This window comes from Psychrobacter communis (assembly GCF_014836505.1).
Classification (GTDB): Bacteria; Pseudomonadota; Gammaproteobacteria; order Pseudomonadales; family Moraxellaceae; genus Psychrobacter; species Psychrobacter faecalis.
In genome coordinates this window covers 1-48,006 of record NZ_JACSQR010000022.1, presented here as the reverse complement: position 1 = coordinate 48,006, position 48,006 = coordinate 1, and the positions used below count along the sequence as shown (strand labels likewise).

Below are 48,006 nucleotides of genomic sequence, written 5' to 3'. Positions count from 1 at the left end.
TTGGTGCTAATTTGATATTCCTCGGCAAGTTGTCGAATGCTATAGCCTTCTGCAAGCTTATTGAGGATCAGTTGTCGATAGTCTTTTGAGTATGCCATATTATATACTGTAGCGGATTTTTGTTTCTTTTACTATAGCTCATTATTTGTTAGACGTTTTAAACTATCATCTTGCTTGCGCAGGCTCCACCACGATAACGCTATTGGCCATATCGTCTACTTCTGATTCTGAAAAAGGTCCCGGTGGTCGCGTTGATGCGGGACGGTCATTGCTTCTAGGTTCATTGCTTCTAGGTTCATTGTTTCTAGGCTCGTTAGCTCTAGGCGGATTATTAAAATTATTATTACGTGCCGGTGCAGGCGTCACGCTATCACCGGTGACGTCATCAGAAGCTTGATAGTCGTTATTGTTATTTGCATTACTGTTATTCATATTATTAGTGCCAACGTACTGGTCATTTAGGCCGCTACCATCTTGAGCAAACTGATTGCTTGCACCGTTCATCGCCATATTATCGGCGCCTATGCCGCTTTCTGCATTATTAGGCAATGGTAGCGGCACGGTACTATCTACCATTATTGCTGGTGCCAAAGTACGGATATCAGTGGTCAATCTTTGTAGCTGCATACCATCTGGCGCTTCTATCGTCATACGGTCATTTTGCAACTGCAGACGGGCAAACGGCGTCGCTCTTAATAATGTCAGGATATTGGGTAGCGCTTCGATAGGCATATTGGCAATATTGTTAGCCACGCCTTCTTGTACCGTAAACTGACACATCCCTGCCTGCTCGCCAAAACTGCTATTGAGCGCTTGTTGCAGCGTGCTTTGTAGTGCAGCGTCACCGACAGAGGCGCTACACGTGTATAAATTACCGTTATTATCCACGCCAACGATAAGCGTAGCGGGCGTCAACACCTGCGCGGGCTGCTCAGCGACAGGCGCTACCACAGCGGGTGCAGTCGTCACTGGCTCTACAGGCGGGACTTCATTAGGCTTAATTAAAAATGCCCATACCAATCCAATCGCTGCGATGGCGGCCAATAATAAAAACACCCGTATTAATAAGTCATTACGTTGGTTGCGGGTTCGTACTTTTTCGCGCTTTAAACTGCTGTTTTCTGCTAAGTGATGCTCAGCAGGATTGGCATGAATAGCGCTCGCAGTTAGGCTGTTATCGAAGCTTTCACTAGCAAGTTCTGTTGCCACGTTTGGTTGTTTTATCAAGTTCGCAGAAGGGCTTACCACGCTTGCTTCAGTAGCATTTTTATTTAATAAAACAGTTTCTGTCGCCGCATTGACTATGGCGTTTTGATAATCAAACAATTCATCAGGATTATCTTGTGTGACGGTAATGAGCGGTGCTGCCCATATTGGCAGGTAATGGCGCAGTGAAGGTTGCTCACTTTGTAGAAACGCCGGTAAAAACTGCCCGTTAGCCATGACTTTAAGCTCGCGGTAAGCCAGTGGCGCCGCATTCATAATGAGCTTTGTGGTAGTCAGCTTATCAATATGATGGGTCACTGCCAGCTCTTCGACAATGGTTTGGCGCGCGCTTGGGGCTTGCCATAATTGTTCAAATAATGGCGTCTCTACTATATTTTCATTAGCAATTGGCTCCTCATCACGCAATAACTGCGAGTAAATTTGCGGCAATGCCAAACGCGCCGCCAAAATGGCATAAAACTGCTCCAATAAGCTGACATAAGACACGCTGCCGTTATCAATACGATGCCCATCAATAACATGTTCATTATTAATCTGGCTACCTAAGACGGCTGGGGTTACTATCTGCTCTAATTGGTCGATGATATTCATAAGTTCCAGCCTTTATCGGCGTTGATTTAAGATATGCGACAGCGATTCTTTTTTTGACTTCAGTTTTATACGCTGTAGACTGTAGCACGCCCTTAAAAATGCGCGCTTAACAGGTTAGCACTTAGTCGGTACTGAGTTGATACTTAACAAGCTAATATTGGCATATAAATTGCCTATTATTTTTACCCCACTCTCAACTTATTTTTCTAAGGTATTGGTTTACTTAGTTTTTAAAATTTCAGTTAAAACAATTAGAATTTTAAATTCTATAAAAATCAAAAGCCTACGATAAGTTGAGATTGGCGTTATTATTTTTAGTCTTTTTTAAAATTTCAACAAGCGTAAAACTGGATAAATACCACCGATTAATGATTTATTTTTGGTAAATATTTATTCTGTCGTTAAACGTTACGGTCAGTATACGAAGCATTACTTAGTTGCCTGTTACGCTGTTATATTATTCAATATAAACGATTATTAAAGCATAATTTTGTCGTCTATTGGTTTTTTGCCTTAGCATCACTGTTATTACTGTTGGTGTAAGCTTTAGCTATTTTCAGCATCCATATTTAGTTATTTTTTATCCAACTTATTTGGTATTTAAGCACTACGCTCTATAACACTGCCCCCTATCAGGCTCGGCCTAAGGACTCTCCTTTGTTCAACCACACGACGCTTATTATCATTATTACGGTTATTGTCAGTTTATTGGCGTGGCAAAATAAAACCCTATTTAATCGGCTGATTTTTTATCCGCCAGCGGTGAATAACGGTCAATGGGATCGCTTTGTGACCCACGGCTTTATTCACGCCGATGCGATGCATTTGCTGTTTAATATGTTCACCCTGTACTTTTTTGGCCGGGCTATCGAAGGCTTGTATCAGTCATTTTTATTCGGTTATGGTTTTGTGGTTTTTTATGTGTTGGCTATCGTAATCGCCATGGTGCCAAGCTATCTTAAAAACAAAAAAAGCGCCAGCTATTTAAGCCTTGGTGCTTCAGGTGGGGTTTCAGCGGTGCTATTTGCATTTATTTTACTAACACCGTGGGAAAAAATTTATCTATTCGCCATTATTCCTATTCCAGCGATAGTGTTTGCCGTCGCTTACGTTGCTTATAGTATTTACGCCGATAAACGCGGTGGCTCCAATATCAATCATATGGCGCATATGTGGGGCGGCGCGTTTGGAGTGATTGCGACCATTATTTTAGAACCTCGCGTCTTGCCGCACTTTTTAAATGCGCTATTGTCTCCTGGGCTGTAGAACATTTAATAAAATCAAGTGGTGAAAGTCGAAGCTTGGTTTATAAATGAATTTTTAGTAGTTAAGCAGTTAGCGATGTTTTTTAGTAATTTTATTTTGAACAAAATATTTAAGAATTTAATAAATAATTATGATTATAGATATTATTGGTGATATTCACGGTTATGCAGACAAATTGATTGGGCTGCTAAAACAGTTGGGCTACGTGCATAATGGCAGTCACTTTGTACCGCCAGTAGGTCATCGGGCGCTCTTTATTGGTGATTTGATTGACCGTGGTTCGCAGCAGGTTGCCACTCTTGAAATTGTTTTTGCGATGCTAGATGCAGGCGTGGCCGATGCAGTGATGGGCAATCATGAATACAATGCTTTGGCTTTTGCGATGCTTGATCCAAAGCAGCCCGAGTACTATTTACGCTCGCATAGCGATGTACACGTACGCCAACATGAAGCGTTTTTAGCCGAAGTGCCCTTTGGCTCAGAAGCGCATCAATACTGGTTGCAGCGCTTTTATGAGATACCGCTTTGGCTTGAGACCGATTATGCCTGTTTTGTCCACGCTTGCTGGGATGTCGATAGCATGGCGGTATTAAAACCTTTGCTCACTGCTGGTAACTGCTTGACCCCTGAAGCGGTCATTGCCACCTCACAAAAACATAGCCCCGCCTACGACGCGCTTGAACGTGTGCTAAAAGGCGTGGAAACAGCGTTACCTAAGGGTTTGGTCATGGTCGATAAAGACGGTGCAGCGCGCTCACAAGTACGCGTGCGTTGGTGGCTTGATGAGCTAAATAAGCGGCCTATACATGAAATCGCCCGTGCGCCCAAATCGGGCTTGGCTCAGATTCCAAACGATGCCATGGCAGAGAACATTGAATTTGCCCTTAAAACACACAAACCCGTGTTTGTTGGGCATTATTGGCTTACTGGCAATCCTGAACCATTAAGTAATCAAGTGGTTTGCACCGATTATTCAGCAGCCATAGATAGCGGTTATATGACCTGTTATCAGCTTGATACTGAGCAGCCATTACCATTGAAAGCCAGTAACTTTGTGCAATATCGCCATGATGAAGGCCCATTATAAATCGATAAAACTGCGACATAAAAAACTGCTATTTGGTCAGCTTTGACATTAAACGGCAAACTTGGCTTTACGAAGGCAGCAAAACTTTTGTATGATGGTCTTTTTGAGGATATCAAAGCATGAGCACCACCTCCGCTACTGTGAACCCTACTACACAAAACGCTGCTATTGAGCAAAACGGTCCCATTACCTCCCCTGCTGGTCAACCAAAAGTTGGCATTATTATGGGCTCGCAGTCGGATTGGGCGACCATGAGTGCAGCGGCGCAGTTGCTTGCTGACTTTGATATTGCTTTTGAATGTGAAGTGGTGTCAGCCCATCGTACGCCAGATAGATTGTTCGATTATGCCAAAAGCGCTAAAGGTAATGGCTTACAGGTGATTATCGCTGGAGCGGGCGGGGCGGCACATCTGCCCGGTATGTGTGCCAGTCAAACGCCGCTGCCTGTGTTTGGTGTCCCTGTTAAATCATCTATGCTTAGCGGTTGGGACAGTCTGCTCTCTATCGTACAAATGCCAAAGGGCGTGGCTGTTGGCACCTTAGCCATTGGTACTGCTGGTGCCTATAACGCGGCCCTCCTTGCCATTCAAGTGCTGGCCTTGCATGATGAATCGCTTGCTACTAAGCTTGATAACATGCGTCAAGCGCAAACAGAGACCATTCTTGCAAGTCCAACGCCCGGTATTATTAATCAGTAAAGTAAGCAAGATGAGTTAACCTTTTAGCAAAAACTGCTGTTATCAATATTCTTGCTAGCAATATTTGATACTTACCATGCGCTAAACTTGATATTTATAGCCAAATGAGTTTTACTAAAGATAAGGTGCATACGGTGCACCTTTTCCTATTTCTAACCTTAACTTTTAGCCAATCATTTACTAAAAACCCTTATTCATTTTAAATGTAAAGAGCCTGCCATGACTACCGCCAATGCTTATCCTGTTACCCAAACCATCCGTACCATCGGTATTTTAGGCGGCGGTCAGCTTGGTATGATGCTCGCCCAAGCTGCCCTGCCGCTCGGTTATCAGTGCGTGTTTTTAGAAGATAATGCCAACTGCCCTGCCAGCCTATACGGCAAAGTTTTTTCTAGCGAGCAATTAGATGAATTTATTGCCGCAGCTGACGTCTTTACTTTAGAGTTTGAAAATACGCCAACGGCGACTGTCGAACAGTTGGCAAATCTATCAAAATCAGGCAGCAAACAAGGTATGTTCCCGCCACCGCTTGCCCTTGATATCGCTCAAGATCGCTTAAAAGAAAAAGGCATGTTTAATGAGCTTGATATCGCCACCGTGCCATTTATGGCGGTCAATTCTGAAGCCGAATTAAAGCAAGCTTGCGACGAGCTAGGATTGCCTATTGTGCTCAAGACCAGCCGCGGTGGTTATGATGGTAAAGGTCAATTCGTTATCAAAGAGGACAGCGATATTAAAACTGCTTGGCATGAGCTAAAAGACGCGGTTAGCGGTAAAGGTTCATTAACCCCAACGCCTGCGCCATTAATTGCAGAGGGCTTTATTAACTTTAGCCGTGAAGTATCTATCATTGCTGTACGCGCGCAAAATGGTCAGGTGCGCTGCTATGATTTGGTCGAAAACCATCATCATCATGGTATCTTAGCCAAAACCCGCGCCCCTGCCGTTGGTACCAGCCATTTATTTCAGCAAGCAACCGATGCCATTAGCACGGTGATGAATCACTTGGGTTATGTCGGTGTGATGGCGCTTGAGCTATTTGTGAGTAAAGATGCTCGCGGTAACGATTATCTGCTAGCCAACGAGATTGCTCCGCGCGTCCATAACTCTGGACACTGGAGTATCGAAGGCGCGATTACCAGTCAATTTGAAAACCATATCCGCGCGGTGGTCAATCTGCCCTTAGGCGATACCGACAACGTCCATCCAGCAATTATGCTCAACGTCTTAGGTCAATATCCTGATATCAGCGCGGTGCTCAATATCGATGGCGCTCATTATCATAGCTACCATAAGGCTGAGCGCGAAGACCGTAAAATTGCCCATATCACCTTGATGCCAAATGACGTGGCGGACTTAGAGCCCGCGCTAGCAAAACTGGTTGCGGTCTTGCCAAATAAAGTGGGGCTTGATAAAAAACTAGCCCCTACTATTACCGAGAAGCAAACAAGTACGCTAGAGGAAGCAAGCAATACGAAACCTAACAGTACTTCAGAAGATAATGAAAATGAAGTCAAAGGCAGCCAAACGGAGGTATTATTAAAGACCGATAAGGCTGAGAAATAATGCAGATTTGGGTAGATGCCGATTCGGTGCCATTGATTGCCAAAGACTTAATCATCAAAACGGCTGAACGTACCCAAACGATGGCGATATTTGTCGCCAATCAGCCGATTAAATTGCGCAAATCACCGCTGCTCGTCATGACCGTGGTGCCATCAGGGTTTGATAAAGCCGATGATTATATCGTTGAGCAAATCCAGCCGGGCGATTTGGCCATCACCAGCGACATTCCTTTGGCCAATGATATTTTAGATAAAGGCGGTATGGTTTTGACCACGCGCGGTGTGGTTTACGATAAAAACAACATCAAGCAGAAGCTTAATATGCGCGATTTTATGGATACCATGCGCGGCACTGGTGTGCTTGAGTTGCAAGAAATGAGCGGGCAGAAACCTTACGGCGACCGCGACAAAAAAGCCTTTGCCGATGGTCTTAATCGCTTGGTACGTTAATTGGTGCGGTCATTTCTTTTACTTATCAGCTTAAAAATTCTATTTTTTGAAACTTCTTGAAAATTTTTTATCTCTATAAATATCAACCTTCACAAAGTCCAGTCTTGCAAACCCTATACACTCCATAACCAAACACTATGCAATCAGCACGCTTCATAACGAAGTGTGCTCGTCATTATTGTTAGGCTATATGCAGCTTTTAAAACGAATTATTTTAAAAAAATATTTTTTGAATAAAGGGTTCTTGAATAACCAGTTTTAAATCATAAGTCTTTAAATAAATATAATGCATATAAAACTCATATAATAATAGGAATGATAATGAAAATATTAGTGATTGGGGCAAGTGGTCGAGTAGGTTCTGATTTGGTTAAGCAGTTATTAGCGGCTGACCATCAAGTGATTGGCACAACCCGTCAAGATGAAAAATTATTTAGCGATGACAATTATAGTCAGTTAGATTTAGATATTACTGCTGAGAAAGACGTGATTCAACAGCAGATTGAGCAAGATATCGATGCGGTTTATTTTGTTGCTGGTTCCGGTGGGAAAGATGTCTTAGAAGTCGATTTGCATGGTGCGGTCAAGACGATGCAAGCAGTTCAAGATAAAGGTATCAAACGTTATATCATACTAAGTACGGTATTTTCCTTAGATACCAACAAATGGGATCAGCCTGGTATTGCCGATTTAAAAGAATACTATATCTGTAAGCATTACGCCGATCAGTGGTTGGTTGAAAATAGCACGCTTGATTACACCATTGTACAAGCAGGTGCGCTAAAAGAGCGCGCTGGTACTGGTAAAATCATTGTTAACGATGATAATGCGGGCGAAAACGCTATTGAAGATGTGGCTACAACATTAGCAGCGGTACTTAATGCTGATAATACGATTAAAAAAGTCTTTAGTATGCATAATGGTGAGACCGCCATCGATGCAGCACTTGCTAAACTCTAATAAGTAAAAGCTATAACAAATAATGAGTAGTTTGTAGCGTAATAAAAAGTACAGACATAAAAAAGCGCGTAAGCCCTGGTTTACGCGCTTTTGTTATGGATTATTTAAAAATTAACGGTTACGTTAAATGATATTAAAGAACAACTAAGCTAGGCCACTTGGAAATGGAATGACGTCCTCTAAGCTGCTGGCACCTGTGATGACCATCAGCAACCTATCAATACCGACGGCGATACCGCTACAAGGTATCAAGTCATCAGATGCTGCTAATAAATGCTCATCGATTGGCATTTGTGGCAGATTATGCTGCTTGCGCAATTGATTATCACGCTCAAAGCGCGCTCTTAACGCCTGTCCGTCTGCCAGCTCATCATAAGCATTGGCAATTTCAATACCGTTAATATAAAGCTCAAAGCGCTTGGCGACTGTATTACCGTCTTTATCGATAGCCGTTTTCGCCAATGCTGCTGTCGCAGGCGGATATTCTATAATCAACGTCGGCAAATCGTGCCCCAAATTTGGCTCGACGGCATGACTAAACAATAAATCCAACCAACTTTGGCGAATATCTTCTTCACTATTGCTGGCACCATTTTCTGCACTATTAAAATCAAATCCTGTCAAACCTTTATCTTCTGCCACCGCTTGTAGCGCGGCAAGACTCGCCGTTAAGGGATGAATACCCACAAAATCCATAAAGGCATCGACGTAACGGTAATGACTCAGCACGATCGGATAACCGTAAAGCGCCTCCAATAGCTCGCCCAATTCAGTACCCATATCTTCTAGGCTATATTTCGGCTGATACCACTCGAGCATGGTAAATTCAATATTATGGCGCACGCCTATCTCATTATCACGAAATACTGGACAAATCTGGTAAATGGGCATCTGCCAGCTGGCAAGTAGGCGCTTCATCGCAAACTCAGGCGACGTATGCAGATAATAGGTACAAGGTTTGTCTTGATACGTGACCTGCGCGGCGACCGACTGCAAAAAGGTATCGGTATTACCTGCTTGTGAGAGCAACGGCGTCTGCACTTCAAGCACGTGACGACTGGCAAAAAACTGCCGAATAGCATTGATAAATTGCGCCCGCTTTTGTGCCATTGATAGCGTCATGGTTGGCGCATAACTGGGTTTAGAGGAAAGGTTATTTGCTTGGGTCATTACTCTCTACTGTAGTTTTCGAATAAAAAATCAAATAATTAAAATAGGCTTTGAAATGGAGTTTTAATCTTTAAAGCTGGTTGTCTTTTAAAACTGCCATTCGCGGCGTAAATGATAATCTCGGCGCAATTGATCAAAATCTGCACCATGTATTTGTCCATCTGTTAATTTATCTCGCAGTGCCGCATCATCTGCCATGATGTCATAAAACTTCACCAATCTATCTGGATGCTCCTTTAGCTCAGACCATAAAAACATATTGAGCGGCAGTAATCTATGCATGGTTTGCCCAGGAGCCACTGTTAATTTTTCACAAAGCGCATCATAAATCATTTGCGTACCGCGTAGCTTACCTTCTAACGTGTAGCCAGCAATATGAGGAGTGGCAATCGCAAGTTTAGATAATAAATTTGCTGCTATCTCAGGCTCATGCTCAAACACATCGAGTACCACTTGGCGTCCAGTACGGGCAATATCTGCCTGCAAATCATCGGCATTAATGACCGGCCCACGCGCGCTATTAATCAACAAAGTATCTGCTGGCATCGCAGCCAATGCTTCTTTATCAATTAAATGACGAGTTGGATAGTCGCTACCAGTAGGATTAGTGGCATGTTTTTTATCGGTCAACGGCACGTGCAAGCTAATCACATGACTTTGGCTCAATACTTGCTCAAAGCTGGCGTTATTAATGGTCGATGCAGGCAGTAGCGGATCGTAACCCAATACTTGCCAGCCTAAATCATGAGCGTACTCCACAAGAGTACTACCAATATTACCCAGTCCGATAATGCCCAAGGTCACGGACGGCGTCGATTTCTGCCAATATTGTGGACGTAAATTTAAGATAGCGGTCAATACGTACTGCGCAACCGAATGCTTACTGCAGCCTGCGGCATTGGCAAAGGTAATATTGCGCGCTGCCAAATAGGTTTGATCGACATGGTCAGTACCAATCGTCGCCGAACCAACAAATTGAACGGTATTATTGTTTGCCAATAGCGGCTCGCCAACTGGCGTAACCGAGCGTATCAACAGTACGTCAGGCTGATACTCTGCGAGCAACTGGGCATTGATAGCGCGCCCAGCAACGCTAATAATATTTACTGGTCGTTTATTATTTTGCCCAAGCGTCGACGCATTAAAAAACTCATCAAGGCTAGCGATATTGCTATCAGCAATGATAGTTAGAGGACGCATATGTTCATTATTTGCAGCGCTCGCATGTGGCATTTTTAATTATCCCTATCTCTAAAGGTTTATTATCAATGATTGCTGGATTAGCAAGGTGTATTTTTTATAGGTTGGTTTTAATAGTTTTTAAATTGCTGTTCAAATTAAGCACACGCCCTAATCCGTAGAAACGATATTTTCGTCTTTATTTTGTGCCGTAACTTTAGGGTGCATCTGGGCGTCAACAAGCATATCTTCGTGCTGCGCAAATAAATCATTCTTATGTTGCGATATCCACTCACGCCATACTGCAAGGCCAATTGCCAATACTACAGGACCGATAAACAAGCCGACAAAACCAAACGCCGTCAGACCACCCAACACCCCGATAAAAATAATAATAAAAGGAATTTTGGTCGCGCCACTGATCACAATAGGACGTATAAGATTATCAACCCAGCTGATAACCAATATGCCCCAAAGCGCCAAACCAATCCCTTCTACAGTATGACCTTGGCTTAATAACCAAATAGACACCCCGCCCCAAACAAATGGCGTACCAAAGGGGATTAAAGCGATAATAAAAGTAACAATGGTCAGTAGAATAGGACTTGGTGCACCAGCGAAATAATAACCAATACCAGCGAGCAAAGCCTGAGCCAATGCGGTCAAACCAATGCCATACACTACCGCGCGCGTGGTCGTACCGACCGAATCAATATAACCATCGATGCGATTACCAATGATATTGCGTAAGGCTTGGCGGATTTGACGTACCAAACTGGTGCCATCGCGATAAAAGAAAAACAGCGTCATCAGCGCCATCCCCATTTTGGCAAGACCACTGAAAACGACATCGAACGCGACTTTGCCATAATATAGATGCGACTGTACCCACAGACGAAAGGCCTCTAGCGTGCCTTCTGGGTTTTTATTAATTCTCCACAACACATCTTTGACTTGCTGTCCGATGACGGGTAAGTCCTTGATAGAGTCTGGCACATCCAAATAGCCAACCTTGATGCGATAAATTAAGTTGCTAATTAGGCTTAAAGCTTCTTGCTGCAAGATAAAGACACCAGCAACGAGCGGCAGACCAATCATCAATGTGATGCTGACCGTCATAATAGCGGCGCTAAAGTTTGAGCTAAAGCGAACGCGCTGATGAAAAAAATTATAAATAGGAAAGGTGACGTACGCTAAAATCGCGGCCCACAGTGCCGGTACAATAAAAAACTGTACGACTTGAAAGCACAATACAATCAGCACCACCAGCAAAGTAATAGCCAATAAGCGCTGAATAATAAATTCTTTTGTCCAGTTTTCGATCATAGCGTATAAACCAAGAGCGGGCAGCAGACAGCCAATTTGGCGCTGCTGTAACGTTTATAAATAGGTGGATAAAAATCACAGACCGCGTCCATTATTTATATCCCTTAGCGAGTGTGTTGCGTTATAAATTCTACGTTGTCAGCTTTGCGAGATATTTGCTTCATAAATTAGGCGAAATCATTGCGAAAAATAAGTCTAATAATAGCGCTACCGTACCATAGCGCGCTTTTATAAACATGTTATTTGGTTATAAAAAACAGTATTCATCTATAAAAATAATTGTGATTCATAAAATCGCTCTTAACTTGCCATTTCTCTATATTTAGAAGAGTAAGCCCAAACATAATAACGGCTTATTATGCCTCAAAGCCTACCAAATAAATAAGGCTATGTTGTAATCTTTACTTACAATTACCTGCACGCTATCGGCACTAATATTATTAAGTATTAATAGGTACTTTCAAAAACACCTTATTAGAATCATTGCTTTAAAACAATAGTTATTTATTTGCTTTTTAATGACTTCTACGCTGACAACTTGCGCGCTAAATCACTGTGCAGTTCTATTTGTGCAGACAATTGATGTTATACTAAAGGGATTAATTTGCACATTTAAACGCTGTTAAGCAGGTTTGCTGTTATTGGTTTATAGCAAAATCAGCCCTAGCGTTTTTAACACTATTTCTGAAAACCTTTATTGATTGCCCTATTCTAAGCGGTTTTAAGCACTACCATTTAGAGCAGCGCCGCATATTTTAGTAATACCGATATTCATTGTATTAATGGCTATCCAAGTGCCGCGCTCAGCATAGGCTCACGATTTATGAGCCTTGATATGGGGGCATAAGTGCATACTCATATTTTGCATTACTTTCATAACCTATTTTGCTTTGGTTTTATTTAAAACCCAGCTAGATTCAATACATTTACACAACCTATTGATAGGAACAATAACAATGTCAAAAGACACCACCAAAGATACTGACAATCCCAACTTTAATTCGTCAAACGAGGCCAATACAGGCTCTAAATCGCAAGACAGCGTTACTTTTGCGTTAGCACAATCGCATTTTTTGGTCGGCGATATCACCGCCAATGCTGAAAAAATGCGCGCCCTTGCCCTACAAGCCCGTGAGCAAGGCGCTGATGTCATCATTTTCCCAGAGCTTGCTTTATTAGGCTATCCTCCGCAAGATTTGCTGCTACGTCCTAGCCTATCTGGCCGTGTCAAAAGCGCGCTGTCTAGCCTGAGTGATATCGATGATATCGTGATGATCGTGGGCTATCCGCATGTCGATCATCATGGTACCTTTAACTCGGCGGCGATTTTGCATAACGGTCATCAAAAAGGCTTTTATCATAAGCAAATCTTACCAAATTATGGCGTTTTTGATGAGCGTCGTTATTTTGATAAAGGTCGCAATCAAGTCTTATTTGACTATAAAGGCATTACCATTGGTCTGCTAATCTGCGAAGATTTGTGGGAAAAAGGTCCGATTGCTGAGCTTAAAAAACAAGGTGCTGACCTTGTGGCCTGCTTAAATGCCTCACCGTTTGAGATTGAAAAACAAGACAATCGTAAAACCATGCTCGCCAAACGTAGCCGCGAAAATAATCTGCCAATTATTTATCTTAATGCCGTTGGCGGGCAGGATGATTTGGTATTTGACGGCGGCTCTATGGCCATCCAATCTGATGGCAGCGTTGCTCATGAAGCGTCGCGCTTTATGAATCAGCTCATGCTGACGACGTTTGACGTAAAAACCGCAAAATTCGATATGCAAACAAAAGCGCCATTGTCATTAAGCCGCGAGTCGGAGATGTACCAAGCGTTGGTCGTCGGTTTGCGTGATTATGTCAACCTATCCGGCTTTACTGGTATTATTGTTGGCTTGTCAGGCGGTATCGACTCAGCGTTAACCTTATGTATCGCTGTCGATGCGCTGGGTGCTGATAAAGTCTATGCGGTGATGATGCCGTACGAATATACTTCTCAAATCAGTTTAGAGGACGCGCAAGCGCAAGCCCGCCGCTTAAACGTTTCTTATACGGTTTGCCCGATTTTTGACGCCGTTGAAGGCATACGTCATACTTTAGCGCCATTATTTAACAAATCGCCTGCTGATACCACCGAAGAAAATATCCAAGCGCGCGCTCGCGGTGTGGTACTAATGGCCTTGTCTAATAAATTTGGGCATTTAGTCATCACTACGGGTAACAAATCAGAGCTAGCAGTTGGTTATTCGACTTTATACGGCGATATGGCAGGCGGTTTTGACGTACTAAAAGACGTTTATAAAACGCAAGTTTATAAGCTTGCCAGCTATCGCAACCGTTTAGAAGACACGCCAGTTATTCCTGAGCGCGTTATCATACGTCCGCCATCGGCCGAACTACGTCCTGATCAAGAAGACCAAGATAGCTTGCCAGACTATGATGTGCTAGATGGTATTTTGATGTCGTATATCGACGAAGATATGGGCTATCAAGATATTGTCGATAAAGGATTTGATGCCGATTTGGTCGCTAAGGTGATTAAAATGGTTGATAATAGCGAATTCAAACGTGCTCAAGCGCCGATTGGGACTAAAATCAGCCATAAAGCCTTTGGCCGTGAACGCCGTTTTCCTTTAGTCAATAAATGGGCGGTAAAAGGCTAAGCGTCAACGACTAAAGTTGCTATTTCAATCTTTTAGATGTCTCTGTAGTCTGAATACACTACCCTTTAGATAAAGGCTAAAAGGTTGAATAACTTTACGTTTCTATATAATTTTATATAATATAATCAGAATGTTTTATAATAAGCTGGGTACTTACCCAGCTTTTTTAGTTTTTATTGATAAAGTTTTCTTTATATAAAACTCTTTGAATAAATAATTAAACCCAGTGCTCTACTTTTCTATATTTCAACTACTTTCAATTTAACTACCCTACCTATCGTTATCCGAGTCCGTCATGAGTTTGCTAACCGCTAGTATCTTTCTTTTATTATTACTGGCTTTGAGTGCCTTTGTTTCTGGGGCAGAAATTGCTATCGCTGCTGGTCGCAAGATTAAGCTGCAAATCATGGCAAAAGAAGGCGAAGTCCGCGCCCTTGATGTTTTGCATATGCAAGAAAATCCTGGTGGATTTATTACGGTGGTGCAAGTCGTGCTTAATGCTGTCGCCATTTCAGCTGGTGCGGTTGGTGAGTCGGCGATTAGCCCGTATTTACAGCTGTTAGTCAAGAATGAAGCGGTGTCATCGGTTATCTCATTTGTCGTGATTACCAGCTTATTTTCCCTACTTGCTGATTTGATGCCCAGACGTTTGGCGATGTCTAATGCAGAAGTTTTTGCGGTGCGGCTGGTACGCCCTATGATGGCGCTGACATTTATTTTTAAGCCCGTTATTTGGATCTTTGATGGCGCAGCAAACCTCATTTTTGAGTTTTTTGGTATCTCAACCACACGCCAAGATGACATGACACCAGAAGACATCTATGCAGTGATGGACGCGGGCGCGGAAGCTGGGGTAATTAAAAAACAAGAACATCATTTGATTGAAAATATCTTTGAGATGCAAGAACGTACCGTTACGTCGGTCATGAATCCGCGTGAGCATATCGTCTATTTTGATAGCAAAACCAGTACCGAAGAAGTGGTTGAGGTAATGATTGCCCAGCCACACAATAAATTTTTGGTCTGTGAAGAAGACGATTTAGAGCAAATTATCGGCTATGTAGAGTCGCGCAGCTTTCTAGCTCTGGTGCTCAATCAGCAAGAAGTTAGCCTAACCGATAAAGCCCTATTAAAACCGGCATTATTTGTACCTGATACCTTGTCTTTGTTTGAAGTCTTAGAGATGTTTAAATCGACCGGCGCCGACTTTGCCGTTATCGTCAATGAATATGGCTTGGTGGTTGGTGTCATTACCCTGCGTGATGTAATGAGTATTGTCATGGGAGAGCTGGTCACAGTTGAGGAGCAGCCTATCGTACAGCGCACCGATAACTCTTGGCTTATCGATGGCATGACGCCCATTGAAGATGTGGTACGCGCGCTCGATATCGTTAATTTACCGCGCAGTCAAAACTATGAAACCATTAGCGGCTTTATGATGTATATGCTGCGCAAAATTCCTAAAAAAACCGATACCATCGAATACGCCAATTATCGTTTTGAGATTATTGCGACTGATAACCTAAAAATCACCCAGCTACTAGTTACTAAGCTTGAAGAAGCGGTTAAGTAAAAAGAGCGGTTCAAATTTAATATCTTATAACTTGATTTAGTATTCACTTAATGGTTTAACAGTCAATTAATGACAAGCTCAAAATCAGCCACGCACCCCAAATATCGCCGAGCCGACGCGTACCATGGTCGAGCCATGGGCAATCGCGGCGCTCATATCATCACTCATGCCCATACTCAGCGTATCCCACTGCTTTAATTCTGGATGTTCACGCTTGATACTATCAAATAACTGCTTGATGCGAACAAAAGCATCAGTATTGGCTTTTGCGGGAATAATCATCAGCCCGCGCAATTGCAAGCGCTCGTACTCTTTAAGCGCGCTTATCAAGTCTGGCAGCTCAGCTGGCAAACATCCTGACTTACTGTCTTCATTATCAATATTAACTTGTATCAACACATTAAGCGCTGGCAGCTCGGCTGGGCGCTGCTCATGTAAACGTTTGGCGATAATCTCACGTTCAAGCGTTTGCACCCAATCAAAATGCTCTGCAATATCACGGGTTTTATTACGCTGAATACTGCCAATATAATGCCAAACGATGTGTTCACAGTCTGGCTGTTGTCGTAAAGCTTGTATTTTCTCAATAGCCTCTTGCAAGTAGTTTTCACCGAAATCTTGTTGGCCTTGACGCGCTAACGTCGCAATCATCTCAGCAGGTTTGGTTTTAGACACTGCTAATAAAGTGATCTCGTCTTTCTGCCTTTGCGCCTGTACAGACGCTTGCGCCATCTGCTCACTTACTTGCTGCCAATTTTCAATCAATTTCGCCGCCTCAAAATCATCTTCATTGTTTTTTTTATCAGCTAAACTCGTAGCGTTAGTTTGTGGTGTAGAGGTAGTGTTCATAAAAAACTCACTGAAATATTAGGTAATTATTTTATTAATTATAAATAGAAGAAGCTATGAAATTAGGCAGTTAAAATTTTGATAAGAAACAGACATAAACTTATATTAACAAAACAAAGTATATTTGGATTATTTTTACATTTTATGCATATAGTAGATGGTTAAATAGCAGCAGGCTTGTATCATATTGTTACATAGTCTAACTCATGCTACTGAAAAATATAGCAATAGTAACAGCGAAGACTACAACTCTTTTAAATAAGCTAAGTTAAATAGTGGCATAGAATCGTAAAGTATCATAATTTCTAAGCGTTTCTTTGTCCATTCTTGTTTGGCTCATTTTTGTCTATCAATAGGGATATTTCACTATGGCTGAAAAGCATCATTTAAACATCGAAGACTTGTTGCGCTTTACCGTTAAGCACAAAGCGTCGGATTTACATATTTCAGCCGGTATGCCAGCGATGATTCGTGTCGATGGTGAGATGACCCGTATTAACATGCCTGAAATGACGCATCAAGTGGTGCATCAGCTTATTTATGACATCATGAATGATAAGCAACGCGCTGACTTTGAAGAGTTTTTTGAGACCGACTTCTCTTTTGAGATTCCAAATCTAGCACGTTTTCGTGTCAACGCCTTTAATCAAAACCGCGGCGCTGGCGCTGTTTTTCGGACCATTCCTTCTAAAGTTCTTACTATGGAAGACTTAGGTATGGGTGACGTCTTTAAACGGGTATCTGACTTTAAACGCGGTGTGGTACTGGTCACAGGTCCAACGGGTTCAGGGAAATCTACCACGCTTGCTGCCATGATCGACTATATCAATGAAACCCGTAAAGAGCATATTTTAACCATTGAAGACCCGATTGAATTTGTCCACGAGTCTAAAAAGAGCTTGATTAACCAACGCGAAGTCCACCGCGATACCTTAGGTTTCGAGCCAGCATTGCGCTCTGCTCTACGTGAGGATCCAGACGTTATTCTCGTTGGTGAGTTACGTGACCTTGAGACCATTCGCTTGGCATTGACTGCCGCTGAAACAGGGCAGCTGGTCTTTGGCACCTTGCACACCAGCTCTGCTGCCAAAACTATTGACCGCGTGATTGACGTCTTCCCTGCAGCCGAAAAAGATATGATACGGGCGATGCTTTCAGAGTCGCTACAAGCGGTCATCTCACAAACGCTACTACGTCGGCAAACCGGTGGACGTATTGCTGCCCATGAAATCATGCTAGGCACGCCTGCGATTCGTAACTTGATACGTGAGAATAAAATCGCGCAGATGTATTCTGCTATCCAAACAGGTGCAGGTGAAGGCATGATTACTCTTGATCAAACGCTTAAAAACTTGGTTTCAAAAGGCACAATCAGTAAAGATGTGGCTCGCCCTTATGCCAAACAGCCTGAAGCCTTTATTTAGTATGGGTTTACATAGTATTAAGAGTTTTAATATAAATTTTTGTTAAAGTTATAGATAAATGATCAAAAACTTTTATTCAGCTTTAGTTATTTCAACGATTGTTATTGCCCGCTTTAAAAGTTTATTGCAGCAGTTTTAAACTATATATTCCAAATGTAGGTACGTTATGGACATTGATAAGCTTTTACAATTAATGATTAATAAAAACGGCTCTGACCTTTTTATTACTGCTGATGTCGCGCCGTCCATGAAAATCAATGGCAAAATTTTGCCCGTTGGTAAAACGCCGTTAACCGCTGAGCAAACCATGAGATTGGTCAAGGGGGTGATGACCCCAAGCCAGCAAAAAGAATTTGACGAAACCAACGAGTGTCAATTTGCGATTTCAGATCAGGCACAGCAAGCGCGCTTTCGGGTAAGTGCCTTTATTCAGCGCGACATGGCAGGGATGATTTTACGGAAAATCGAAAACAAAATCCCCACCGTTGAAGAGCTGCGCCTGCCGCCAGCGCTAAAAGAGCTGGCCATGAAAAAGCGCGGTATTATCTTACTCGTTGGCGCGACAGGTACGGGTAAATCAACTACCCTTGCGGCGATGATTGGACATCGTAACCAAAATTCACACGGTCATATTATTACTATCGAAGATCCGATTGAGTTTGTACATAAGCACCGCGGTTGTATCATTACCCAGCGCGAAGTTGGTATCGATACCCATTCTTTTGAGGCAGGTCTTAAAAATACCTTGCGCCAAGCGCCTGATGTGATTTTGATTGGTGAGATTCGTAACCGCGAGGTTATGAGCTACGCGATTCAATACGCTGAAACGGGGCATTTGGTCTTTGCAACTTTACACGCCAATAACGCCAACCAAGCGATTGACCGTATCATTCACTTTTTTGAAACCAGTCGCCATAATCAGTTGTTTATGGATTTGTCCTTGAACTTGCAAGCTATTATTGCTCAGCAATTGATTCCAACGCCTGATGGTAAAGGACGCCGCGCTGCTATTGAGATTTTATTAAACTCACAGCTGGTCAGCGACTATATCCGTAAAGGCGAGGTGCACGAAATCAAAGATGTCATGACGCGCTCACGTGATAGCGGCATGCAAACCTTTGACCAAGCGCTGTTTGATTTATATGAAAATGGTGAAATCACTTATAAAGAAGCCATTCTGCACGCAGACTCCCCTAACGATTTACGCTTAAAGATTAAGTTAAGTGGTAAAAATGGCAACGTCAACCTAGATGAAGGTGCCGATAGTTTATCGTTAGATATCACTTAAACTGGCTCAACTTGGTTAAATTTTCCCATAAAAAAGCCCTCATCACATATGAGGGCTTTTTTTGGCGTTTCAGTTAATATTTAGACAGTAATAGACTATAAATTATCAATATCAGATAATCGTTTTCTCAAACGCTTACTTAGCGTTGTCTCTACAAGCTTGATTATCACAAATACCGTATAGCACCAAAGAATGACCAGATAGCTTAAAGCCATGCTCTGCCGCTACTTTGGTCTGCTCTTCTTCAATGGTTTTGTTATGGAACTCGACGATTTTGCCGCAGACATCACAAACCAGATGGTCATGATGCTCTTCTTGAGTAATCTCAAACACTGATAAATTGTTTTCAAAGTTATGGCGCTCAACGATACCGGCTTGCTCAAACTGGGTTAATACGCGGTAAACGGTTGCCAGCCCCACATCTTCGCCTTGATCAATCAGCGCCTTATACACTTCTTCAGCACTCATATGATGCAGCTCTGCACTTTCAAGCAGCTCTAAAATTTTGATACGTGGTAACGTTACCTTTAAACCCGCTTTACGTAAATCTTGATTGGTAAAAGAAGCCATAATATCCCTTCTGACTATGAAAGTCTTAGCAAATGAATTCAAAAAACAGGAGTTAAATAAACATCAATAGTTAACAATAAGTGCTGATAAAATATAAAAACCATAAAAAATGAGCGATTATGCAGAGCATTTTTTGCGAAAAAACGCTGCCAAGTGTTTGAATTTAAAATATAAATAATAAAGGCGGTAAGATAGCGCTTGGTAAATAATGTCGTAAGTGGTAGGCAATTGCAAGTAAATGACGTATCATTTGTGCAAGATTGCCTGCAAGACCCCCATTATCGGTTTTTAGCAGCGCCTAACCCATTTTTTATGAGTCATCTTACCATGATAAAGACCTTTAATTTTCGTTCGTTAAGCTCTACAAACGCCTTACGCAAGATTACCATGACGACTATGCTCAGTGCCACTGTAGCTATGTCTGGCTGCTCATTACTGAGTGTCTATAAAATTGACTTGCCCCAAGGCACTGCCATTACCCAAGCGCAAGCGCAAAAAGTGCAAGTAGGTATGAATCAAAATCAGGTGCTTTATATTCTTGGTAGCCCAGCAATCAGAGACACGCTCGCGCCAAAACGCTGGGACTACATTTACGACTATAAAGCCGGAACAGAAGGTCGCCGTAAAGGTATCGCCGATGTCAAAAATGCCAGCCAGCATTTGATTGTTTATTTCGACGATAACGGTATAGTGACCCGCATTGAAGGTATCGATAGCCTGCCTGCATCATAAGTCTGATAGAAATTTCTAAAAACTAACCGCGAGATTTATTTTTGCGCTGAGACATGGGATCAGCGCTTAAGCTGCGATATACCTCTACCCGATCAGACGGCTGCAATATATAATTGAGCGGCTGCTTTTGCGCATATACTCCCACATGCCAACGCTTAGCCGTTGGCGTTGTTGTATTGGCAACCTGTTCACACCAGCTTGCTAGCTCTTCAAACTGTTTTAGCCAACCTGCCTGAGCCAAGGCCTCATACAAAGTTGTGCCCTGACTGACTTGAACAGTTTGGTAATGCTGGCGCGCCGCCTCTTCTGCATACGCCAGATATACTGTTATCAAATCATTCTGCTCAGCCTGAGCTGGGTTAACGTTAACCTCATCTTTATCAGCTGTACTATGGTTGGCAGCGGTCATCAGCTTAACCACTGCATCACCCAACCGATTAACGCTAACAGTAACGCCAGCGGCACAATAAGGCGTATCGCTACCCGCCATAAGTTATAAAAAGCTTCATTGCCAAAGTTTAAAGACTTACGCAAATGGCTGATTTTCATCTGCCAACCAGCAAAAACAGACAATAACAGCACGGCGATACTACTGATAATCACCAAAATACCGACTAGCCAATTGGTCGGTATGGCGACGACTAACAGCAGAGCTAGCACAAACGTTAACACCACACTGACTAGCAAACCAAATTTATGCGCCAATTGCTGCGTACTATAATGGAGCAAATAGCTGACCACAAACAGCACACCGACCCAATACAATAGCTGTCCGATTGGTGGCAGTGCCATGCCGCTGATAAATAAAGCGACCACACCAACCACTAGCTGTAATATCCAAATCGGTAATACCAGCTTGGTTGCGCGATATACTTGCGCAGCACTATTACGAATGGTTTTTTGCGCATTGTGATTATCAACCCCTACCGCCGTGACCGTTTGCTTGCTCACTAAGTTTTGGCCAAACCAGTATAAACCTGTACCCGCACCGACGCTCACTAATGCCAACGCCACGGCGTGCGCCCACTCACTTAAGCTGACATCAGTCATGGCAAAAGCGATATTGGGCAGACCGTTGGCCACACCCAATAATAAACCGACTAGCATTAAGCCCAAGCCAATTGGTAACGGCGCCACGCCGAGTAAGCTTAATAAGACGGCGATGACCATCAATCCTGCAGCAATAGCGAAGCTTGGTACATTAGGTACGCTATTGAGTTCCGTGAAAGCGGCTAAAATACCTTGGCTTGCTCCCGATATGACAAGCGCAGCAATGAGGATAGAAACCAATGCCGCAAGCCAGCCAAAACTGCGCCAAAAGGTGCTGGCATCGGCTTCGCGTGTAAGCTTTTGCATACCTGCCAAAGGTGCTTCAGCACTACGATAAGCCAAAGCAATTTCCGCATACACAACGGGCAGAGAGACCAGTAGCATCGCCAACAGCCACAGCAACCAAAAGTCAATCTCGCCTATAGATGCAGGTGCAAACCAGCGAAATAACAATAGCGGTAGCAGCGCGGCGATAAAGTAAGAAGCGTAGCGAATCATCATAATCTAAATCCAAGCGATTCAAAGTGAATAATAGTTAAGGCTATAAAGTACTGATAGACATCTATATTTTCTATGATAGCGTCATATGAAAGCCGCTTAATTGTTATAAGGGTTATCAAAGCTTATGCAAATTATATAAGGACAAATAGTTATAAAAAAACCCCGAAATCGGGGTTTAAGAGCTAAATCATAACGGCGGCAGCAAATTGTTTCACTTATTATATAATCTCACTAAGCGCGTCAAAGTGCGAGCCGCTATATAGTTAGCCAATTAGTGAATCGCGCTCACATAATCTGACAAGATACGAATATCGCGATCAGACAGTTTTGCCGCAACCATCTGCATCATACCCATCTCGCCTTCTTTTTCCGCATCGTTAACACGTTTTTGTTCATCGCTATCGATATCATCAACACGTCCGGCAGCACGGAAAAGCTTTAGCTGAGTGGCAATATATTCAGCGTGCTGTCCGCCTAAACGCGGAAATGCAGCCCAAACGTTACCCGCCGCATCTGGACCATGACAGCCTGCACAACCGATAACGCCACGGGATTTGTCACCACCTAAAAATAGCTTAGTCGCTTCTTGCGTCGTCGCAGGATTACCAAATGCGACGCCCCAAGGTTTTTGGCTGGCATAATAACCTGCAACGTTGGCTAAATCTTGCTGAGACAAATTGGCAACTTGCGACTGCATGATACCGTTTTTACGGTAGCCTGATTTATAATCGACCAACTGCTTATATAAGTACTTTACGTTTTGACCGCCAAGATTTGGCTGTGCTGGCACAGGACTGACACCATCAACACCATGACAAGCCGCACAAACGGTTTCGGCAATTTGCTTACCTGCATTGACGTCATGTTCAGGAACAATAATAGCAGCTTGTACGCTGAAACTTGCAACACATAAGCTGGCGGCAGCGATTAACTTTTTCATTGATACAAATCCTACTAACTCGACGTAAGCATTATTTAGAGTGATTGCATTATCAAAAGCCGCACCCACTACAAAGATAGCATCTGATCAGCTACGCTATGTATTACGCGGTCTTTATCACAAGCAGCCCGAAAGTACTTACTAATATCAGGGTTTATTTTGGATTATTATAGCAAGACTTTTTACTATTTGCCTACTTAATCGTAGCATTGGTTATTTTTTCTGGCGGTTCGACATTTATTCACTTAATAAAAAAAACAAAAAGCGCGATAGGTTTGTTAACCTTGCGCCCCATATCGTTTATCTTTGCCTTTATTTAACCGTTTAAGGCCACTTTCTGCTTAGCTACTTGCTCATATACTCGATAAGCTTGCGATAATCCTCATCACTACATTTTTGGCATAAGCCACCCGCTGGCATTTGAATCATGCCATTTTTGACAGACTTAACCAACGCTGGCATACCTTTTTGTTTGATAAGCTGTTGCCATTTGGCACTATCGCCTTTTTTAATCGCATTGAGTGCGCCACTATCGTGACAGGCGGCACATGAGTTATTATAGGATGTTGCAATATCGGCGGCGCCTGCACTACTGATCGTCGCCGTACCAATGATTAAAGCAGCACTACTGGCAGCTAAGAAACGATAGCTTTTAGCAAAAATGTCGGTGATTGAAAACATAAGACACCTCGTATCTTTTTCGTTTGCTTAATCCATGATTTTATTAAGCGTTCATTGTGCAATTGTCATTCACTTTATCTGACTAAATATTGTAACAATATATGTCATATTAATATATATAAATATGGTTTAGCTTTGTTAACAACGTTTATTTAAATAAAAATCGGGGCTCAAACACGATTTTATTTACGGTTATGTTGTCATTAATATGAGGGTAATTGCCTTTATTTCAATAACTAAGCGCTATAATAGTATAGAATAGGCGTTATCCTAAAATGCTCATGTTATTAACGGCCTACTTTTGCCGCTCACCTATTTTTGGCTTTGCTTACTGCCCTATTTTATTCACAAACTTTTCACTACTGTATCTAATTTTTTAAGATTAATGAGTCATTTATGAGTACCCCGTTTAAAGATGTCGCCGCCGAACATGCGGATTTTAATACCAAAGCCCGTCAGCGCATTCAGCAAACTGAATTTATGACGTCCGCGCCGACTTTTCGTCTTTGTCCGCCCGATGTAGGGCTCGAAGTCGCTTTTGCTGGTCGCTCGAACGCGGGAAAGTCGTCCGCTATCAACGCCCTAACCAATCAACGTCAACTGGCGCGCTCGTCTAAAACGCCTGGGCGGACGCAAATGATTAACTTCTTTAGTATCGGCGATACCTATACGCGTTTGGTTGACTTGCCGGGCTATGGTTATGCGGCCGTGCCCCTTGAGATGAAAAAAGAATGGCAAGTTGAGCTTGAAGAATATCTGGTATCGCGTTCAAGCCTAGCAGGTTTGGTACTGATGACCGATATCCGTCATCCGCTTAAATTCTTTGATGAGCAAATGCTGCATTGGGCAAAAGATGGCGAGCTGCCGGTGCATATTTTGCTCACCAAAGCCGATAAGCTTAAATATGGCGCGTCTAAAACTGCGCTGCTTAATACCCGTAAAAGACTTAAGCAGTTGGGTTTAGACTGCACGATACAGTTGTTTTCCGCATTAAGAAAAGAAGGTCTTGATGAGCTGGCAGGCGTCATGGGTAATTGGTATCAATATCAGGCCAAGGAGGATAAAAATGCTGAAGCGTCTGTTATTGAAAACCAAGAAAATAGAATAGAAACTAACGACCAAAGCGCTGATAAGTAAAAAAGTGCTAAATAGACTACTCAGTTTATTCAGTAGAAATTTCAAAAGGGTTTATCATTTATAACGATAAACCCTTTTTTTATGGGTATTTTTTTGAAAAATCTATTTGTTAAGATTAAATGACGTTTTATTTAAACACATAATTTATGCGCACGACTTATGCACATAACAATGCCACTAATTCTTGCGGCGTGTCCACTTGATAAGTTGGCTGCTCGGCAGCAAGCTCGCTGCTTGACGCTGTGCCATAATTGACCGCAATACTGGTCATGCCCAAACGATTGGCCATTTGTATATCGTAGATACTGTCACCGATAAATACTGCCTGCGAGATTGACTGCTTGGTGTAGTCTAAGATATCGCTCAGCATTTGCGGATCAGGTTTGGAGCCGGATTCATCAGCACAGCGCGTGATGGTAAAATAGTGACGGCTAGCAGAAGCCTCTAATACTCGATCTAACCCCTTCCTTTTTTTGCCGGTAGCGACCGCAAGCTGTTTATCTTGCTGCTTTAACGTCAGGAGCATTTCGTCTATCGGCATAAAAAACGGCGTACGATGGCTGTTCGGAATATAATAATCCGCATAGCTTTGCTGAATGGCAAGCTTTTGCGTATCGCTTGCTTGCGGATATAAAATCTCAATGCCGTGCATTAAGCTTAGCCCAATAATGTCTTTGACGGCCTGATCGGTAGTCGTAAAGCCATGCGCCTCGCCTGCTACATGCATCGACTCAACGATTAGGCCAATCGAATCCATCAAGGTGCCATCCCAATCAAAAATGATCAGCGTTTTACCCGCTAAATGATGCTCGGCTGCTAATTCAGAAATATTGGTTGGCGCTGGTTTACTAGCGATAGATGCTGTCATGGGCTAACCCTTTAAAAATAACAAATGGCAAATATGAAAACGTCACAGGTACTTATTTGGCGAATGTATGCGCAAATAAGCAACTGTGACGATTGTGTTGAATAGTCATTTCAAAACTGCATTGACTATTAGTCTTTAAACAGTCTTTAAAAAGAAGTTTTTAAAAATTATTCAGGCAGCTGAATATCTGCTGGTAACCAATCTTGCATCTCATCTGGTAATGGCGCAGTAATAGTTTCATAGCCAGGAATATCCAAGCGCCACGCATGTAAACACAAACGATGCACGCCCGATTTGTCATGCACATTGTATTTATCATCACCTAAAATAGCATGACCGATATGCGCCAAATGTACGCGAATTTGATGGGTGCGACCGGTCAAAGGTTTTGCTTCAAGCAGGCTCACTGGCTGATCGTTCAGCGTAAAGCGGCCATGCACAATGATATCGGTCTGGCTTTCTTTGGCTTGTGGGTCTTGCGCGTCTACTTTTACGCGGCGCTCACCGCTAGTCAGCGTATAGCGCAGTAATGGCGCGTCGATACGCTGCTCATTGAGTGCAGGTTGACCTTTCGCTAGGCAAAGATAATGCTTTTGAATGGTTCTATCGACAAGATGCTGCTGGAGCACTTTTAACGCCGAGCGCTTTTTAGAAATCATCAGCAGACCTGAAGTGTCTTTATCGATACGATGAATCAGCTCGAGATATTTTTTACCTGTCACTTCGCGCATGGCTTCAATAACGCCAAAATCTAAACCACTACCGCCATGCACAGCAATACCAGCAGGCTTATTAAGTACGATTAGACCCTCATCTTCGTAGACCACTCGCGCCAATAAGCTATTGGCAAATTCAGCGCTGATAATCGGTTTATCACGGGTCGCCAGCTGTACAGGCGCTATACGTACCACGTCTTCACGTTGCAATCTGTCATGCGCTTTACAGCGTTTATTATTAACGCGCACTTCGTCTGAGCGAATCATCTTGTAGATGTGGGATTTTGGCAAACCCTTTAGGCGATTGAGCAAAAAGTTGTCTAAGCGCTGGTCGTGCTGATGGCGCGTGACTTCAAGGTAATTGACCTTTTCAAAGTTACTGATTTCGTCGTCGGCACTTTGCGGGCGCGTTTTACTATTAAAGATAGCGGGCGCTTCGTGGATAGGCTGTTCGGTTGGCATTTTTGAGTTTGTCATTTTTAGTTAGGTATTTACACAAAGATTTGCTATAGTTTAGCATGTTGAGCGCCAATTAAGCAGAGGCTGCGACAATAATTCCTTGTTGTTACAGACAATATTACGCCTTTGCTACTACTGGTTAGTCAGGCAATAGCCGTTATAAAGGTTGCCAAACTTGTGCGTTTCATCTGATTTTAAGGGTGTTATATCCCTTGATATACCCTATAATGCCCCATAAATTGTAAGAACAACGCTGATAATCATCTATATATAGAATGTATCAGTACCCAAAATTTTTAGTACAACGTTTTTTAGTAATATAGTTTTTTATCAAGACAAAACACGCTGATATTAAACGACATCGCTTTGATAAATTGGCTAACAACCATTTTATCGCGCGATAACAACATAACATTTACTCACTACCGCCTAACCACGACTTATTTTGATAATTATTTATCACGCATAACTGATTATCAGTCAGTCCTTTAGCGCACAGTTGAGCAAGTATGGGTCGCTTAGAGCCAGAATCGAGCATCATTTGTTGATTATCGATAGCTGCCTGAGTATTGGTGGTCAAACAGAGCACGCGAAGTAGGATAGACAAGAGACACCGTGCCGATAAGCCGGTCATTTATTCTGTTTGCCAAGTACGCCCCGCTGATGATTAGAGCAGCACCACCTAGCTTTGAGTTACCCCAGATATTTTTGACGTGATAGCCAAAAGAACGATAAATAAAGAATGACCAATTGCTTTACCTAAAAGGATAACCGCTGCACGGCACTGTTTTATGCACTAGCACTTACCGATAAAACAGTTCTTTATTAACAGCGCTATGATTGCTAGACCTTGATTGATTAATTGTGACAACACGATGCTTTTTTGGTAATTGTGACCTCTTAAATCTCAGTCCTTATCCATCGCCGCCCTTACAAGGTGTGCGAATTAAACTTGGATAAATGGCTGTCAAAAAGACCACAAACCCGCGCGTGCCTTAATCGTTAGACCAAGCCTACTCATAATATGATATAGATAGTAGCTTTACACCCTACCTTGTCTATACGAACGTTACCGACATTAGCAGGATAAATGGCTAATACATTTTAGGTTAACAGCAGTTACGAAAAGCTCATGTGCTTGCCGTCATTTCTGCTTTACGTTCTACCGCTCATTAACATCTACTCAGGTTGATTTACCCTTAACCTCACTTGCTCACTTGCCCGAAAGCCTGCCTCGTCGTTGTTATGCGTACTCATAGGATTCAAACATGAAACGCATTTTAATCAACGCTACTCAAAACGAAGAAATTCGCGTTGCCCTTTGTAAAGGTAATCATCTTTACGATTTCGATTTAGAAAACCGTACCCGCGAGCAAAAAAAATCCAACATTTATAAAGGTCACGTTACCCGTGTCGAGCCATCGCTTGAAGCGGTATTTGTCGAATATGGCTCACAGCGCCAAGGCTTTTTGCCAATTCGTGAAATTTCTGCTGAATATCTAAGCGGCAATCCACGCGATGAAAACATCAAAAAATTGATCAAAGAAGGTGATGAGCTTATCGTCCAAGTCGAAAAAGAAGAGCGCGGTAATAAAGGCGCAGCCCTTTCGACTTATGTCTCTTTAGCAGGGCGTTATCTAGTATTGATGCCAAACAATCCTCGTGGCGGCGGTATTTCGCGTCAAATCTCGGGTAAATTGCGCGAAGATATGAAGCGTATGCTCGGCAATCTTGATTTGCCAAAAGGCATGAGCGTCATCATTCGTACTGCGGGTATTGGTAAAACCCAAGAAGACTTGCAACACGATTTAAATCACTTGCTTAATATCTGGCAAGCCATCCAAGAACAAAATCAAAAATATCCGTCACCGCGTTTGGTGCACCAAGAAGCAGGCGTCGTCACCCGTGCCGTGCGTGATTATCTACGCGATGATATTAGCGAGATTTGGATTGATAACGAAAACGCTTATATCGAAGCGGCCGGTTTTATCGATGCCGTGATGCCAAAACAAGCAGAAAAATTGCGTAAATATACCGATTATGAGCCGATGTTTTCGCGCTTTAATATCGAAAAGCAGATTGAAACAGCTTATCAGCGTGAAGTTCGCTTGCCATCAGGTGGCTCAATCGTTATTGACCAAACTGAAGCCTTAGTATCTATCGATATCAACTCAGCAAAATCAACCAAAGGCTCAGATGTTGCTGAAACTGCCTATCATACCAACCTAGAAGCTGCCGATGAGATTGCACGCCAGTTACGTCTGCGTGATATGGGCGGTTTGATTGTCATTGATTTCATCGATATGAATGACAATAAGCATCAAAAAGAAGTGGAAAAACGTCTGGTTGACGCGACCAAATACGACCGCGCGCGTGTACAGTTTGGTGATATTTCTAAATTTGGTTTGATGGAAATGAGCCGTCAGCGCCTGCGCCCATCGCTAGAAGAGTCGACCGGCTATATTTGCCCGCGTTGCCATGGCAATGGCATGATTCGTGATTTGCGCTCGCTATCATTGTCGATTATGCGTCAGATTGAACAAATCGCCTTAAAAGAACGTCAAGGCGAAGTACAGGCCGAAGTGCCAACCGATATCGCGGCTTTCTTATTAAACGAAAAGCGCGATAGCTTGGTTTATTTGGAGCAAGACAGCGGTACGCGTATCACGATTTTACCGCACGCGCATTTAGAATCGCCAAACTTTAAGCTACATTTTAATCGTGATGGCTTTGCGCCATCGAGCTATGAGCGTATCACCGATACCCAGCAGCAAGAGCATAGCGATTTAGGTTATAACGTCGACTGGCAGACCGCTGATTCAGTGCGCCCTGAGCAGCAGCCAACACGCCAGCCTCGTCAAGTAGCTGATAATGGTAGCAATAAAAACAGTCAAGCGACTCCTCGAGCCAGTAGTCAGCAGCAAAACACGACCAGTCATAGTAATGACCATCGTAGCAATGCCAATACTAACGCTAGCAATGCAACAACACGTGCGCCCCAACCCCAAACTCAGTCACAAAACGCCCCAACTGTTGCGACTACCGCGGCGCCAGTAGCTTCACAAAACAATAACGCGACTGCTGCCCAACCGCAAGCAGTCGCTTGGTTATCCAACCTATTTGCCCAAGCGCCGCAAGCATCGACGACGCCTAAGGTCAGTAGTCGTGATGCTGCCGAAGCCATTGAAGCACTGGTAAACACGGGCGCTCAAAGCCTTGGCTCATTTGGACAAATCGATAACAGCGCCCTAGACGCCAACACTCAAGCCGCAGCAGCGCCGCAAACGGCAAGCAATCAGCAGAACACTGAGCAACAGCCGAACACTAATCGTCAGCAAGCCGCTAATAGTAATACTGATGATAACAACGACGCTGAAGACAGAAGAAGACGTAAATCGCGTAAATCAAGACCTTCTAAAACGCGTCAAAGAAAAGAGCCGTCAGATGAGTCCAATGGTAATGCTGCTAGCAACAACGTAGACGACAGCCGCTCAACCGGCACTGACGACAAGCAGGCTGATAGTCAAGATAAACGTCAGCATGATAATCGACGCACCAACGACCGTAATCGTAACAACCGCCAAGACAGCGGTCGTAATGGACATGACAATAGCAATACCGAGCACAATGACGCTGCTAGGAAAGACGCTAATACAATAGATGAGCAAACGCGTGCCAAGCGTAAATCAAACAGTCAGCGCTCCTCACGCGGCAAAATTGAGCGCGGTGAGACGTTAAGTGCGAATAACGAGCATAGCAATAAAGAAACTAGTAACGGTAATGGCAAAAGCCAATCAAGCGCGCGCCGCAACCAAGACCCTAATGAAGTGGTATTACAGGTCAATGAAGCGTCTACAGAGCTCAAGTCGCCAGAAGTTGTGCACTTGTCTTTAGATGATAGTAAATCTGTAGCAGCCACTCGCCAAGCGCCTGAAAAGCAAAGCGCTGAGAAAGCTATCAATGAAGCTGATAAGCAGAAAGCAAGTCAGGAAGACAGCACTGCGAAAAATGCAGATAAGCAGGAAGCCGTTGAGCAAATTACTGATAGTCAAGCTGCTAAAAACCGCCGTGACTCGGTTGATAGTAGTCAAAAAACCAGTACGCAAACTGTGACTGCCGACGCTGCTAAAAGTGACAATCCTGCAAGTGGCGATGCAGTGATACCTGCAGCAAAAACGGATGAAACCAAGCTAAGCTCTACTGATGATAAAGTGCAAAAGTCTGACGCTAACTCTGTAGACGAGCGTAATGTCGAGGCTACACAACCAGCAGCAGAAAAATCATCAATGTCTAAAAGTCGTGATGCTGTCGAAACTAGCGGCAAAGATGACTATGTAGCACCTACTGAGAAAGCGCAGAAAACTGGTTCTAATGTTGATTTTAATACGGATGATACTGACAGTAGCAATCAAGCAGCGTTTGAACTTGACCATCAAGCTTTATTTGCCAAGCGTTATGTAACGGCTGAAAAGTTCGGTCAAGCCAGCAATGATCCACGCGTGGTTCGTCGTCAGCATGCTCAAGCCTCGACAACCACAGCATCGGATAACCAATCACCTGTGGTAAATGAGCAACGCGCTGTGAACGCTCCAGCTATCCGCGGCACGGTTGGCGAGTTTATCCGCGCAACCTTGCCAGAGGCGCCAGCGCGTTTAGCCGCTGAAGGCGTGATTAATTGCTTTAATGCGGCTATCGCTTTGCACCTAGAGCAAGCTAACGCTGTTAACGAAAAAGTAGATAGTAACAACGAGTCTAAAGTCGAGACTGGCGAAGCTGCCAAGCAAGATTTTGACTTTAGTAACTATGGCTACGAGCCTTTAGCAGCGGATTATCTCGCAAGCTTTGAGGCGATGACGCAAGCTGTCAGTCAGTTTGCTGCGGCGCAAGGTAAAACAGCCGTTGAGCCTCGCCCTATTAGCAAGCGGGCGAGCAACGACCCACGCGGTCAGCATCCTGACTATCAGGAGCCAGCTGCAACCACAGTCGCCGAAGCGCCTAAAAATGGCTCTCTAGCAGCCGACAGCGACGTTGACGTTGACGCTCAGAATGTAGACGCCACTGCACTGGCCAATCAAAGTCAGACAGACGATGTCAGCGCCGATAGTGAAGAGTTGCTAAAAGTAGAGCAAGCGCTCGAAGCAGAAGACTCGGGGCAATCTGATGTTGATGCCGTAGAAGCGCAAAACCTTGAAGCAGCAGATACTAAAGTTACCGATGCTGAAGTTAAAGATACTGATTCTGAAATCAGCGTTTCTGATGTCGAGCAAAGCGAAACCGAGCAAGCATCTGAGCCAACTGAACAGCTATCTGAACAAGCGACAAAAGAGGAAATTCAGGCGGCGAAGTCAAAAACGACCATCGCCAGTTATAAAAACATGATCGAAAATGTGGCTGAGCAATTACTACCACAAAAAGGCATGTTTAATTTAACCACGCCAAAAGTGCCAAAAGCGCGGACGCGTAAGCCGAAAGCGGAGCATAAAAAGCCAACGCAAGCGGAAAAATCAGAAAATGACGATTCTGATAGCGAAAGCTAATAGCTATCATTAATACTCTTTTATAAAATATCAAAGCCCCAAAGTTGTTAGCAACTTTGGGGCTTTTTAATCAATATATCTTTATAGCGATCTTTTATAGTCAAAACATCCTAAAAACGCGACAGTATTGCTGATATCAATTTTTTGTAGCCTCTGTCTGCGTAGGCACAGCAAGCGAGAAAAATTGATATCAGCAGTGCGTGATGTATCAATATTACTTTTCACTCACTATATATCAATGCCAAGCTTTGATAAACAGAACTTTTGAGAAACAGGATTAATGGGCAGTAGGCTCATCTTTATGGCGTATCTTATTGATAACCGTAAATAGCGCTACGATAGCAGCGCCAATAATAAAACCGATAACGCCATTTAATAAGGCAGTGGTAAAGCTCTCAAATACGCCAGTCAAATGCGCAATATCTTCAACTTCATGGTGTAAAAAGTTGATGCCGTGTACCAAAATACCGCCACCAACTAAAAACATTGCTAGAGTACCAGCGATTGATAAAAACTTCATCAGTTTGGGTGCTGCCGCAAATAAGACTTTCCCGACTTTTTGGGTAAAATCGCCGTCTTTTTGCATCATATGCAAGCCTAAGTCGTCGATTTTAACGATGCCCGCAACCAAACCATAAATACCAACAGTAATACCGATGGCTAAAATAGACAGCACCAAACTGCGCTGTAACAACGTAGCGGTTGCCGTCGCACCTAGCGCAATCACAATAATTTCTGCTGATAAAATAAAATCGGTACGCACCGCCCCTTTGATTTTTTCTTTTTCAAAGGCGACCAAATCAACGTTTTTATCTGCGTTGGCTTGCCGACGGGCATTTTGCTCTTCATCATCTGGCAGGGCATGCGGCCAAAAGCGATGTATCACTTTTTCAGCGCCTTCATAAACCAAAAACAAGCCACCACACATCAGCAAAAAGGTGATTAAAGGCGGATAAATGGCGCTAATAAGGATAGCTGCTGGCACCAAAATAAGCTTATTAATAAACGAGCCTTTGGCGACCGCCCAAACGACTGGCAGTTCACGATTTGCTGTGACGCCGGTGACCTGCTCGGCATTCAACGCCAAATCATCACCCAATACCCCAGCGGTTTTTTTGGCGGCAACCTTCGTCATGACCGAGACATCATCGAGTATCACACTGATATCATCAAGTAGGGTTAATAAACTGGCACCAGCCATAGAGTCTCCTTAGAAAGTTAACAAGAAAAATAGAGATAGAAAAATTATTTTAATGAATAATCTATTGTTGTTGACAGTAGCCTACCTAGACTTAAACCGAGATAAAATAGTGCAAGTGTATTTTATATCGGCTTTTTAATGGCTATCTGTAAATGATAAATTTGCCGATAATATTTACCGTTAATAAAGTTGGCAATGTCAACAAATAGCCTTTGGTGGTTATTTCTAAAAATATGTTAATATAACCAGTATTGCTACTTATCTTTTATTATCAATAAATTGCACCTCGTCCTTGAAATATATCGCGCTGACAACAAAATCTAGCGTATACGGGATAAGCGTTCATACACCATCTATGTCCCTGTTTTTATATCTATATCTTGCTTAGGCATCACCGCCTAAAGGAAATATCTATGTTTTTACCTTCTTTCTCTAAAGCCACCCCTGCTCGCGCTATGTTTTCACGCAAGCCTTTATCACGGATGGTGATGGGCGCATTGCTGGTCGTGGTTGCAGCAGGCTGCTCGAATAATGCGGCAGATGCGACCAGCAATACAGGTATCGTCAATAGCGCTAATGCCAAAGTCAGCACCGCACAAGTCGCCGATAATGATGCAGCAGTGGTCAAAGCCTTACAAGCAAATCTAAAAGCCTCAGGGATTGAAGAAAAGATTATCTCAGCCGTACCAACAGATATGGACGATATTTACTGGGTAACGGCATCGGGCTTACCATCGTTTTTTACCGATAAATCTGGCAAACATATTATCCAAGGACAAATCATCGCCGTTGGGCAAGAAGCGCCAGTTGATATCAGTGGCGCTTTGGTTGCCAAAGCCGCGCAAGACGCTCTAAAAACGGTCGATAAAAAAGACATGGTTATTTATCCAGCAAAAGGCGCCACTAAATCAGTTGTTTATGCCTTTACTGATGCCGACTGCCCTTACTGCACCAAGCTTCATGAAGAAATGAGCGATATCAATGCACGCGGTATTGAAGTGCGTTATTTGGCATGGCCACGCAGCGAAGGCAGTATCCCAAAAATGGAAGCGATTTGGTGTAGCGAAGATCGCAAGGCGGCGATGGACCAGGCAAAAATGGGCGCCAATGTTCAAGCGCCTAGCTGTAATAACCCAGTAAAAGAGCAAATCGAGCTTGGAATGTCGTTAGGGGTACGCGGCACGCCAGCTATCTTTACCGAGTCTGGCCAACAAATCGGCGGCTATCTACCTGCGGCGCAATTGGCGCAAACAGCGATCGATGCCAGCTAATCATCTATCCTTATATTGCTGACCTTAGCGACAGTGAGATTGGGTAGACGCCACAAGCGCTTATCGGTATGATACGATGAAGCGCTAGGTAAAATTAGCGGTGTATTTTTATACTTTTCTTCTTTATATCAGCCTCATTTATAAGCACTTTTATATAAGTCTTTTTATGTAAGCGCTGTCATAGAAGCATTTTTATCCAACTCTATAATCTCTTGAGGATACTGTGAGCAAATCCATCAAACTAGCGATACTTGGTCTGGGCACCGTCGGAACGGGCGTGATCAATCTAATCAATGACAATTTAGATGAGTTAAAACGCCGTAGCGGACGCGACATTGTGATTACCGAAGTCGGTACCCGTCGTCAGCGCGATGATATCGACGCTACCATCGTACAAAATAGTGACTTGATGGCAACCGCTGCCAGTGACAATGTCGATATTGTCATCGAAGTGATTGGCGGTACGACCTTGGCTAAAGATGTGATTATGCATGCCATTAAACACGGCAAACATGTGGTCACTGCCAATAAAGCCTTGCTCGCCGAACACGGCAATGAGATTTTCGCCTTTGCCGAAGCCCATAATGTACACGTTGCTTATGAAGCGGCGGTGGCAGGTGGTATTCCAATTATCAAAGTCATGCGTGAAGGCCTTGCTGCCAATAAGATTGAGTGGTTAGCTGGTATTATCAATGGCACTGGCAACTTTATCATGACTGAAATGCGTGATAAAGGTCGCCCGTTCGCCGATGTTTTAAGCGAAGCACAAGCACTTGGTTACGCCGAAGCCGATCCAACCTTTGATGTCGAAGGTATTGATGCGGCGCATAAGCTTGCGCTCCTCGCCTCTATCGCCTTTGGGATTCCGCTACAGTTTGACAAAGTTTACTGCGAAGGTATCACCGGTATTACCTTGCAAGACGTCAACTACGCCGAAGAGCTTGGCTACCGTATCAAACATCTAGGCTTTGCGGTACGCCGCGAGGGTAACGGTTCAGGTGATGACCAAGGTAATAATAGCGCGGCTGGTATCGAGCTGCGTGTTCATCCAACCCTCATTCCACAAAATGCCCTGCTTGCCAACGTTAATGGCGTAAAAAATGCGGTATTGGTCAACTCGCACCCACTTGGTCAGACGCTATATTGCGGTGATGGCGCTGGTGCTGGAGCAACGGCTTCTGCGGTCATGGCCGATGTCATGGATTTGGTTCGCGTTCTTGGTAGTAAAGATAGCAACAATGAAAGCACGAACGGTCACCATGTGCCGCATCTAGCCTTTATCCCAGAGCAATTATCAGACACACCCATCTTGCGTGCTGAGCAGATGATTACCGGTTATTATCTGCGCGTGCATGCGCATGACAATCCGGGCGTTTTGGCGGACATTACTCGTATTTTGAGTGACGCGGGTATCAATATCGATGCCATTTTACAAAAACCTGCGCATAAGCTGGGCCAAGTACCAGTGATTATCTTGACCCTACCTGTGGTGGAAAGTCAGATGAATCTGGCGATTGAAAAAATCGAGAAGCTCGATACCATTACAGATAAAGTCGTCCGTATTCGCTTAGACGAGTTAGCTTAATCTATCCAGCGATTCATCTATAAACGTATAATCTCAGCTAGAAACTTTTATTTTAATGACTAAAAAACTTTCGTTTCAAATACCGAAAAAGGAAAAATAACGATGTCAAATGATGCAATTGTAATTTTAAATGGCGCCCGTACTCCGATGGGTGGTTTTCAAGGCGCTTTAAAGGACGTCAGCGCAACTGAACTTGGCGCAACCGCTATCAAGGCAGCCGTTGAGCGTTCAGGCGTGAGCGTTGATAATATTGATGAAGTCATCATGGGCTGTATCTTGACCGCTGGTCTTGGTCAAGGCCCTGCCCGTCAAGCCATGCGTAAAGCAGGTCTAAATGATGCCACGGGTGCCGTTACCATTAATAAGCTTTGTGGTTCTGGCCTAAAAGCGGTCATGCAAGCGCACGATGGTATCAAAGCGGGCAGCTTTAACGTCGCAGTCGCTGGCGGTATGGAATCGATGACCAATGCGCCTTATATTATGCCAGGGTCACGCGGTGGTTACCGTATGGGACATAAAGAAGTCAAAGACCATATGTTCTTAGACGGTCTAGAAGATGCCGAAACCGGCAAATTAATGGGGCAGTTCGCGCAAGAAATGGCCGATGAAAAAGGCTATAGCCGTGAGCAAATGGACGAGTTTGCTATTGCATCGCTAAACCGTGCTTTGACAGCGATTAAAGACGACCATTTTAAAGATGAAATCGAGCCTGTCACTTTCAAATCGCGTAAAGGCGAGCAAACAGTCGATACCGACGAGCAGCCTGCGCTTGCCAATGCCGAGCGCATTCCTACCCTGCGTCCTGCTTTTGCAAAAGAAGGCACGATTACAGCGGCAAACGCCAGCTCAATCTCAGACGGCGCGGCGGCGGTTGTGATGATGAAAGAATCACAAGCTAAAGCCGAAGGTTTAGATTACCAAGCACGTATTGTTGCCACCGCTTCTAACTCGCGCCATCCAAGCGAGTTTACCATTGCTCCGATTGGCGCCATTGAAAAAGTTCTGGACAAGGCGGGTTGGTCAATTGCAGACGTCGATTTATGGGAAATCAACGAAGCCTTTGCGATGGTAACGATGGCAGCGATGGATGAACTTAAAATCGACCACGCTAAAGTCAACGTCGAAGGCGGCGCTTGTGCACTTGGCCATCCAGTTGGCTGCTCTGGCGCGCGTATCTTAGTCACCCTTATCAACTCGCTTAAACGTACTGGTGGTAAAAAAGGCGTTGCAACCTTATGTATCGGTGGTGGCGAAGCTGTTGCCGTTGCCATTGAACTGGCTTAAGTTTAAGCCAATTCAACGTTTGAGCTTTTAAAATTGAAATTCTGATTTAAAATACCGACTTATTTTCTTAAAATTTTAAGACCGCATAGCTACTAGCTGTGCGGTTTTTTTATACCTAAAAATGACAAATACCGCAAAGCGGTGAACACGCTGTAAGAAAGCCTTAACTTAATTTTATATAGTAACGGCGTCATTTACAGCCTATTACACGCAATTACCTCAAGCGCACACTTTGCTACCTTGCTCATATATCGTATCGAAAAACCTGCTGCTACGATAATAACAAGTTGATGGAGAGGCTGCTTATTAACGATAGCTAGTCCTTAATGATAGCGGGATTCTATTAATAACCACGGAAATATCTTCTTCATCTAATCTTGTTGATTTATAAAATCAAAATCTAAGTTTAAACAAGTTCAAAAGAAATAGACGACAGTTTTTTAGCAACGCAAATTTTTACTGCATTGCAATTTTATAAAAAATAATTATTAATCCAAACAAATAAATTTACTCATAAAAAAGGAAGACAATAATGAGCCAACTAATTCGTTTAAGAGATATCCAAGCAACTCACCGTGACCTAATTGGTGATGACTATTATGACCCAACAGGTAAAACTGCTTATGGCGTCAATGAAGAAAAAATCGGTAAAATCGAAGGTGCGCTAGTAGAAGATACTACTGGTCGTATTCGTTATTTAATCGTTGATGCAGGCGGTTGGTTCAGCTCAAAAGAAGTTCTAGTGCCAGCAGGTCTCGCTCGTATCGTCGGTGATGACGTTTTCTTTGATAGTTTAACGCAAGCACAAGTAGAAGCGATGGAAGTATACGATCACGATTATCAGTACAGCTATAAAGAGCAGTACGAAAAAGATCGTCAATCATTCGCTGCTGATACTGTACCAGAAGCAGAGCGTATGGAGATTGCCGACCATGCGTATAATGCGCCAAACACGCTAGAGCTACTAGAAGAGCGTTTGACAGTCAATAAAGACCGCATCGTTGCAGGCTTAGTAAAAGTTGGTAAGCATGTCGTTACTGAAGAGCGCAACATAGATGTTGACCTTGAAGAAGAGCATGCCAACATTCAGCGTACCAACGTAGATCGTCCAACCGATCGCCGTATCGGTGATGTAGATGGCAATCAAACGGTCGAGGTTCAATTAGAAGCAGAACGTGCTCGCGTCAATAAAGAAACCTATGTCGCTGAAGAAGTAAACGTCAGTAAAACTACCGAACGTCATACTGAAACCATCGCTGAAACCATTCAACGTGAAGAATTAGATATCGATGGTGATGGTAATGTGGTTGACCGCGAAGGTAACCTTTTTGACCGCGATGATATTACTGCCGAAGACGTCCGCCGTGCTCGTGGTATGTAATACGCAATACTTTCGCACTTTGCATCATTTTTAAGAAAGATTTCTTAAATTAAGAAATAATCATTAGAAAAAAAACCGTTAAATGTGCATTATGCGATAGTAATGAGCAGCTGAGTGACAAGCTCAGTGACTAAGACCAGAGCTTGCCTCTGGTCTTTTTTTATACCTCTTTTTAAGCTACCTCACCATTTAAGGAGCACTACCATGATTAACGACGACAATAAAGTTAAACCGCAACAAACCAATCAGCAAGCATCTTTGGCAACTGACTCTACTTCGCACTTAGAGCAAATTGCCAGTCATAGCGGTGAGAACAAATTGCCTGCGCCAGATTTGTCCGCTACTGATTTATCCAATACTCATCAGCAGCAAGCTGTGTCGAGTCGTTCACAGGAAGGCTTAGAAAATAATTTATCTACTAATTTAGCAAACCACCAAACCGATGCAGGTGATGGTGGCTATTTAGAATTATTAGAAGAGCGTCCTGTTATTAATAAAGAACGCTTGGATGTTGGCAAAGTCACAGTAACCAAGCACAGACGGACTAAAACCATTGAAGTGCCTATTGAGCTGATAGAAGAATATATTACCGTACGTACTGATTATCAAGACGCAGAGAGTCAGGATTTACTATCAGGTAATTATGATGATAAGGATATATTGCGCCACGTTGAGCCATCGCTAGATAGCAAAGCAGTCGTAACCATCAATGGCAAGCAGGTTGAGATTGGTGACGCGCCGATTGAGATTGTCTTATCGCGTCAGATAGCGACGATTACCAAAGATACCCATGTGATTCAAGAAATAGAGATTAATAAAACCACGCATACCCATACCGATAGCATTCAAGTAGCGCTACAACACGAAGAGCTAGACGTTAAAGAAGAAGGTTATCTAGCCCATGAGCAACAAAGCAATGTCCCTGATAAAAAATAAAGCTTAGAGAAGATGAATTTTAGGAAAAATAACGCTTAAATAAAATAAAACCACTTTTTTAAAAATTACATAAAAAAAGCAACGTTAACGTTGCTTTTTTTATGCGAGGTATTTGTTGTTAGGCGGCTGTTTCTGCCGTTTTAGTGTCAGACGCTGGTGATGTTTTACATTCATAAGTACTGACGTTTTCTGAATCGGCACCAGCAGTACGCATCACACCAGTTTCACGATCTTCGTGCGCCACGCGCCACTGGATAAAGCCTTTACCACCGTCAAACGCTGTATCTAGATTGAAAACTTCAGGGTTGGTCGCATCATTGGTTTTGGTCAGAGTTACTGTACCTTGAGCAGTCTCAAGAATCACTTGTTTGTCAGCGTCTTTGTAAGTGGCTTCGACGGCTAGTGCCGGTGAACATGAGTAGCTCATTTGCTTGACGCCAGAATTAACAGACGCTACGGTATCCTCTTCCACATCGCTGACTGGCGCATCTACCACCACATCACTTGGCTCAGCAGGCTCTGCGGACATAGGCACCGATTGCTCTTCACTGATACTGTCTTCTAGGCTTGGTTCTGGCTCCTGCTGTTGTTGACAAGCACTAATTGTCATCGCGCCAGCGAGCAGACCGGTAACAATGACAGAGGTACGAAATTGTTTTAATAATTCTATATTCATGACACTCTCCAAAAAAATATGTTAAACACTATAGCGTGTATGTAAATTCACGCCTATGCTGAATTTGTAATTAATCACCACAAAACTGCTGTTACTTTTATATTCTTAATAGTTAGACCATTTGTTAACACAGTCAAAATATTAACAGAGCCAAACTAACTTAAAAACGCTAAAGATTAAAAGGAAAAGATGCTGCTAGGATAATTTTTCCTATCGAAATTCTTATGGCTATAAATCTTATCGCTATAAAAAAGTCCCTATCTAAATAAGACAGGGACTTTTTATCATAGCTTAACAATTTTTGATTATCAATATTTAGATTTTACCGTGACATTGTTTATACTTTAGGCCTGAACCACAAGGACATGGCGCGTTACGGCTTATATTCATCCCAGTGTATGGGTCAGGCTCACTGGCATTGTTGCTACCACTGCCCGCGATAGACCCTGCTGTTACGCCAGCAGCAACGCTACGGTTTTGCGCCGCTGATCGCTCTACGCCGCCATCCATATTGTCGATATCACTGTGCTCAAACTGCATTTGCATGTGCGCGGCATTTTCACGCTGCTGAGCTTCTAACGCTTCTAATTCTTCTTTGGTTGGGATATGCACGCGTGATAAATCTTGTACGGTTTCAGATTTAATCGCACCAAGCATCATTTGGAACAGCTCAAACGATTCACGCTTATATTCTTGCTCAGGATTTTTTTGCGCATAACCGCGCAGATGGATACCTTTACGTAGCTGATCCATTTGGGTTAAATGCTCTTTCCAGTGCTTATCCAAACTTTGTAGCATAAAATGACGCTCAAGCTGGGCGGCATCTTTTTCGCCCATTTGCTCACGGCGCGCATGATAGCGATCCAATGCCGTTTGGATGATTTTGGCACGTAAGCCTTCTTCATCTAGGCGGCGGTCTTCATCCAGCCAATCGTTAATCGGCATGGAAATTTTAAACTCATCTTCAAGCTCATCTTCTAAGCCGTCGATATTCCACTGATCATCGATAGAGCCTGGCGGAATAAACTGATCAATCATGGCGTTGTAGACTTCATGATGCATAACTTCGATGGCCTCCAATAAATCCATCTCTGCCAGCAAGTCATCGCGCTGACCGTAGATAACTTTACGCTGCTCATTGGCGACATCATCATATTTCAATAGGTTTTTACGGGCATCAAAGTCGCGACTTTCGACTTTACCTTGCGCATTTTCAATCGATTTTGAAACCATTTTATGCTCGATGGCTTCGTCTTCTTTTAGACCCATCGCCCGCATCATATTGACGACGCGATCACCGGCGAAGATACGCATCAAGTCATCTTCAAGCGATAAGAAAAAGCGTGACATGCCAGGGTCACCTTGACGACCAGCACGACCACGCAGCTGGTTATCGATACGGCGTGATTCATGACGCTCAGAACCAATGATATGTAAACCACCTGCTGCAACGACTTGGTCATGCTTGACCTGCCATTCGGCTTTTAGGCGCGCCATCTCTTCCGGACTGACCGCATCAATATCTTCGATAAATGATTGCCAGTTACCGCCCAAGATAATATCGGTACCACGGCCTGCCATATTGGTGGCGATGGTCACCGCTTTTGGACTACCGGCCTGCGCGATAATTTCTGCCTCACGCTCGTGTTGCTTGGCGTTTAGGACATTATGCTTGATGCCTTCTTGATCGAGCAGATAAGACAACTCTTCACTGGCCTCAATCGTCGCCGTACCCACCAAGACCGGCGCACCTTTGGCTTGAATCTCTTTAATCTCGCGGATAATACCCTTATATTTCCCTAACTTGGTTAAGAAAATTTGGTCATCCATGTCGATACGCGCAATCGGCTCGTGCGTTGGAATCACGATGACGTCTAAATCATACGTTGATTTAAACTCTGCTGCTTCGGTATCAGCGGTACCGGTCATACCCGATAATTTATCATAGAGACGGAAATAGTTCTGGAAAGTCGTCGTCGCAAGCGTTTGGTTCTCTGCTTGAATCTCGACGTTTTCTTTGGCCTCTACCGCTTGGTGCAAGCCTTCTGACCAGCGGCGACCCGGCATAGTACGTCCAGTGTTTTCATCTACGATAATCACTTCGCCGTCGTCAACGATATAATGGACGTTTTTGACAAACACATGATGGGCACGAATGGCCGCTTGGACGTGAGCAAGTAGCGGCAAACGGCTCGGGCTATATAAACTTTCGTTTTCGCCAAGCTCACCCACTTCGATTAAGAAGCGCTCAATTTTCTCGTAGCCTTTTTCGCTGATTTCAATTTGACGATTTTTTTCATCAATCCAAAAATCTTCGTCTTCGTTATTCTTATTGGCTTCTTCATCTTTTGAGCGTTTAAGCCTTGGAATAATAGTATTAATCAGCGCATACATACGTGATGAATCTTCCGCTTGCCCTGAGATAATCAGCGGCGTACGTGCTTCATCGATTAAGATAGAGTCGATTTCATCAATAATACAATAGTTTAGCGGACGCTGTTTTTTCTCAGCGAGGCTAAAGACCATGTTATCGCGCAGATAATCAAAGCCATATTCGTTATTGGTACCGTAGGTGATATCCGCTTGATAAGCGTCGATTTTTTCTTGTGGTGGCTGCTGCGAATAAATAACGCCAACCGTCATACCCAAAAAGCCAAATAATGGGCGGTTTAATTCGGCATCACGCGCCGCCAAATAATCGTTGACCGTAACCAAATGCACGCCTTTGCCACTAATGGCATTGAGGTACATCGCCAAGGTACCCATCAAGGTTTTACCCTCACCGGTTTTCATCTCAGCGATTTTGCCTTCGTGCAAGGTGATACCACCGATGAGCTGCACGTCGTAGTGGCGCATGCCATTGACGCGTAACGAGGCTTCGCGGCAGACGGCAAACGCTTCTGGTAATAAGGCGTCTAAGCTTTCACCGTTTTGGTGTCTTTCTTTAAATTCTGCGGTTTTTTGTTGTAATTGCTCATCAGACAGGGCTTGAATGTCAGCCTCATATGCGTTGATTTTGCTGACCACGCGGCGCATGCGCTTGAGTTCGCGGTCATTTTTGGTGCCAACGACACTGCCTATAATCTTTGATAACATAATTTTTTGACCTATGGAAATATTCGATAATTAGTGCGCATTCGCCAAGGCTTTATATAGTGCCGCTTGGTCATTACAATGCTGACAATCATCACTGACTAAATACCTTTTGATAACATACTGATTGTCAAAATACGGATTAACAAAGCACGCAATAATAAGGTACTGACTAATGATGAGTCGCTTAATGAAGTATCGCCCAATTAAGTGTGCCGTCATTATATATGGTTATGACGCCGATGGATACAAGGGCAGCGAGTAGATATTTGCCGACGTAAAAAGGTCGCTGAACGTGTTAAAATAGCGCTTATATCCTTCATTTAGCAGCTTTTTCGTGCCATTAATAAACGCAACTATCTGACAGCATTCATCGCTAATTTATTCTAAAAAACAGCCATTGTTTCTAAGCAAACCCATTTAAGCATCATAAGAGATTCTGCATGACCGTAAAACCAACCGCGCAAAACCCTAACGCTTTAACATCTGATACATCTAAAACCTTAAAAGCTAAACACGTAAAAACTGAGCATTTAAATAACGATCAGTTGCTAATCGGCGACGCTATTTATCATTTAGCCGACCATACGCCAATGATGGTGCAATATCTGACCATGAAAGCCAACTATCCACAAGCGTTATTGCTGTACCGGATGGGTGATTTTTATGAGTTATTTTTTGAGGATGCCAAACGAGCGGCGCAGATACTCGATATTACCCTAACCCGCCGTGGCACCGATAAAGCTGGTAATACCATTGCGATGGCTGGCGTGCCGTTCCATGCAGCCGATAGCTATATGGCGCGGCTGATTGCGGCTGGGCAAACCGTGGTTGTTTGTGAGCAAATTGACGATTCAGTTACTAGCAACCCGTCCAATACGCCTAAGATGGGCGATAAGCAGAAAAAAGATAAAAGTAAATCGGCGGCTGGTAGCATCATGCGCCGTGAAGTGGTTAAAACCTTGACCGCCGGAACCATCACCGATGACGCCCTCATTGCGCCCAATCATACGCCAACCGTCGTTGCGATTGATATCGAAACTCCTAAAGCGAATAGTAAACAACCTTTGCAGGCTGCCATCAGCCAAATGGATTTGGCTGCTGGGACATTAACGACGCAAACACTCAGCGCGCATCACAACGATATCGAAGGTTTGCAAGCTCAAATGCTCACGGTGCTGGCACGCTTTGCCCCGAGTGAATGTATCATTAGCGAAGCACTCGGTGAACAAGCTGGAGAAAATTGGTCGTTGTGGCTACGTCAAAGTTTAGACTGCCCTATTATAGAAGTGGCAGCCAATGACTTTCATCGTCAGCATGCCAGTTCAACGCTTTGCCAGCAATTTGAGGTACAACGCCTCGATGGACTGGGTATTAGTGATGCCAAGCTTAGCCAGTCTAGCTGTGCGGCATTAATACACTACGCAAGACAAACCCAGCAGCGCCATATACCACAGCTGAATCAACTTATCGTCGAATATAGCGACGATTATTTAATCATTGATGCTAATAGTCAGCAAAATCTTGAGCTATTTACGCCCGTTAGCAGTAATGGAACGTCATTAATATCCGTACTCAATCACTGCCAAACTCCGATGGGGCGGCGCTTGCTTGTGCAGCAAATGAAGCGCCCGCTACGTCAACATGCGCGTATTAATCTGCGTTTAGATGCAATCACTAGCCTTTTGCAGTCAGACAATAATTTTGGCGAAAATAAGCAGGTTAATGAAAACTTAGAAAATAATTCATTAGTCAGCAGTTTACGTGAAACCTTAAATACCATCGGCGATATCGAGCGAATCACTAGCCGTATTGGGCTGATGAGCGCCAAACCGCGTGACCTGCGTAAGCTCGCCGATGGTATTACTAGCAGCACTCAACTTACTACCCTACTGAGCAATGCAGGTATCAGTCATGAGCAAGCAGGACTACTGCCCATACTGATGCAGCAATTGCCTGCGCAGCTACCTGCCGTACAGTCTGTCGCCGAGCTAATCGAGCGTGCCATTATTGCAGAGCCACCGGCTCATATCCGTGACGGCGGCATGCTAGTAGCTGGCTACGATGCAGAGTTTGATCGCCTTACCCATTTGCATGACAATATCCAAGTAACATTAGATGAGATGCTAGAGCGCGCGCGTCAGGACTACCAATTACCTAGCCTAAAAGTAGGCTTTAATAAAGTCAGCGGCTTTTATTTTGAATTACCTAAAATGCAGGCACAAAATGCCCCGGCGCATTTTATCCGGCGGCAAACGCTCAAAAGCAGTGAGCGCTTTATTACCGATGAGCTAAAAGAAGTGGAAACCGAGTATCTCAGCGCACAAAGCTTAGCATTAGCACGTGAAAAGCTGCTATATCACGAACTATTGACCATATTAAGTGGCCATTTAGCAGAATTGCAACAGCTGAGCGCGGCTATCGCGCAAATAGATGTGCTTAGTAATTGGGCACAGCTTGCCACTCTTTATAATTGGCAGCGTCCAATCATGAGTAATGACTCACAAGATGACGACTTACTGAAAGATGGCAACTTGTCAAAAAATGGCAGCCAAACCAGTATCAATATCAAACAAGGTCGTCATGTGGTTGTTGAAGCAGCGCTAAATCCAGTCAATGCTGACAAAGCCTTTACTATCTCTAATAAAGGCAGCAATGCGAAACATAGCAGCCATTTTGTCGCCAATGACTGTGCGCTCGGCAGCGCTTCAAACCCTGAACGCCTCCTCATGATCACTGGCCCGAACATGGGCGGTAAATCGACCTATATGCGCCAAACTGCACTAATTGTCCTGCTTGCTCATTGCGGCAGCTTTGTGCCAGCAGCGAGTGCGCAGATTGGGGACATCGACCGTATCTTTACTCGTATTGGCTCAGCTGATGATTTGGCAGGTGGTAAGTCTACCTTTATGGTTGAGATGATTGAAACCGCGAATATTCTCAATCAAGCGACCAATAAATCGCTGGTACTGATGGATGAAGTCGGACGCGGCACCGCTACTACGGACGGTCTAGCAATTGCCCATGCCTGCGTCAATCGACTGGTCGAGATTGGCTGCCTGACATTATTTGCCACCCATTATTTTGAGTTGACGCAATTGGTCAACAATGCTGCTAACCAACACGCCAGCATTCGCAATGTCCATGTCGCTGCCAGTGAAGTCGATGGTCAACTGCTACTACTGCATCAAATTCAGGACGGCGCGGCAAGCTCTAGCTTTGGACTGCATGTGGCAAAAATGGCTGGTATCCCAACTCAGGTATTAAATGATGCGAAGCGGTATTTAGTAGATAATTTAAAAACTGAAAGTGTAAAAGCCATTGATGATAAAAATGAATTAGCTAAGTCAGTAAAGGATGAAAGAGCGCAGGCTTATCATAGTGTATCAGAGAAAACAAAGGAAGACAGTGTTCACTCAAGTGAAAGCACCACTACCATTCCACAACAAAATCAATTATTTAGCTTACAAGATGAGCTGGCAGCGATTAATCCTGATAACCTAACACCAAAGCAAGCGCACGATTTACTTTATCATTTAAAGGAAATCATTAGTCAGTAAAGGGATTTGTCAAATAGCGGTAAAAGCGCTAAAATATGTCTTATTTTTCAGCTAATGTACTTACAATCGTAATTGTACTTTGCCAAACCAATAACAGGTAGACCACTATGACCTTTGTCGTTACAGATAACTGCATTCTTTGCAAATACACCGACTGTGTGGAAGTCTGCCCTGTGGACTGCTTTTATGAAGGCCCGAACTTCCTCGCTATCGACCCTGACGAATGCATCGACTGCGCGCTTTGCGAGCCCGAATGCCCCGCCAATGCGATATTTTCGGAAGACGAAGTACCAAAAGGGCAAGAAGTCTTTATTCAGCTAAACGAAGAGCTGGCACAAAAATGGCCAAACATTACTGAGATGAAAGGTCAGTTGCCAGAAGCGGCAAAATGGGATGGTGTCGAAGGTAAGATTCAGTATTTAGAGAAGTAAATAGTTTTTTGGTGGTGTTCTAAAAAGTATGCTGGCATCAGACATAGCCATAATTGACATAGAAGAATACCAAATCAAACACCT

The 48,006-nt window shown here is 43.6% G+C and carries 36 protein-coding genes; 20 read left to right on the top strand and 16 right to left on the bottom strand.

The annotated features are described in order from the left end of the window. Positions 1 to 165: 165 nt before the first annotated feature. Positions 166 to 1,818: a hypothetical protein gene (locus H9653_RS08630; protein ID WP_191691906.1), complete on the bottom strand. Its 1,653-nt coding sequence runs from the start codon at positions 1,816 to 1,818 to the stop codon at positions 166 to 168. A gap of 657 nt (positions 1,819 to 2,475) precedes the next feature. On the opposite strand from H9653_RS08630, the gene H9653_RS08625 reads away from it, so the two are divergent. From H9653_RS08625 to H9653_RS08600, 6 genes are all read left to right on the top strand, one after another. Further along, positions 2,476 to 3,084, top strand: coding sequence for a rhomboid family intramembrane serine protease (locus tag H9653_RS08625; protein WP_191691905.1), 609 nt, complete (start codon positions 2,476 to 2,478; stop codon positions 3,082 to 3,084). Between the two features lie 130 nt (positions 3,085 to 3,214). Continuing rightward, complete coding sequence (locus H9653_RS08620; RefSeq protein ID WP_191691904.1) at positions 3,215 to 4,171, top strand: metallophosphoesterase; 957 nt, start codon at positions 3,215 to 3,217, stop codon at positions 4,169 to 4,171. A gap of 119 nt (positions 4,172 to 4,290) precedes the next feature. After that, positions 4,291 to 4,869: a 5-(carboxyamino)imidazole ribonucleotide mutase gene (gene purE / locus H9653_RS08615; protein ID WP_191691903.1), complete on the top strand. Its 579-nt coding sequence runs from the start codon at positions 4,291 to 4,293 to the stop codon at positions 4,867 to 4,869. A gap of 219 nt (positions 4,870 to 5,088) precedes the next feature. Beyond that, positions 5,089 to 6,435, top strand: a complete 1,347-nt coding sequence (locus tag H9653_RS08610; protein WP_191691898.1) for a 5-(carboxyamino)imidazole ribonucleotide synthase — start codon at positions 5,089 to 5,091, stop codon at positions 6,433 to 6,435. Continuing rightward, positions 6,435 to 6,884 (top strand): YaiI/YqxD family protein, encoded by a 450-nt coding sequence (locus H9653_RS08605; RefSeq protein ID WP_144297416.1) that lies wholly within the window; start codon positions 6,435 to 6,437, stop codon positions 6,882 to 6,884. Before H9653_RS08610 ends, H9653_RS08605 begins: the two co-directional genes overlap by 1 nt. A gap of 321 nt (positions 6,885 to 7,205) precedes the next feature. After that, the gene (locus H9653_RS08600; protein ID WP_191691897.1) at positions 7,206 to 7,844 is read left to right on the top strand and encodes an NAD(P)H-binding protein; all 639 of its coding nucleotides are present in this window, start codon (positions 7,206 to 7,208) and stop codon (positions 7,842 to 7,844) included. Between the two features lie 144 nt (positions 7,845 to 7,988). On the opposite strand, the gene epmA is transcribed toward H9653_RS08600, so the two are convergent. The 3 genes from epmA to H9653_RS08585 all read right to left on the bottom strand — a co-directional run bounded on the left by epmA (position 7,989) and on the right by H9653_RS08585 (position 11,519). Beyond that, entirely contained in the window at positions 7,989 to 9,014 is a 1,026-nt protein-coding gene (gene epmA / locus H9653_RS08595) for an EF-P lysine aminoacylase EpmA (RefSeq protein ID WP_191691895.1), read from the bottom strand. 87 nt (positions 9,015 to 9,101) lie between these two features. Beyond that, complete coding sequence (locus H9653_RS08590) at positions 9,102 to 10,214, bottom strand: 4-phosphoerythronate dehydrogenase (RefSeq protein WP_191691911.1); 1,113 nt, start codon at positions 10,212 to 10,214, stop codon at positions 9,102 to 9,104. A gap of 150 nt (positions 10,215 to 10,364) precedes the next feature. Next, on the bottom strand, positions 10,365 to 11,519 hold the full coding sequence (locus H9653_RS08585; RefSeq protein WP_225211682.1) for an AI-2E family transporter: 1,155 nt from the start codon (positions 11,517 to 11,519) through the stop codon (positions 10,365 to 10,367). A 956-nt stretch (positions 11,520 to 12,475) separates the two neighbouring features. Between H9653_RS08585 and H9653_RS08580 the strand changes: the two genes are divergently transcribed. After that, positions 12,476 to 14,179 (top strand): NAD+ synthase, encoded by a 1,704-nt coding sequence (locus tag H9653_RS08580; RefSeq protein WP_191691894.1) that lies wholly within the window; start codon positions 12,476 to 12,478, stop codon positions 14,177 to 14,179. 295 nt (positions 14,180 to 14,474) lie between these two features. Beyond that, positions 14,475 to 15,752, top strand: coding sequence for a hemolysin family protein (locus H9653_RS08575; protein ID WP_191691893.1), 1,278 nt, complete (start codon positions 14,475 to 14,477; stop codon positions 15,750 to 15,752). 84 nt (positions 15,753 to 15,836) lie between these two features. Here H9653_RS08575 and H9653_RS08570 read toward each other — a convergent pair whose 3' ends face one another. After that, positions 15,837 to 16,601, bottom strand: a complete 765-nt coding sequence (locus H9653_RS08570; protein ID WP_191691892.1) for a YggS family pyridoxal phosphate-dependent enzyme — start codon at positions 16,599 to 16,601, stop codon at positions 15,837 to 15,839. Between the two features lie 368 nt (positions 16,602 to 16,969). Here H9653_RS08570 and H9653_RS08565 point away from each other — a divergent pair, with 368 nt between their 5' ends. Together H9653_RS08565 and H9653_RS08560 are read left to right on the top strand one after the other, a co-directional pair. Next, positions 16,970 to 18,025, top strand: coding sequence for a type IV pilus twitching motility protein PilT (locus H9653_RS08565; RefSeq protein WP_191691890.1), 1,056 nt, complete (start codon positions 16,970 to 16,972; stop codon positions 18,023 to 18,025). Positions 18,026 to 18,191: 166 nt separating this feature from the next. After that, complete coding sequence (locus H9653_RS08560) at positions 18,192 to 19,313, top strand: PilT/PilU family type 4a pilus ATPase (protein WP_191691888.1); 1,122 nt, start codon at positions 18,192 to 18,194, stop codon at positions 19,311 to 19,313. 135 nt (positions 19,314 to 19,448) lie between these two features. On the opposite strand, the gene fur is transcribed toward H9653_RS08560, so the two are convergent. Beyond that, positions 19,449 to 19,883, bottom strand: a complete 435-nt coding sequence (fur, locus tag H9653_RS08555; protein ID WP_068406404.1) for a ferric iron uptake transcriptional regulator — start codon at positions 19,881 to 19,883, stop codon at positions 19,449 to 19,451. Between the two features lie 312 nt (positions 19,884 to 20,195). Here fur and H9653_RS08550 point away from each other — a divergent pair, with 312 nt between their 5' ends. Next, positions 20,196 to 20,615: an outer membrane protein assembly factor BamE gene (locus tag H9653_RS08550; RefSeq protein ID WP_144297409.1), complete on the top strand. Its 420-nt coding sequence runs from the start codon at positions 20,196 to 20,198 to the stop codon at positions 20,613 to 20,615. Positions 20,616 to 20,637: 22 nt separating this feature from the next. Here H9653_RS08550 and H9653_RS08545 read toward each other — a convergent pair whose 3' ends face one another. The 4 genes from H9653_RS08545 to H9653_RS08530 form a co-directional block, all read right to left on the bottom strand. Then, positions 20,638 to 21,024, bottom strand: a complete 387-nt coding sequence (locus tag H9653_RS08545; RefSeq protein WP_191691886.1) for an RnfH family protein — start codon at positions 21,022 to 21,024, stop codon at positions 20,638 to 20,640. Next, positions 21,024 to 22,166, bottom strand: a complete 1,143-nt coding sequence (locus H9653_RS08540) for a hypothetical protein (protein WP_191691884.1) — start codon at positions 22,164 to 22,166, stop codon at positions 21,024 to 21,026. The genes H9653_RS08545 and H9653_RS08540 overlap by 1 nt, the downstream gene beginning before the upstream one ends. A 271-nt stretch (positions 22,167 to 22,437) precedes the next feature. Next, positions 22,438 to 23,106: a c-type cytochrome gene (locus H9653_RS08535; protein ID WP_144297406.1), complete on the bottom strand. Its 669-nt coding sequence runs from the start codon at positions 23,104 to 23,106 to the stop codon at positions 22,438 to 22,440. 345 nt (positions 23,107 to 23,451) lie between these two features. Further along, positions 23,452 to 23,787: a c-type cytochrome gene (locus H9653_RS08530; protein ID WP_191691882.1), complete on the bottom strand. Its 336-nt coding sequence runs from the start codon at positions 23,785 to 23,787 to the stop codon at positions 23,452 to 23,454. Positions 23,788 to 24,183: 396 nt separating this feature from the next. Between H9653_RS08530 and yihA the strand changes: the two genes are divergently transcribed. After that, positions 24,184 to 24,924, top strand: a complete 741-nt coding sequence (gene yihA / locus H9653_RS08525) for a ribosome biogenesis GTP-binding protein YihA/YsxC (protein ID WP_225211681.1) — start codon at positions 24,184 to 24,186, stop codon at positions 24,922 to 24,924. Positions 24,925 to 25,081: 157 nt separating this feature from the next. On the opposite strand, the gene H9653_RS08520 is transcribed toward yihA, so the two are convergent. The 3 genes from H9653_RS08520 to H9653_RS08510 all read right to left on the bottom strand — a co-directional run bounded on the left by H9653_RS08520 (position 25,082) and on the right by H9653_RS08510 (position 27,574). Continuing rightward, a complete protein-coding gene (locus H9653_RS08520; RefSeq protein ID WP_191691881.1) occupies positions 25,082 to 25,792 on the bottom strand; it encodes an HAD-IA family hydrolase in 711 nt (236 codons plus the stop codon). Between the two features lie 167 nt (positions 25,793 to 25,959). Beyond that, entirely contained in the window at positions 25,960 to 26,985 is a 1,026-nt protein-coding gene (locus tag H9653_RS08515) for an RluA family pseudouridine synthase (protein WP_225211680.1), read from the bottom strand. A gap of 397 nt (positions 26,986 to 27,382) precedes the next feature. Then, the gene (locus H9653_RS08510) at positions 27,383 to 27,574 is read right to left on the bottom strand and encodes a hypothetical protein (protein ID WP_144297403.1); all 192 of its coding nucleotides are present in this window, start codon (positions 27,572 to 27,574) and stop codon (positions 27,383 to 27,385) included. Positions 27,575 to 28,235: 661 nt separating this feature from the next. Here H9653_RS08510 and H9653_RS08505 point away from each other — a divergent pair. Next, positions 28,236 to 32,504, top strand: a complete 4,269-nt coding sequence (locus tag H9653_RS08505) for an Rne/Rng family ribonuclease (RefSeq protein ID WP_191691879.1) — start codon at positions 28,236 to 28,238, stop codon at positions 32,502 to 32,504. 277 nt (positions 32,505 to 32,781) lie between these two features. On the opposite strand, the gene H9653_RS08500 is transcribed toward H9653_RS08505, so the two are convergent. Continuing rightward, positions 32,782 to 33,705: a DUF808 domain-containing protein gene (locus H9653_RS08500; RefSeq protein ID WP_191691878.1), complete on the bottom strand. Its 924-nt coding sequence runs from the start codon at positions 33,703 to 33,705 to the stop codon at positions 32,782 to 32,784. Positions 33,706 to 34,118: 413 nt separating this feature from the next. Here H9653_RS08500 and H9653_RS08495 point away from each other — a divergent pair, with 413 nt between their 5' ends. The 5 genes from H9653_RS08495 (at position 34,119) to H9653_RS08475 (ending at position 40,162) form a co-directional block, all read left to right on the top strand. Then, positions 34,119 to 34,976 (top strand): DsbC family protein, encoded by an 858-nt coding sequence (locus tag H9653_RS08495; RefSeq protein ID WP_191691876.1) that lies wholly within the window; start codon positions 34,119 to 34,121, stop codon positions 34,974 to 34,976. A 223-nt stretch (positions 34,977 to 35,199) separates the two neighbouring features. After that, positions 35,200 to 36,561, top strand: coding sequence for a homoserine dehydrogenase (locus H9653_RS08490; RefSeq protein ID WP_191691875.1), 1,362 nt, complete (start codon positions 35,200 to 35,202; stop codon positions 36,559 to 36,561). A gap of 102 nt (positions 36,562 to 36,663) precedes the next feature. After that, entirely contained in the window at positions 36,664 to 37,845 is a 1,182-nt protein-coding gene (locus tag H9653_RS08485; protein ID WP_191691874.1) for a thiolase family protein, read from the top strand. A gap of 532 nt (positions 37,846 to 38,377) precedes the next feature. Beyond that, positions 38,378 to 39,226 carry a DUF2382 domain-containing protein gene (locus H9653_RS08480; RefSeq protein ID WP_191691872.1) on the top strand — a complete coding sequence of 283 codons (849 nt, stop codon included), beginning with the start codon at positions 38,378 to 38,380 and terminating at the stop codon, positions 39,224 to 39,226. Between the two features lie 204 nt (positions 39,227 to 39,430). Continuing rightward, positions 39,431 to 40,162 carry a YsnF/AvaK domain-containing protein gene (locus tag H9653_RS08475; RefSeq protein WP_225211679.1) on the top strand — a complete coding sequence of 244 codons (732 nt, stop codon included), beginning with the start codon at positions 39,431 to 39,433 and terminating at the stop codon, positions 40,160 to 40,162. A 118-nt stretch (positions 40,163 to 40,280) separates the two neighbouring features. On the opposite strand, the gene H9653_RS08470 is transcribed toward H9653_RS08475, so the two are convergent. Together H9653_RS08470 and secA are read right to left on the bottom strand one after the other, a co-directional pair. Continuing rightward, positions 40,281 to 40,838, bottom strand: a complete 558-nt coding sequence (locus H9653_RS08470; protein ID WP_191691871.1) for a hypothetical protein — start codon at positions 40,836 to 40,838, stop codon at positions 40,281 to 40,283. A gap of 315 nt (positions 40,839 to 41,153) precedes the next feature. Then, positions 41,154 to 43,934 carry a preprotein translocase subunit SecA gene (secA, locus tag H9653_RS08465; RefSeq protein WP_191691869.1) on the bottom strand — a complete coding sequence of 927 codons (2,781 nt, stop codon included), beginning with the start codon at positions 43,932 to 43,934 and terminating at the stop codon, positions 41,154 to 41,156. Between the two features lie 440 nt (positions 43,935 to 44,374). Here secA and mutS point away from each other — a divergent pair, with 440 nt between their 5' ends. Further along, positions 44,375 to 47,491: a DNA mismatch repair protein MutS gene (mutS, locus tag H9653_RS08460; RefSeq protein WP_191691867.1), complete on the top strand. Its 3,117-nt coding sequence runs from the start codon at positions 44,375 to 44,377 to the stop codon at positions 47,489 to 47,491. Between the two features lie 107 nt (positions 47,492 to 47,598). Then, positions 47,599 to 47,922 (top strand): ferredoxin FdxA, encoded by a 324-nt coding sequence (gene fdxA / locus H9653_RS08455; protein ID WP_068406370.1) that lies wholly within the window; start codon positions 47,599 to 47,601, stop codon positions 47,920 to 47,922. The last annotated feature ends 84 nt before the right edge of the window (positions 47,923 to 48,006 follow it).

Coding starts and splice junctions, on each gene's coding strand:
- H9653_RS08630 (WP_191691906.1), bottom strand. CDS start 1,818: ATGAATATCATCGACCAATTAGAGCAGATAGTAACCCCAGCCGTCTTA.
- H9653_RS08620 (WP_191691904.1), top strand. CDS start 3,215: ATGATTATAGATATTATTGGTGATATTCACGGTTATGCAGACAAATTG.
- purE (WP_191691903.1), top strand. CDS start 4,291: ATGAGCACCACCTCCGCTACTGTGAACCCTACTACACAAAACGCTGCT.
- H9653_RS08610 (WP_191691898.1), top strand. CDS start 5,089: ATGACTACCGCCAATGCTTATCCTGTTACCCAAACCATCCGTACCATC.
- H9653_RS08605 (WP_144297416.1), top strand. CDS start 6,435: ATGCAGATTTGGGTAGATGCCGATTCGGTGCCATTGATTGCCAAAGAC.
- H9653_RS08600 (WP_191691897.1), top strand. CDS start 7,206: ATGAAAATATTAGTGATTGGGGCAAGTGGTCGAGTAGGTTCTGATTTG.
- epmA (WP_191691895.1), bottom strand. CDS start 9,014: ATGACCCAAGCAAATAACCTTTCCTCTAAACCCAGTTATGCGCCAACC.
- H9653_RS08590 (WP_191691911.1), bottom strand. CDS start 10,214: ATGCGTCCTCTAACTATCATTGCTGATAGCAATATCGCTAGCCTTGAT.
- H9653_RS08585 (WP_225211682.1), bottom strand. CDS start 11,519: ATGATCGAAAACTGGACAAAAGAATTTATTATTCAGCGCTTATTGGCT.
- H9653_RS08580 (WP_191691894.1), top strand. CDS start 12,476: ATGTCAAAAGACACCACCAAAGATACTGACAATCCCAACTTTAATTCG.
- H9653_RS08575 (WP_191691893.1), top strand. CDS start 14,475: ATGAGTTTGCTAACCGCTAGTATCTTTCTTTTATTATTACTGGCTTTG.
- H9653_RS08570 (WP_191691892.1), bottom strand. CDS start 16,601: ATGAACACTACCTCTACACCACAAACTAACGCTACGAGTTTAGCTGAT.
- H9653_RS08565 (WP_191691890.1), top strand. CDS start 16,970: ATGGCTGAAAAGCATCATTTAAACATCGAAGACTTGTTGCGCTTTACC.
- H9653_RS08560 (WP_191691888.1), top strand. CDS start 18,192: ATGGACATTGATAAGCTTTTACAATTAATGATTAATAAAAACGGCTCT.
- fur (WP_068406404.1), bottom strand. CDS start 19,883: ATGGCTTCTTTTACCAATCAAGATTTACGTAAAGCGGGTTTAAAGGTA.
- H9653_RS08550 (WP_144297409.1), top strand. CDS start 20,196: ATGAGTCATCTTACCATGATAAAGACCTTTAATTTTCGTTCGTTAAGC.
- H9653_RS08545 (WP_191691886.1), bottom strand. CDS start 21,024: ATGACCGCTGCCAACCATAGTACAGCTGATAAAGATGAGGTTAACGTT.
- H9653_RS08540 (WP_191691884.1), bottom strand. CDS start 22,166: ATGATGATTCGCTACGCTTCTTACTTTATCGCCGCGCTGCTACCGCTA.
- H9653_RS08535 (WP_144297406.1), bottom strand. CDS start 23,106: ATGAAAAAGTTAATCGCTGCCGCCAGCTTATGTGTTGCAAGTTTCAGC.
- H9653_RS08530 (WP_191691882.1), bottom strand. CDS start 23,787: ATGTTTTCAATCACCGACATTTTTGCTAAAAGCTATCGTTTCTTAGCT.
- yihA (WP_225211681.1), top strand. CDS start 24,184: ATGAGTACCCCGTTTAAAGATGTCGCCGCCGAACATGCGGATTTTAAT.
- H9653_RS08520 (WP_191691881.1), bottom strand. CDS start 25,792: ATGACAGCATCTATCGCTAGTAAACCAGCGCCAACCAATATTTCTGAA.
- H9653_RS08515 (WP_225211680.1), bottom strand. CDS start 26,985: ATGACAAACTCAAAAATGCCAACCGAACAGCCTATCCACGAAGCGCCC.
- H9653_RS08505 (WP_191691879.1), top strand. CDS start 28,236: ATGAAACGCATTTTAATCAACGCTACTCAAAACGAAGAAATTCGCGTT.
- H9653_RS08500 (WP_191691878.1), bottom strand. CDS start 33,705: ATGGCTGGTGCCAGTTTATTAACCCTACTTGATGATATCAGTGTGATA.
- H9653_RS08495 (WP_191691876.1), top strand. CDS start 34,119: ATGTTTTTACCTTCTTTCTCTAAAGCCACCCCTGCTCGCGCTATGTTT.
- H9653_RS08485 (WP_191691874.1), top strand. CDS start 36,664: ATGTCAAATGATGCAATTGTAATTTTAAATGGCGCCCGTACTCCGATG.
- H9653_RS08480 (WP_191691872.1), top strand. CDS start 38,378: ATGAGCCAACTAATTCGTTTAAGAGATATCCAAGCAACTCACCGTGAC.
- H9653_RS08475 (WP_225211679.1), top strand. CDS start 39,431: ATGATTAACGACGACAATAAAGTTAAACCGCAACAAACCAATCAGCAA.
- H9653_RS08470 (WP_191691871.1), bottom strand. CDS start 40,838: ATGAATATAGAATTATTAAAACAATTTCGTACCTCTGTCATTGTTACC.
- secA (WP_191691869.1), bottom strand. CDS start 43,934: ATGTTATCAAAGATTATAGGCAGTGTCGTTGGCACCAAAAATGACCGC.
- mutS (WP_191691867.1), top strand. CDS start 44,375: ATGACCGTAAAACCAACCGCGCAAAACCCTAACGCTTTAACATCTGAT.
- fdxA (WP_068406370.1), top strand. CDS start 47,599: ATGACCTTTGTCGTTACAGATAACTGCATTCTTTGCAAATACACCGAC.